Below are 57,499 nucleotides of genomic sequence, written 5' to 3'. Positions count from 1 at the left end.
ACCATCAGATCGGCCTGTCGGGGGCCGTGGGCGAACGGGATCACGCCGAGTCGCATGAAGTCGTGCCGGCCCATGCTGGTGGCGATGAACTCGATCGCGCAGCAGGCCAGCCCGAAGTTGAAGACCCAGAGCGAGTAGCGGCGGCCCCAGTTCAGCACGAACCGGATCGGCTCACCGAGCACTCCCGGCAGCTGCACCTCGGGCCTCCCTCAGCTGTCTCCGAGTTGACAGTCAACCACAGGCCCCACGGCGGCAACCCGCGCAACCAATGCCCGCGTCAGGGCGTGTGACCGACGTGACCGCGTCGGCGGCACGTTACGGGGAGGACCAGATGACGGTGACGAGGGAGCCACGGCTCGACGAGCCGCCACCCGAGGGGAGCACGGAGCGGTCGGCGCGCCCGGAAGAGCGTGAGGTGATCGACTTCGACGGGCTCTACCATGCGCACTTCCGGTCGCTGACGTTGCAGCTCGCCGCCTACTGCGGTGACCTGTCGCAGGCACAGGATCTGGTGCAGGAGGCGTTCTGCCGGGCGTTCGCCCGCTGGTCGCAGGTGTCCCGCTACGACGATCCGGTGGCCTGGGTACGTCGGGTCGCCTGGAACCTGGCCACCAGCCGCTGGCGGCGGCTGCGGACGGCCCAGTCGTGGCTGCACCGGCAGCGCGAGGAGCACATGCCCGGGCCGGGGCCGGACCGGGTCGCGCTCACCGCCGCCCTGGCCCAGTTGCCGGCCACCCAGCGCCGCGCCGTGGTGCTGCACTACCTGGCCGATCTCAGCGTCGTGCAGATCGCGACGCAGGAGGGAGTGCCGGAGGGCACGGTCAAGTCCTGGCTGCACCGAGGCCGGGCCGCCCTGGCGGTCCGCCTGGCCACCACGAACGAGGTGAACGACCATGAATGAGCTCGACGACATGCTGGTCAGCGGCGAGTTCGCCGCGTTCCGCGAGGCGTACGCCCCGGCGGTGCGCCCGGCCGGGACGGCCGCGGTGCGGGAGACAATCCGCCGCCGGCGCCGGCGTACCGCTGTGGCCACCGCGGCGGCCGTGGTGCTCGCCGTGGCGATCCCGGTGGGCGCGAACGCAGCCCTGCACCGGCCGCCCGATCCCGGACCGGCGCAGACCGGCACTCCGACCCCGTCGGGGACGACCGCCTCGCCCACCCCGCCCGCGCCGACGCCGAGCACGGCCAGCCCCACCCCGGCCGCGCCGGACGGCCGGATCACCCGGTCGCAGCTGCTCGCCGCCCGGCTCGACCTGCCGCGCTGGCCGCAGGGCGCCCCGACGACCTGCGTCATGGACGAAGTCCGGCTCCGGTCCGGGCCGCAGCAGGACTCGGTGGCGACGCTGCTGGGTGAACCCCGCTACGCCGACCTCGACGGCGACGGTGCCACTGAGACGGTCGCCCTGGTCGCCTGCCGCCAGGGGGAGGCCTCGGCCAAGCAGGTGATCGCCTTCGACCGGGACGGGGCCGGCCGCGTGGTCACGATGGGCCGAGTGGTCGGCACCCGGGAGGGGATGGACGACGTCACGGACTTCGCCGTGCGGGCCGACGGAGAGATCCGGGTGCACGTGGCGGACATCCAGCCCTGCTGCAGCACCCCGGAGTGGGCGCCGCAGCGGCAGTGGCGGACGTACGCCTGGACCGGCGAGCGGTTCGACCAGACCGCCGGGCCGACGAAGTTCGGGGTCGACCCCCGGCTGACCGACCTCACCCTGACGGCCGGTGACCTGATCGTCGGGGCACCGGACGCGAAGGGCAAGCGGGCCGCCACGGTGACCGTCACGGTGGCGAACAAGGGACCCGTGGACGTGCCCCTGCTCGGGTTCAGCAATTTCTACACCATTGGGGAGCCCGCCGGCGGGGACCTGGCCCGATGCCGGGGGGTGCGGTCCGACGGGCCGGACGCCTGCGTCCTGGACGGCCTGCCGGCCGGGGAACGGAAGACGTACACCTTCACGTTGCGCTACGAGCCGCCGGGCATCGACGGTCCGCCGAACCTGCGGGTCATCCACTACGACTCCCAGGAGCGGTGGTGGAGCGACCTGAAGTGGAGGGACAACGAGGTCGAGCTGAAGACAACCGGCTAGCCGCGCGGCTACCCGGGCCGCGGTGTCAGATTGGCGACGGGCCCTGCCGCAACCAACCGTCCACATTGGACGTGTGAACACCATCGGGCGACGGAGACGCCGCCGCCCAGCAACGGGGATCCACGGGAGGACTTCGACATGACCACACGTACCGGACGGCGGCTGGCCGCTCTTCTGCTCGGCCCGGCCGCGGCGCTGCTGGCGTTCGCCACACCCGCCGCGGCCGCACCTGCCGGCGGCGGCCTCGACGCCGACGTCTCGGTGGGCCAGCTGGTGCTCAACCCGACCGAGCGCGGTTACCAGGGCAGCCTGCCGATCACGGTGACGAACCGTGGTCGAGCCGACACCTACTTCAGCGTCACGATCGTCGAGCCGGTCGCCGGCTCCATCGGCAACCTGTCGCCGGACAGCCCGTGCGGGTACCAGGGCCTGCAGGACAACCGCCGGGTCGTCAACTGCACGGTGCCCGGTGCCGACCTGAAGCCGGGCGAACGGCGGTCGTTCACTGTCGCCTTCCGAGCGCTCACCACGCCACGCGGCGTGGCGATGATCGCGAGGGGAGGCCGGGTCGAGGTGAACGTCGGCGACGGCAGCGCGGCGGTCGGGGACGCGGAGAGCTTCGCCGCGCGCTTCCGCTCCACCTCGGGCTCACTACGCAAGCCGGTGCCGTACGTGCAGGACAGCCAGGCGCTGGCGTCGATCGACACGGCCGCCGCGGCCACGCTGGTGCGGCAGGAGGACGGCAGTTACCAGGGCCGACTGCCGGTGACCGTCCGGTGGGCCGGTGACGCCGCGCACGATTTCCTCTTCGTCGAAGCGACCACGTTGCCGGCCGGCGTGCAGATCTGGGGCACCGACCCGCAGGACCTGCCGAGCTTCTTCACCAACTTCGTCGTCCCGGGCGGGCGCATCATGGCCGGCGAGGAGCGGAGCTTCGACGTGCTGCTCCGGGCCGAGCCCGGCACCGTCCCGGGTGATCTCGGCGCCGTGACCTTCCAGCTCGACACCCAGTGGGGCGGCAACGTGGTGGCGGACGCCGACCCGGCCGACAACACCGCCTCGTTCACCGTGACGGCCGGCTGATCCCAACACGTCGCCCGCCGAGGGCCCGGGACCACTGCGGTCCCGGGCCCTCGGCATCGGCGGCTGCCACACCGGAGCGGTTGTCCTGGACCCGACAGGCAACCCCGCTGGTACATCCGCAACCGGCTGGCGCGTCCGGTTGTGTGACCGATGCTGGCGGACACACCGTCCGCGATCACCAGACCTGGTCCAGGAGGCGTTCTGCCGGGCGTACGCCCGCTGGGACCGGCTCGCCGGATACGAGGACCCCCTGGCCTGGGTACGCAAGGTCGCCTGGAACCTCGGCCACAACCGCTGGCGACGGCTGCGAACCGCCCAGACGTGGCTGCTGCGGCAGCGGGAGACACACGTCGCGGAGCCGAGCCCGGACCGCGGCCGGCGCTTCCGGTCACCAGGCGGGACGTTGTAACAGCCCCACGAACTCGACAAGCAGTCGCTCGCGCAGCGCGGGCGGGGCGGCGTCGAGCAGGGTGTTCACCACCGCCATCCGCTCCGGCAGCGGCGCACCATCGGGCTCGCCGCCCAGGCCCAGCCCGGCGGCCAGGCCCGCGACCAGCTCTGGGGTCAGCGCGTCAGGGGTGAGCGCCCCGGCCAGCGCGGCCAACTCCGCGGGCATTCGGACCGGCCCGGCCGTCCGAGCGGCGTCCACCGCGTCGGCCAGGTCCGGGCCGAACTCGGCGACCCGGGGCGCGACCGCGGCGGTCACCGTGAGGTGCACGCTGGCGGGCAGACCGGCGTACGACAGCTGGGGTTGGGTGTGCCAGCCACGCGCGGTCAGCTCGTCGACCAGGACGAACAGGTCGGGGCCGCCCTCGGTGCCCGTGAAGCAGACCACGGTGGACTCCGGTTCGGCCATCAGCCGCAGCCCGTCGACGGCGCGGACCGCGTCGGCCAGGCCAGCGACCGCGTCCCGGGTGACCTCGGCCAGCCGCAGATAGCCGTCGTCGCCGAGGTGCCGCAGAGTCGCGTACGCGGCGGCGATCGGCCCGCCCGAGCGGGTGGACGCGATCACCGGGTTGATCATCGTGTAGCCGGGCCAGTCGGCGTACGCGAAGTACTGCGGGGCGCGCAACGCGGCGTCGCGGTGCAGCAGCACCGACACCCCCTTCGGCGCGTACGCGTACTTGTGCAGGTCCACCGAGATGGAGGTGACCCCGGGCACCGCGAAGTCGAACGCCGGCACCGGCTCCCCGAGACGACGCAGGTACGGCAGGGTCCAGCCGCCGAAGCAGGCGTCCACGTGGCAGCGCACCCCGGCGTCGGCCGCCGCAGCCGCGATCTCCGCGACCGGGTCCACCACCCCGTGCGCGTACGACGGCGCGGAGCAGGCGACCAGCACCGTCTCCGGGCGGATGGCGGCTGCCATCGCAGCCGGGTCGGGGCGCAGAGTGTCCGGGGAGACCGGCACGACGTCCATCGCCACCCGTAGGTAGTGCGCCGCCTTGGCGAACGCGGCGTGCGCGCTCGACGGCACCACGATCCGGGGCTCGGCGATCTCCGGGTGGGCGTCCCGGGCCGTCTTGACGGCGAGGATCAGCGACTCGGTGCCGCCGCTGGTGACGCTGCCGACGACGTCCGGTGCCGTCGTGCCCGGCCCGCCGCCGAGCACTCGGCCAGCGGTACCGACCAGTGCGTTCTCCATGGCCAGCAGGGACGGGAACGCGGTCGGGTCCAGCCCGTTGACGTGTGCGCTCTCCCGGTGGGCGGCGGCGGCCAGCTCGTCCAGCCCCGGCACCGCCGGGTCGTAGACGTACGCGAACAGCCGCCCCCCGTGCGTAGGCCGGTCGGCACCGCGCAACGCACGAACCTCGGCAAGAACGGCCTCCGCGGCCACCCCGTCGGCGAAAAACGCTCCAGCCCTCACCCTGTTCTCGTCGATCATGGACTCGTGGTGCCTTTCTTGTAATGGTCAGCGGCTTTCGTCCCCCACCACAACTCCATGATCGACGCGCTGGTCGTGCGTGGCGGCGGCGGCCAGGACGGCGGGGGTCAGGGTGTATTGGCGCAGGAGGAGGATCGGGGGGGCTATCAGCAGGGCCGGGATGATCGTGAAGCCGAGGAGGACACCCAGTCGGGCCGTGTCCGACTGGGCGGCTGCCGAGCCGGTGTCGGAGGACACGTAGCCGGAGATCTGGAGCACCAGTCCGTAGATGCCCGGACCGAGCGCCAGGCCGAAGGTCTCCCCGGCGGTCCACAGGCCGGTGAAGACACCCGCCTGCCGTCGACCGGTGCGCGCCGTGTCGTACGCGATGCAGTCCGGCAGCATCGCCAGCGCGAAGACCTGCTGCCCGGCGTACCCGACGCCGATCACCGCGACCACCAGGTAGACCGCGACCGTCGGCAGCACCGACGCGGCGACCAGGGCGAGAGCCCCGGCGGCGAGGATCACCGAGGCGACGACCAGCGCGGTCCGCTTGCCCAACCGGGCACCGACCCGGGTCCAGATCGGCATCACCAGCAGCGCCGGCCCGACGAAACAGACGAAGAGCAGGGTCGGCCCGCTCTTGTCGTCGCGCAGGATCTGCCCCGCGAAGTAGTTGACTCCGGCCAGGATCGTCGCCACCCCGGCGGACTGCACCACGAAGCAGATCAGCAGCGCCCGGAACGGCCGGTTGGCGGCGGCCACGGCGAGTTGGGCGCGCAGGGTCGGCTCGCTGCCGCCCACCGTGCCGGTCGGCGCGGACCGGGTGCCGAGGAACGCGCCGACGGCACCGAGGGCGATCAGCACCGCCACGAACAGCCCCATCCACCGGTGTCCGGCCACGCCGTCGCCGCCGGCGGTCACCACCAGCGGGGCGACCGCGCCGGAGGCCAGGATGGCCAGCGCCAGCACCGCGATCCGCCAGGTCATCAAGCGGGTGCGCTCGGCGTAGTCGTCGGTCAACTCCGCCGGCATCGCCACGTACGGCACCTGGAAGAAGGCGAACGCGGTGGCGGTGGCCAGGAAGGCGAACGCCACGTACGCCACGGCGGCCGGGCCGTTACCGAACGGCGCGGCGAAGATGGACGCGAACAGGACGGCGAGCGCGAGGCCGGCAATGAGCAGGTACGGCCGGCGGGCACCCCAGCGCGATCGGGTGCGGTCGGAGATCCGTCCGGCGACCGGGTTGACCAGCACGTCCCATGCCTTGGGCAGCAGCACCAACAGGGCGGCCAGCCCGGCGGCCACGCCCAGCGTGTCGGTCAGGTACGGCAGCAGCAGCAGACCGGGCACGGTGCCGAACGCACCGGTCGCCAGCGAGCCGAGCGCGTAGCCGGCATGCACCGGTCGGGGCAGCGAACCGGCGGCTGTCGAGCCAGTGCCCGGCGGCGTTTTCATGGGGCCGAATGTTACTCACGTTATGCCGAAGGTCACATCCCCTCATCCGGCGACCAACCGGCCGCCGCGATGTCCACGCCCTCGCCGCGCAGCGGCGCCCCCTCGGCCCGCAGTCGGGCCCGCGCCTCCCGCTCGTGCCCCGGCGGAAGCCGGCCGGATGCGGCCACCACGCGGTGCCAGGGCACCGAGCCACCGTGCCGGGCCATGATGTTGCCCACCAGTCGCGCCGAGGCACGACCCGAGCGCTCGGCGAGCGCGTCGGCGACCCCGCCGTACGACATCACCCGGCCCTCCGGGATCCGCTCGACCAGGTCGAGCACCGCCTCGACGTACTCGTCAGGTGTCACAACCCGCCACCATATGGGAAGGCCGCCGGACGGTCCGGCCGTGACCACGCAGAATGGTCGGGTGCGCGACGCAGTCACGACGGCCCGGCGGGTCGTCGTCAAGATCGGATCCTCCTCGTTGACCACCGCCACCGGCGGGCTGGCCGACGAGCGCGTCGACACGCTCGTCGACACCCTCGGTCGACTCGCCGCCGAAGGGCGCGAGGTGGTGCTGGTGTCCTCCGGCGCGATCGCCGCCGGCCTCGCCCCGCTCGGGCTGACCCGACGCCCGCGCGACCTGGCCACCCAGCAGGCCGCCGCCAGCGTCGGGCAGGGCCTGCTGATCGGCCGGTACGCGGCCAGCTTCGCCCGGCACGGCCGCACCGTCGGGCAGGTGCTGCTCACCGTCGATGACGTGACCCGGCGGGCGCACTACCGCAACGCGTACCGAACGCTGCGCAAGCTGCTCGACCTGGGGGCGGTGCCGATCGTCAACGAGAACGACACGGTGGCCACCCAGGAGATCCGGTTCGGCGACAACGACCGGCTGGCCGCTCTGGTGGCCGCCCTGGTGCACGCCGACCTGCTCGTGCTCCTCTCCGACGTGGACGCTCTCTGGACCGGCGACCCCACCAAACCGCACTCGACCCGGATCGCGGAGGTCCGCGACGACACGGACCTCGCCGGGATCACCATCGGCGGGGCCGGCCGGTCCGGCGTCGGCACCGGCGGCATGGTGACCAAGGTCGAGGCCGCCCGGATCGCCACCGGCTTCGGCATCCCGGTGGTGCTCACCGCCGCCGACCTGGCCGGTCCGGCACTGGCCGGCGAGCCGGTCGGCACACTGTTCCACCCGCAGCGGCAACGCCCGACGGCCCGGCTGTTCTGGCTGGCCCACGCCACCACGCCCCGGGGGCGGCTGCACCTCGACCCGGGCGCGGTGTCCGCCGTCGTCGGGCGGCGCAAGTCGCTGCTGCCCGCCGGCATCACCGCCGTGGACGGCACGTTCACCGCGGGCGATCCCGTCGACCTGGTGGACACCGCCGGCGCGCCGGTCGCTCGCGGGCTGGTCAACTACGACGCGGTGGAGCTGCCCGGGCTGCTCGGCCGCTCCACCTCCGAACTCGCCGCGGCGCTCGGCCCCGCGTACGAACGAGAGGTCGTCCACCGCGACGACCTCGTACTGCTGTAGGCACGGACCCCCATGTTCACACCCGAGGAGTGCAAAATGAGCGAGTCATCGACTCAGAGCGTTGGTGCCTCAGGGCGGCACGGAGCGCAGCGGAGTGTCGGCATGAGCGTCGTCGAGCAGGCCCGAAGGGCGCGGGACGCCGCTGCCGAGTTGGCCGTGGCCACCCGTACGGTCAAGGACGCCACGCTGGTGGCGATGGCCGACGCGCTGGTGGCGCGTACCCCGGAGATCCTGTCCGCGAACGAGGCGGACCTGGCGGCCGGCCGGGAGGCCGGGCTGAGCGCGGCCGTGCTGGACCGGCTCGCCCTCGACGCGGGCCGGGTGGCCGGCATCGCCGACGCGCTGCGCCAGATGGCCGCGCTGCCCGACCCGGTCGGCGAGGTGGTCCGGGGCTCCACCCTGCCCAACGGTCTGGAGCTGCGCCAGATCCGGGTGCCGTTCGGGGTGGTCGGCATCATCTACGAGGCGCGGCCGAACGTGACCGTGGACGCTGCCGGGATCTGCCTCAAGTCCGGCAACGCGGCGCTGCTGCGCGGGTCGTCCTCGGCCGCACACTCCAACGCCGCGCTGGTCGCGGTGCTGCGCGACGCGGTCGCCGACGCCGGGCTGCCGGCCGACGCGGTGCAGCTGCTCGACGCCAGCTCCCGCGAGTCGGTCAAGGAGCTGATGCGCGCCCGAGGGCTCGTCGACGTGCTCATCCCGCGCGGTGGCGCGTCGCTGATCCGCACCGTGGTCGAGGAGTCGACCGTGCCGGTGATCGAGACCGGGGTGGGCAACTGCCACGTCTACGTGGATGCCGCCGCCGACGTGGCGAAGGCCGTCGCGGTGACGCTGAACGCCAAGACGCAGCGCCTCTCCACCTGCAACACCGCCGAGTCACTGCTGGTGCACGCGGGCGTCGCCGACGCGTTCCTGCCGGCGATGCTGGCCGCGTTCGCCGAGGCCGGGGTGACCGTGCACGGCTCTCCCGAGGTGGCCGCATACTCCGCGGCGGTGGTCCCCGCCACCGAGGAGGACTACGCCACCGAATATCTGTCCGCCGACATCTCGGTCACGGTGGTCGACTCGCTGGACGCGGCGGTCGCGCACATCCGCCAGTACGGCACGGGGCACACCGAGGCGATCCTTACCGACTCGGCGAGCGCGGCCCGCGACTTCGTGGCCCGGGTGGACGCGGCGGCGGTGATGGTGAACGCCTCCACCCGGTTCACCGACGGAGGCGAGTTCGGGTTCGGCGCGGAGATCGGCATCTCCACGCAGAAACTGCACGCCCGCGGCCCGATGGGCCTGCCCGAGCTGACCAGCACCAAGTACGTCGTCACCGGGGACGGGCACCTGCGCTAGGGCGAACCGCCGCTCAGCCGGCGGCAGGGCGGCCTCAGCCGTGCGTCGCGGGCCGGGCGGCCTCAGCCGGGTGCCGCGCGGGCCGGGCGGCCCGGATCGCGGACAGCGTGGCGTGCACGTCGAACTGGTGGCCGTCGTCGCTCTCCCAGCCGCCGTCGCTGCGCTGGGTCTCGGCCAGCCGGCGCAGGGCCCGCACCATGATCCAGTCCTGCGGGTCGATGCCGGCACGGCGTAGCGTCGCCGCCAGCCACGCCACGTTCCCCGGGGAAATCTTCGGCATCCGCTCGGCGAGCACCACCTGGATCCGCGCCGACTCCTGGAACATGTCCTGCCGGTACAGCACCGCCGCACTCAGCCAGCCGGCGGCGAGGAACGACGGCCAACTGCCGTCCGGGCGCAGCCGTGCGGCGAGCGAGTGGGCCGCCGCCTGCACCACCCCGGCGTACGCCCCACCGACCCGGTGGTCGAGCGGGCCTGAGGCGCGGGCGTCCAGGCCGGCAACGGTGAGCCAGAAACCGGCGTTGGCCGACAGGAGGAACCCGGCCTCCGGGTCGCCCGGCCGGGCCCACTCCGGAGCCGACTCGGTCAGCGACGCGTCCTCGTCCCAGCCGCCGTCGGCCTGCTGCCGGGACGCCAGCCAGTCCAGTGCCCGGCGAGCGGCGGGACGGCCGAGCGCGCCCAGGTCGTCCAGCTCGGCGAGCCGGAAACAGGTGGCGTCGATCGAGGCGATCTCGCCGCCCCAGGTGGCCGGCCAGCCGCCGTCGGATGACTGGCCGATCTCCGCCGTCTCCAGCAACTCGGTGGGCACCGGGGTGCCGTTGCGAAGCCAGGAGAGGCGGGCGCGTTCCACCGCGTCCCCATGCGCCACGACGAACCCGATCGCGGCTTCCAAGTCGACCACGGCGGGAACGCTACCTGCGCAGACGCGATACCGCCTCGGAGAATCGGCCAGCCCGAAATGGCTGCGTCGCTCCGGCCGGAGGGCTGCTCGGCGTCGGCTGCGTCGATTTGCCGGGGCGGCGGTGTCAGCCGCCCCGGCACAGTCGTCAGTACGCGGGCAGCGACGGGTCGATCTGCTTGATCCAGGAGAGCACGCCGCCCTGTACGTGCACGGCGTCACGGAAACCGGCCGCCTTGAGCGCGGCGAGCGCCTCCGCCGATCGGACGCCGGACTTGCAGTGCAGCACGATCTGCCGGTCCTGCGGGAGCTTCGCGAGCGCATCCCCGGAGATGATGTCGCCCTTGGGGATCAGGGTGGAGCCGGGGATCCGGACGATCTCGAACTCGGCCGGCTCCCGTACGTCGACCAGGAAGATGTCCTTGCCGGCGTCCTGCCAGTCCTTGAGTTCCGATGCGGTGATCGTCGAGTCGAGCGTCGCCTCCTGGGCCTCCTCGGAGACCGCGCCGCAGAAGTCCTCGTAGTCTTCCAGCAGGTCGGTGACCGTCGGGTTCTCGCCGCAGAGCGCGCAGTTCGGGTCCTTGCGAACCTTGATCTTGCGGTATTCCATCTCCAGGGCGTCGTAGACCATCAGCCGGCCGACCAGCGGTTCACCGATGCCGGTGAGCAGCTTGATGGCCTCGTTGACCTGGATCGAGCCGATCGACGCGCACAGAACCCCGAGCACGCCGCCCTCGGCGCAGGAGGGAACCATGCCGGGCGGCGGCGGCTCCGGGTAGAGGCAGCGGTAGCAGGGGCCGTGCTCGGCCCAGAACACCGACGCCTGGCCGTCGAAGCGGTAGATCGAGCCCCAGACGTACGGCTTGCCGAGCAGCACCGCCGCGTCGTTGACCATGTAACGGGTGGCGAAGTTGTCGGTGCCGTCGACGATCAGGTCGTACTGGGCGAAGATCTCCCGGACGTTCTCCCGGTCCAGCGCGGTGTTGTGGATCTCCACGTTGACCAGGGGGTTGATCTCGCGGATCGACGCGGCGGCGGACTCCGCCTTGGACCGGCCGATGTCGGACACGCCGTGGATGACCTGGCGCTGGAGGTTGGACTCGTCGACGGTGTCGAAATCGATGATGCCGAGTGTGCCGACCCCGGCCGCGGCGAGATACAGCAGGGCGGGCGATCCGAGGCCACCGGCCCCGACACAGAGCACCCGGGCGTTCTTCAGCCGCTTCTGCCCGGTCACCCCGACATCCGGGATGATCAAGTGGCGTGAGTAGCGGCGGATCTCGTCAACGGTCAGCTCGGCGGCGGGCTCGACGAGCGGGGGCAACGACACGGTGGACTCCCCGGGATCGGCGGTGTGAACCGCGCCATTGTTGCTCGCCGGAGCCCCCCTCGGCCATGAGGGACGACACGTGGTCCGCGATGCGGGAGCGGGAATAACCGACGGCCCGGTCCATCAGGGGACGATGTCACCCGCGTAGCGACGCCCGTCGACGTAGGGCCAGGCGTTGGCGACGCAGCCGTGCAGGCCGTACGTCTGCTGCTGCATCACCGGGGCGGGCTCCCCCGGGCCGGGGCACGCCTCGTGCTCCTCGCCGAACTCGTGGCCCACCTCGTGGTTGATCACATAGGTGCGGTAGGTGTCCAGCGGAGCACCGTAGTCGGGAACCGCCTCCATCCAGCGGGCCAGGTTGATGATGACCTGGCCGGGCAGACGGCAGGAGGTGTAGCGCTCGGTGGTCAGCCCACCCTCGGCGCACATCCGCTCGGACGTGACCGGGGTGGCCAGGTAGATGGTGAAGTCGGCGGCCCCGGCGTCGGCCACCCGTTGCACCCGCAGCTCATCGGAGGCGATCCAACTGCGCTGGTCGGCCAGCACCTCGTCAACTTTGGCGGCGAACGCGTCGGCGTCCTGGCCGGTGCCGCGTTCGACCGCGACCCGGTATCGACGTAGCGGCCCGTCCGCACCGTGCACGGGTGTCTCACCGTCAGCCGCGGCGAACCGTCCCGCTCCGACCGACGGGTAGCTGGTGGGCGTCGGGTGCGCCGCCACCCCACCGCCGTGCCCCATTCCGCCCTGGGTGTTGGCGGCAGGAGTCTCGACTGGTGGCTCGCCGCCCCTGCTCAGCAGCACGCCGATGGCGGCAGCGAGCACGAGCAGGCCGAGCAGGAGGCTGCGGCGACGTCGCCGGTGCATCCGGACGCGCGTGGGACGCACTCCCCCGTACGCCGACCGGCCCGACGGGTCGGGCGGCTGGGGCGGGCCGTAAGGGGACGACGGCGTCATAACGTCGAGCCTGCCAGATTATTCGGGCATTTCTCCGTTTTTGCCGCTATTCAGGCAAGACGCCTGGTGGGGGGTGGCAGGTCGGCGCGTCGTCCGGTCGCTCAGAGGGCAGGACCGGTGTGGCGGCGCCCGTCGAGGTACGGCCACGGATTGACCCGGCACCCGTTCAGGAAGAGCGTCTGCTGCATCATCACCGGCGCTGGCCGGCCCGCACCCGGGCACCGCTCGTGCCGGTGCCCGAGCTGGTGACCCACCTCGTGGTTGACCACGTACGTCCGGTAGACCGCCAGCGGCACGCGGGCCGAGACGAAGTGCGGCACGGACAGCCGCCACCGATCCAGATTGATGATCACCTGACCGGGTGCCCGGCAGGAGGTGTACGGCCGACCGCCGACCCGGATGTCCACCCCACCGTCGGCGCACATCCGACCCGCCGTACGGGCGGTGGCCAGGTAGACGGTGAAGTCGCGGGGCGCACCCCCCGGCACCTGCTGCAACCGCAGCCGACCGCTGTCGACCCAACTGCCCGGCCCGGCGAGCGCCGTCTGGACCGCCTGCGCGAAATCGGCGGTGTCCTCGTTGCTGCCCGACTCCACCGCCACCCGGTAACGCCGCAGCTCACCCGCGCGGCCCAGCACCGGGCCGGAGCTGTCGTCGTAGCCGAACCTGCCCGTTCCGGCGCTCGGGACCGCGCCGGACACCCGCAACACCGTGGGCGGGCTGGGCGCGACCGGGTCGGAGGGCGACGGGTCGGCCGACGGCGGCAGCGGCGCGGCCACCAGCGGCGGCGCGGCGACCTCCTCGGCGGCCAGCCGTTCGGCGCCGGGGCGCCCACCCGGCCCTTCGGCGATCACGGTCACCACCGCGCCGACGGCCACCACCACCGCCACCAGTTGGGCGAACAGGGCGAAGCGTCGCTGACGACGAACGGGGCGGCGGGCGGAGCTGGGCATCCATCTCAGCCTGCCAGATCAGACCGCCCGACGCTGTCCCCCGTTTCGGCGAGCAGGCCCACCACCGCCCGGGCCACCAGACGGGGAACTTCCAGCTGCGCCACATGACCGACGCCGTCGAGCATCATCAACCGGCTGTCCGGGATGACCCGGGCGGTCTGCGGCGCGACCCGCACGTCGATCAGACGATCCTGTCGGCCGCCCACCACCAGGGTTGGCGCCCGCACCGCCCCGGCGAGCCGCCACAGTGACCCCGGCCCCGGCAGATACGCCCGCAGGAAACTGGAGACCAGCCCGCGAAACGTTCGGACGTACGCGGCGGCGTAGTGCGTTGCCTCGTAGCGCACCCGGATCTCCTCCAACGCCTCGGCCCGGCGCTGCTCGCAGATCCGGCTCAGGTCAGCCACGCACGCCTCCAACACCTGCTGGGCCATCACCTCGGGGGCGAGTTGGGTGAGCCACCGGGCGACCAGCCGTTCACCCCGGGGAATGGCGAGCACCGGCAGCATCCGCCCCTGCAACGAGCGACGGAAATCCAGGAACGGCAGAGCCGGAGAGATCAGGGTGAGGGTGCGGACCAGATCAGGCCGGAGCCCGGCCACCTGGACGGCGACCGCGCCGCCCAGCGAGTTGCCGAACAGGTGCACCGGACCCCGACCGGAGTGCTCGATCCAACGGACCACCAGATCCGCGAAGGCCGGAATGGTGTACCGACGCCCCGGCTCGCTGCGGCCGAAGCCGGGCAGGTCGATGGCCTGACCGTCCAGCCGGTCGGCCAGCAGCCCGGCCAGGTCCGTCCAGTTCTGCGACGAGCCGCCCAGCCCGTGCACGTACAGTGCCGGCTCCGCGCCAGCGGCGGTGGCCGGGGTGTCCCGCACGTACGTGACCAAGCCGTCGAGGCGGACCTCCCGGCCCGGCCACGGCGGCGGAACATGGTCATCGGGAAGCAGGTGGTCCGGCCAGAGGGTGGCACGTTTCATCGTTCCAGTCTGCCCCGGACCACTCAGGACAGCAGCGCCTCCAGCCGACGGTTCACCGCTGCCAGCGTCGCCCGGACGACCGCCTGCCGCGGGTCGCCGGCGACCAGAGCCGAGCCGGCAAGCTGCTCGACCCAGCCCTCACAGACGAGCAGCGCCACCACCGTGGCCACCTCGCAGTTACCGAACGGCACCACCGCCGCGTGCTCGACGAAGCAGCGCCCCCGCTCGGCGTTCTCCGCGCCGCGGAGCAGCTCGTCCACCGCGGCGGCCGCCGCCACCGCGCAGAGCCGCAGCACGTAGCCGTCCACCGCCGGCCCGGTGGCGTACCCGGAGGCGCTGTCGCCCCCGGCCAGCAGCCGGACCTCGACGTTGGCGTCCAGGCCGAAGGTGCTGACCTGCACGTGCTCGATCACCACCCGCGGCCCTGGCGTGCCGCCGGTGTCCAGCGGCCGGGACGGCGCCGACTCCGTCGTGGTCACCTGACCACCGGAGTACGACGTGCCGACCGTCGCCGGGCTGCCGGTCGCGGCACCACCCGGCGCGGCCGAGACCGATCCCGGCTCCTCGACCGTGGCGCGACCCCGGTGTGGAGCGTTCGGCCGGCGTCGACGCGAGGTGTCCGTGCCAGGCCACTGCTCCGTGCCTGCCTGCGTGGCCTCGACCCGACCACCCGACGGACGAATGACCGCCGTCGACTCGGCCGCCCGCACCTCGCCGTTGCGCGGGTCCACACCGGCATCGCGGGGCTCTGCGCTCCGGGGCTCGGGGGTACGCCGCTCGGCGGGTCGGGGCTCGGCCGCGCGACGGCGAACCGGCGGCGGTGGCGTGGTGGGCAGACCGGGCACGTTCTGCGGGGCGGCGGCCAACCCCATCCGGTCCTGGAGCAGCCGGGCCACCTGTCGGCTCACCTCGGCCGGGTCGGCGCCGTCGGCGAGGTCCAGTCGCAGACTGTGCGCCCCCGCCGGGGTACGACGCAACGCCGCGTCGCGGACACCGGCCACCTCTCGAACGGCGTCCAGGATCGCGTTGACGTCGAATCCTTCGGGGCGCTCCTGCAGCGGGGCTGGCTCGTCATCGCGGCGGAGGTGGGTGGCGATACGGGCGAGTTCCGGGGTTTCGGCGGGTGGCTCCACGGCTGGCGGCTCCGGCACGACGGGCACGTCCGGTTCCGCGGGGACGCGCTGCGGCAGCACCACCGCCGTCGGGTCCGGTTGCCGACCGTCGTCAGCCGGCGACCCCGGGTCGGGGGCGGATCGGCGAGCCGCGTAGGGCGAGACGGACGCGGGTGCGGGCCGGTCACGGCGCACGGACCCGCTCGTGGCGGGAGGCGGGACGGCTCCGGTGGAGGACGACGTGACCTCGGCGGACGACGGGTCGTTCGTCGGCACGGTTGCACGGGGTGGCTCGACGGGAGGCCGACCCGCCGACTCGGGAGTCTCGGGCCGGAGCCGGAACGGTGCAGCCGGCCGGGTCTCGGGCCGTTGCAGGCCGGCCGTCTCGCCCGCGTCACCCCCGCCGGGCATGCTGGCCGACTGGCTTGCGGCCCAGGACGGACGCTCGGCAGGGGCGGCGGGGATGCGGCCCTCGGACCAATCCGGCCGCTCCGCCCGGGGCGCGCTCGCCGGGGTGGTCGGCGAACCGCCGGCCCAGGACGGGCGCTCCGCCACCAGGGGCGGGCCCGCCGGAGCCGGTGGCGCGTCGGCCAGCGTGGGAGGTGGCCCGGCCGGCGCCGGAGGTGGCGCGTCGGCCGGTACCGGGCTGGCGGCCCAGGTGGGGCGCGTCGGCGGGGAACTGGTTGGCGCCGGATCGGACCCCCCAGCCCAGGACGGGCGCGCCGACGGAGCACTGGTCGGCACCGGATCGGACCCACCAGCCCAGGACGGGCGTACCGGCGGGACGCTGGTCGGCACCGGATCGGAGCCGCCTGCCCAGGACGGCCGCACCGGCGGCGCGCTGGTGGGCTCGGGGCCGGCCCCGCCAGCCCAGGACGGGCGGTCGATCCGGGGTGCACTGGTCGCCCCGGATCCGGTCCAGGATGGCCGGTCGGCCGGCGGGCCGCTGGTCGGCGTCGGGCCGGCCCAGGCGGGGCGCTCGACGACGGGTGGCGTGCGTGGCGACGACACCGGCGGGCCACTGGTCGGGGACGGGTCCGAGTCGGCAGCCGGGAGCGAGCGGTCGGCGGTCGGTGCCGCGACCGGGGGTGCCCAGGACGGGCGGTCGGTCGGCGGCACGCTGGTTGGTTCGGCGGCCCGCTCCGGCGCAGCCTCGGACACGGGCTCGCCCCGGGCGGGGTCGTACCCGCGGGGCGGATCGGCGCGGGCCGGTTCGTACGGGCGGGGCGGCTCGGCGCGCACCGGCTCGTAGGGCTGGTTGGGCTCGGCGACCCAGCCCGGCGCGGACTCGTCCCGGGCCGGGGCAGACTCGTCCCGGGCAGTCGGGCCAGCCGGTTCGTCGTCCTGGCGGGACCAGGGCGGTGCCCACCCACCGCCCCAGCTCGGGCGGTTCCAACTCGGTCCCGACCAGTCCGGCTCGATCTCCGGCGACTCCCCGGCACGGTGCGCGTCCCCGGCACGGTGCGCTTCACCGGCACGATGTGTTTCTCCCGGCCGGGAGCTATCGGCGGCGCGACCCGGCTCGGTCGCGTCGGCGCGCCCGGCTGGCGCCGAGGTGCGTCCCTGCGCTGCCGCGTGCTCCGGTGAGAGCGGGTCCCGCCAGTCACGCGGCGCGGCCGGTGGTTCGTCGGCGGCCAGCCGCTCGACGGTGGGCGCGTGGAAGCCGGGCGGCACCTCGAAGCCCGACGCGGCGGTGCCGACGGGCGGCACCTGGACGGCCGGCGGCGCCGAGGTGGGCAGCCCCGGCTCGGCCCAGCGGGCGCGGTGGGCGGCGGCCGGATCGACGGAGGAGTGCGGGGCGGGGCCCGTGTCGGGCTCGCCGGCCCCCTGCTCCATCGGCGGTACGGGACGTTGGGCGGGCACCACCAGCCGGCCGCTGGCCGCCTCGGACCGGCCCTCGACGGGCAGCCCGGGCGGCGCGCTCACGGGCGCGGGGTGCCCCGCGGGTGGTTCGAGACCCGGATGACGGACGCCATTGGCTTCGTCCGGGTGGTGCACGCCGTTGGCGTGGTGGCCGTTGGCCCGGGCCGGCGGCTCAAGGTCGGCCGGCAGCCCGACCAGGGGCGACGGCAGGTCGCCGTGTCGCGTGGAGGAGGTGCGCCAGCCGGACGCCGAGTCGGGCTGCCACCGCGGCGCCGGGTCCCGGACGTCCTCGCCATCGGCGGCTCGGGGCCACCCACCCGCCGGGGGCGCCCACCCGCTGACGGAACGGCCCGGGTCGTCGTGCTGACCCGCTCCGTCACCGTGCTCTCCCGGGGTGGCGGCTCCGGGTTGCCCTGTTTCACTCACCGCGCGCTCCTTGGTCGCCCCCGCTGAGGCTACCGTGTGCCGAGAGTGGCGATAAGTTACAGCGGCGGGCCATTTCCACGACGGGGCCCATGGGCTTCGCCCGGTCTGGGGGGAAAATGCCGGCTCGTACGGAGAACTCGGAGGATCCCATGACCGCTGCGGGGAACGGTGCACAGACCGCTGGCCGGCCCACCCGGCTGCCCCGCTCCGCGCGCCGTAAGCAGCTTCTTGCTGCGGCGCAGGAGGTGTTCGTCGCGCAGGGCTACCACGCCGCCGCGATGGACGACATCGCCGAGCGGGCCGGGGTCTCGAAGCCGGTGCTCTATCAACACTTTCCCGGCAAGATGGATCTCTATCTGGCGCTGCTCGACACGCACTGTGACGCGATCGTCGCCAAGGTGCGCGACGCGATGCGCGGCACCAACGACAACAAGGAACGGGTCGGCGCCTCGGTGCAGGCGTACTTCGACTTCGTCGATCACGAGAGCGAGGCGTTCCGCCTCGTCTTCGAGTCGGATCTGCGAAACGACCCGGCGGTGCGGCAGCGGGTGGAACGGGTCGAGCAGGGCTGTATCGCGGCGATCACCGACACCATCATCTCCGACACCGGGGTGAGCCGGGCGCACGCCGAGTTACTCGCCTCCGGGCTGGTCGGCGCGGCGGAGACGGCCGCACAGTTCTGGCTGGCCGGTGGCCGGCAGGTGCCAAAGGCCGAGGCCGAGGCATTGGTGGCCGCGCTGTCGTGGCGGGGCATCGCGAGCTTCCCGCTGCAAGGTGAGTCAGCCTGACCGTCGACCCCGTGATCGGATAGCCTTCGCAGGGCGGTTCTTTCGCCCCAGTTGAGGAGGCACAGTGGAGGTCAAGATCGGCGTGCAGTACGCGCCGCGCGAACTGGTAGTGGACAGCGCGCAGTCGCCGGCCGAGATCGAGCAGATCGTGACCGACGCCTTCGCCGGCAACGGCGGCACGCTCTCCCTGACCGACGAGAAGGGCCGACGGGTCATCGTTCCGGTCGAGAAGGTCGCCTACGTCGAGATCGCCGAGGCGTCTCCCCGGTCGGTCGGTTTCACCGTCCGCTGACCGGTCCGGCCATCGCGGCAGGTCGGCGTTCGGCCCACCTGCCGCAGGCCGGCACCGGGCCCGACGCGCCAGACGGTCAGTTGTTCAGCCCGGCGGCGGCCATCCGCGCGGTGTGCGCGGCGGTGAGCCTCCCGAACAGCCCCGGCACGTCGACACGGTCGCCCTGGGCGATCAACTCGGTGAGTGCGGCCCGCTCGGCGGCGACGCGGCCGGCCTGGGACAGCGCCTCGCCGACCAGCCGCCGCGCCCACATCGAGAGCCGGCCAGCCACCCGGGGCTCGTTGGCGACGGCTGTGCGGATCTCCGCAGCGGCGAAGTCCGCATACCGGGAGTCGTGCAGGACGTCCAGCACCAACGCCCGGTCCGGTTCAGCCAGCGCATCGGCGATCTCTCGGATGAAGTCGTCGGTGATCGCGTCGCCGACGTACGCCTTGGTGACCACTTCCGCCCAGTCCCGTGGCTCGGTCGAGTCGTGGTACGCCTGCAACGGCTCCAGGTAGGGCGCCATCGCATCCTCCGGCGGCACGCCCAGCGCGGTGAGCCGGTCGGCGAGGCGCCGGTAGTTGGCTATCTCGGCCGCGGCCATCTCGTTCAGCGCGGCCCGGCGGCGCAGGTCAGGGGCGAGCCGGGCGTCGCCGGCCATCCGTTCGAAGGCGAGCAGCTCACCGAAGGCGACCAGGCCCAGCAGGTCGGCGACGGCGGGACCGGGGGTGGTCGGCGCGGACACGAGCGCACGCTACCGCGCCCAGCCGCGCGTGTGTGACCCGCGCGGGGTACGTCCCCGGCTCCGTCCGTGTCGTGACACAAGTCACATTCATCGCCCCCGCGTGGCGCCTGGCCGGGTGGGAATCGGGACGGGGGCATGCCTGTTCAGGTAGCATGGAGCAGTTGCCGTGGGCGCCGATCTGATCGAAGCTCAGCCCGCGGCGCGCGTGCGGCCCGGTCCGGCTCGGCAATCTGCCGCCGACCGTGTGGCCCGCGTCATACCGAACGCGCCCTGAGGAAAAGACGGGGCGCACCCACGAGAGGGCACCCCCACATCCACATGAGCGAGCTGACTCAAGATCTGATGGACGGCCAGGAACTGGCCCCCACCGCCCCGGTTCGACCGGAGGCACCCACGTTCGCCGCACTCGGCGCCCGCGCCGAGACCGTCGAGGCGCTGGCCGCGGCCGGCATCACACGCGCGTTCGCCATTCAGGAGTACGCGATCCCCATCGCGCTGCGCGGCGTCGACCTGATCGGTCAGGCACCTACCGGCACCGGCAAGACGCTCGGCTTCGGCATTCCACTGTTGGACCGGGTCTTCGCACCGGGTGAGGGCAGCGACGGCGTCCCCCAGGCGCTGGTCGTCGTCCCCACTCGCGAGCTGGGCATCCAGGTCGCCAAGGATCTGGCCGCCGCAGGCCGGACGCGGGGCGTCCGGGTGCTGCCGATCTACGGCGGCGTGGCGTACGAGCCGCAGATCGACGCGCTCCGCAAGGGCGTCGAGATCCTGGTCGGCACCCCCGGCCGGTTGATGGACCTGCAGAAGCAGAAGCACCTCCGACTGGACCGGGTGCACGCACTCGTCCTCGACGAGGCCGACCGGATGCTCGACCTGGGCTTCCTCGACGACGTCGAGAAGATCCTCGCGATGCTTCCGGAAGACCGGCAGACGATGCTCTTCTCGGCCACCATGCCGGACCCGATCGTCACCCTGTCCCGGCGCTTCCTGCGCCAGCCGATGACGATCCACGCCGGGCACACCGCCGAGACCGGCCCGTCGCCGCAGACCCAGCAGCTGGTCTACCGCACCCACTCGATGAACAAGGTCGAGGTGGTGGCGCGCATCCTCCAGGCGGAGGGGCGTGGGTTGACCATGATCTTCACCCGTACCAAGCGGGCCGCCGACCGGGTCGCCGAGGACCTCGACTTCCGCGGGTTCGCGGTCGCCGCGGTGCACGGTGACCTGGGTCAGGGTGCCCGCGAACGGGCGCTGCGGGCCTTCCGGGCCGGCAAGATCGACATTCTGGTGGCCACCGACGTGGCGGCCCGAGGGCTGGACGTCACCGGCGTCACCCACGTGATCAACTACGACTGCCCGGAAGACCAGGACACCTACACCCACCGGATCGGTCGCACCGGCCGGGCCGGCGCGACAGGTGTCGCGGTGACCTTCGTCGACTGGGACGACATGCCGCGCTGGCGGATCATCGACAAGACCCTCGGTCTGGAGATGCCGGAGCCGCCGGAGACGTACCACACGTCGCCGCACCTCTACACCGACCTGCACATCTCCACCGAGGTCAGCGGCACGCTGCCCACCGCCGAGCGCACCCGGGCCGGGCTGTCCGCCGAGATCGAAGAGGACCTCGGTGGGACGACGCGCTCCCGCCGGGGCGACAGCGGTGCTCGGGGCCCCCGCCGCGGTGACAGCCGGGGCGACGGTCGCGGTGAGGGCCGCGGTGAGGGCCGAGGCGAGCGCCGTGGTCGGGGCGACAGCCGTCGCGACCGCTCCGACGCCGGCACGCCGGCCGCCGCCGACGCACCCGTGGGCACGCCGACCGCCGTCGATGCACCTGTTGGCGAGGCCGCCGAGGAAGGCACCCGTACCCCGCGCCGCCGGCGTCGCCGCCGGGCCGGCGACGTGGTCGCGGGCGAGCCAACCGCGGTGATCTCCGCCGACGACGGCCCCACCGAGCCGGCCGAGGCGTCCGACGGCGAGCCGTCGAAGCCCCGCCGCCGCCGTCGCCGCCGTGGTGGCGGTTCCGGTGCGGGTACGCCGGCCGAGGCGACCGCGGACTGACCACCAGCCACACCTGACATCCCCCGCACCGCCTCGCGCGGTACGGGGGATGTTCCCTTCCCACCCCACCTGCCGAAGATGGAACGATGCCGGAACCACTGGACGCCGCCCTGACCGAGGTTCGGGCCCTCCTGCTCGACCCCGCGCTGACCCGGGCGGTCGCCGCCGGACGCCGCCGCGGGCCCCGCCCCACCGTGGTTCGGGCCGAGCTGCGGCCGGTGACGCTCAAGGCCGGGCCCCGACTTCAGATCGCCACCTCCGACGGCGCTCGCCCGTACACCCGCAACGTCGCCCCCGGTCCGGAGGCCGCCGTGGCGGTCGACGAACTGCTGGCCGAGCCGTTCGGCAACTGGCACGTGGAGACAACTGACGCGACGCTCCAGCTGAGGGTGACCAAGTCCGGCGAGGCGCAGGTTCACCGGGCCGCGACGGCCCGTCCGGCGGCGACGCCGGGCGGAAATGACCGGGCCAAGGAGTACCTGCTGGACCCGGGCGATGAGATCTTTGCCGAGATCGGCGGCTCGGCGGCCAAACGCCGCCAGGTGGACGCGTTCCTGCGTGCCCTGGCCGCGACCCTGCCCGATGAGCTGACCGGTCCGCTGCGGGTGGTCGACCTGGGTTGCGGCAACGCCTACCTGACGTTCGCCGCGTACCGCTATCTGACGAGTCGAGGGCTCGACGTCCAGCTGGTCGGTGTGGACGTCCGGGAGGACCAGCGGCGGCGCAACACCGAGCTGGCGCAGCGGCTGGGCTGGGCCGACCAGGTCAGCTTCGTGGCCGGCACGATCGCCGACGCTGTCGTCGACCCCGCCCCCGACCTGGTGCTGGCGCTGCACGCCTGCGACACCGCCACCGACGAGGCGCTGGCCCGCGCGGTGCGCTGGGAGGCCCGCTGGGTGCTGGCCGCGCCGTGCTGCCACCACGACCTGGCGAAGCAGCTCCGCGCCCACCCCGCCCCGGCCCCGTACGAGCTGCTGACCCGGCAGGGCATCCTGCGCGAGCGCTTCGCCGACGTGCTCACCGACGCGCTCCGCGCCGGGTTGCTGCGGGTGCACGGCTACCGGGCCGAGGTGGTGGAGTTCGTGGACTCCCAGCACACGCCGCGCAACCTGCTGATCCGTGCCCGCCGGACCGGCAGCGGGCCCACTGAGCCGCAGCGCGCGGAATACCGCGAACTGGTCGACCAGTGGCAGGTCACGCCACGACTGGAGACCCTGCTGGCCATCGGCGAGGCTCCCGCCGCCTAGCTGTCGGATCGGTGTGCCGGATGGCGGCGTTGTGCTGCGACGCCATCCGGGCACCCAGCACGACGGCCACCAGCGTGGTGGTGATCGCGCCCGTGCCAGCTTTCCCCGTGAGTCCTGGATGGCGCCTGTGAAGAGGTCTCGTCCACGGGACAGATTGTGCGGTCAGTCAATTGTTTCCGGCCCGGGGCGTACTACCCTCGGAAGGCGCATCGTCCCAGTGCTCCGGCCGGGAGGGATAACCCGCAGGGATGGGTTCCGCAGAGGTTTCACCGCAGATGGCCTTCGCCCGCTTCGTTCGGCGCGCCATCGACGACGCTCGTGACGAACGTGGGTGGACCGTAACCGACCTTGCCTCACACACGGGCGTGGGCCGCTCGACGGTGTTCCGTTGGTTGGCCGGGGACTGGCAGGACTATCCCGAGTTGGCCAAAGTTCGGGGCTTCTGCGCGGCACTGGATCTGCCGGTGGCGGCCGCGTTCCGGGCGCTCGGGCTACCCGATGCGGGCCCTGCTCCCCGCCGCCGCAACGACGACGGCCCCGTCGAGGCCGACGTCCGGGCCATCCTGGATCGGCTGGCCGACCCCACGGTCCCCGCCGAGGAGAAGCACCACATCCGCGACCTGCTCCGCTACCTGGCCCGCCGCCCCATCCGCCGCGCCGGCTGAGCGTGCCGGCTCAGGGGACGTCGAGGGTGAATTCGGCGGTGTGGACGTCGGTCCCTACCTGGAAGTCGAGAAAGAGGCGGTAGCGGCCTGGGCCCGGGGTGGTCAGCCAGAACTTGACCTGGCCGTCCACCAGCTCCGGCTCCGGGTGCACGTGCAGGTAGCCGAGGTCGCCCTCACGCAACGCCACCAGGTGCCCGTACGCACCGAGGTAACGCTCCAGCGGGGCCGCACCGCCAGCACCGTCGACCCGGAAGGTCAGCGGCACGGTCGCTCCGCCCTGCGGGGTGCCCTGATAGCCGACGGTGAACCCGTCCACGGTCGTCGAGGTGGCTGGGCCCGGCAGCGGACGGGGCTGGTAGCCGCCGGGCGCGACCAGGTCCGTGCCGAGGGTCACCGCGGTCTGCGCGCCGTTGCCGGCGACCACGGTGAAGTCGGCGTACGCGCGCCAGACGCCCGGCTGCGCGAGGGTCAACGGCACCGACCAGGTGCCGTCTGCCGCCATGGTCGGGTGCAGGTGCTGGTAGCCGGTCAGGTCCCGGCGGACGACGATGAGGTGCATCGGCTTGTCGTGCACCACGGCGAAGCGGGTGACCGGCTGACGCTGCACGTCGCGCACCTGGAAGCGGAGCTGACCGGGGCGACCGGCCGCGAACTCGGTGGCCAGGGGGGCCAGGGGGGCCAGGGTGAGCCCGGCCGAGCTGACCGACAGACCACCCGGCTCGGTGGCCGCACCCTGATCGGTGCCCGTGGTGGTGCCGTGGCTGTGGGGCCCGATGCCCGGCGGATCGGTGTGATCGGCTGCCAGCGACGGGCTGCCCGTGGTGGCGCCATCGGCGTTCAGCCGGCCGAGGCCGAAGCCGAGCAGCACCGCCAGCACCAGCCCGCCGACCACCAGCGCCAGCCGGAGCGTGCTCCGATCCGGCGCGCGGGTGACGGGCTGCTGGTCGGTCATGCCGCCCACGGTACCGCCGCGCCGGGCTGCTGCCGGCCGATGCCCGGGCGGCGTGGCGCCGGTCGCATTCGGCGGTGCCCGGGAACTTTCCCGCCCGACCGGGTGCGGACAGCACCGCGGGTGCGCGCAGCACGGCAACCGGGCACGGGTGCGCGCAGCACGACAACCGGACACGGGTGCGCGCAACACGGGGACCGGCGTCGAACCGGCGCGAGCCGCAGCGGGTCAGCCGGCCACGGCGAGGGCCAACGGGAGCACGTCGGGTGCGCCGGCCCGGCGCAGTGCGCGGGACACCAGCGTCATCGTCCAGCCCGAGTCGACCAGGTCATCGACGAGCAGCACCGGGCCGTCGAGGCCAGCCAGGGCGTCGGCCAGGTCGGCCGGCACGGTGAAGGTGTCGTGCAGCGCGCGTACCCGCTGGGCGCTGTTGCCGCGCGGCCCGGCCGGGCCGCCCGGACCGGTCGAGGTGACCTCGCCGAGCAGCGGCAGCCGGCCCACGGCGGCGATCCGTTCGGCGAGCGACCCGACCAGCCGAGGCCGTCGCCGGGAACCGACCGCGACCACCGCCGCCGGCCGGCGGGGCCAAGGGTCGTCACCGTGTGCCCACGCCTTCAGCACCTCCACCACCGCGCCGGCGACGTCGTCGGGCACCGGCGCGTCGGGCGCCTCCGGGCCGACCAGATCACGCAGCCGGCCACCCCAGCCCAGGTCGGAGAGACGCCCGACGGCACGGCCCGGCAGCGTCTGCTCCGCGGGGGCGATCCGGCCCTTGAGGGGTACGCCCACGGCGTCGAGCCCGGTCGGCCAGAGCTTCTTCGGGGCGATCTCCACCCCGGGTCGCCCAAGGAAGGTCTGCGCGGCGGCGTGCGCCGCCGTCGACACGTCCGCGGAGAAGAGCGGATCGGCGCACCGGTCGCACCGGCCGCAGTCGGCCGCCCCGGTGTCGTCCAGACATTCCCGTAGATACCGCATCCGGCAGTCGGACGTGGTCGCGTACTCCCGCATGGCCTGTTGCTCGACGGTGCGTGCCTCGGCGACGCGGCGCAACCGGGCCTCGTCGTAGACCCAGGGCTCGCCGGTGGCGAGCCAACCACCGCGCACCCGGCGGACCGCGCCGTCCACGTCGAGCACCTTGAGCATCAGCTCCAGCCGGGCGCGGCGCAGGTCGACCAGGGGTTCGAGGGCCTGGGTGGAGAGCGGGCGGTCGGTGTGCAGGGCGGCCAGCACGGCCCGGACCTGCTGCTCCGGTGGGAACGCCAGGGAGGCGAAATAGCGCCAGATCGCGGCGTCCTCGACACCGGGCAGCAGCAGCACCTCGGCGTGCTCGACGGCGCGGCCGGCGCGGCCGACCTGCTGGTAGTACGCGATCGGGGAGGGCGGCGCGCCGAGGTGGACCACGAAGCCCAGGTCGGGCTTGTCGAAGCCCATGCCCAGCGCGCTCGTGGCGACCAACGCCTTGATCTTGTTGTCCAGCAGGTCCTGCTCGGCGGCCCGCCGGTCGGCGTCCTCGGCCTGCCCGGTGTACGAGGCCACCGGGTAGCCCCGGGAGCGCAGGAACTCGGTCGTCTCCCCCGCTGCCGCGACGGTCAGCGTGTAGACGATGCCGGAGCCGGGCAGCTGGTCCAGGTGGTCGGCGAGCCAGGCCAGTCGGTACGCCGGGCTGGGCAGATCGAGGACGCCGAGGCGCAGCGACTCGCGGTCCAGTGTGCCGCGCAGCACGAGAGCGTCGCCCAACTGCTCGGCCACGTCCTGGGTGACGCGGGTGTTGGCGGTGGCGGTGGTGGCCAACACCGGGGTGCGCTCCGGCAACTCGGCGAGGAACGTCCGCAGCCGCCGGTAGTCCGGTCGGAAGTCGTGCCCCCAGTCGGAGACGCAGTGCGCCTCGTCGACCACCAGCAGCCCGGTGGTCGCGGCCAGTTTCGGCAGCACACCGTCGCGGAAGTCCGGGTTGTTGAGCCGTTCCGGGCTGATCAGCAGCACGTCCACCGCACCGGTCTGGATCTCGGCGGTGATCTCGTCCCACTCGTCGAGGTTCGCCGAGTTGATCGTGCGGGCCCGGATGCCGGCCCGCGCCGCCGCCTCGACCTGGTTGCGCATCAGCGCCAGCAACGGCGACACGATGACGGTTGGGCCGGCCTGCTCGGCCCGGGTGGTGTCACGCAGCAGGGCGGTGGCGACGAAGTACACGGCCGACTTGCCCCAACCGGTTCGCTGCACGCAGAGCACCCGCCGCCGGTCGACGACTAACGCCTCGATGGCCCGCCACTGATCCTCGCGCAGCCGGGCGTGGTCACCGGCCAGCCGGCGCAGCACCGCCTCGGCCCGCTCCCGTACCGCTGCCCGCTCGTCACCCATCCGGCATTTCTACCAGCGCCGTGCGTCAGGACCTCGGTTCGCGCGAGAGGTTCCGGTCACGATCCGGGCGTTTGCGCCTCGTCGGGCAGGACGGCCGAGGGCAGGAAGATCAGCAGATCGCGGAGGGGCTCGGTGGCGTTCGGAGGCAGCAGGCAGCGCGCGGCGAGCTCTTCCATCGAGGTGTACGGGCCACGCAGCCACCGATCCACGACGATCTGCCGACCCTGCTCGGGCGTCAGGCCGGGCAGGCCCGTGAGCACCTGCTCCGGAACGGCGTTGATGTCGATCAGGCCACCGTCATCGAAGGTGCCGGGCAGGTCGGGCCGGCCGAGTCGCAACTCGGCCCGGGCCGCGGGGTAGTGGTAGAGCAGGTAGCGAGCGTGCTCTCGACGGATCCGCCGCTCATCGTCAGCGCGGTCCCTCCCGCTGACCAGGCTCCCGGTGATCGCCGCCCAGAGCCCCCGGCTGAGCAGCACCACATGCACCGCTCCGACCAGCCAGGTGACGGCGGCCAGGCCGACGAAGGCCAACGCCTGATTGTCGGAAACCTCGTCCGCGTTCTCGACGTCGAGGACATTCACCTCGACGGTGACCAGGACCAGATAGCCGACGCCGGCGAGCGCGAGGCGCCAACTACGCCGCCAGAACGCGTAGGCCAGGATCACCAGCCAGGTCAGGCAACCGAAGGAGAGCAGGACGAGCGCCGTCCCGAGGACCGTGACGGTCCTGCTCACCCAGCGCGGTGTCTGCCGCCTCGCGCGCTTCGTGGCGGCCGATGGTGGCGGTGTGTGGAGCGGGGGCGACAGGAGTGACGGCGGGTATCCCACGCCGCTCGGACGCTGGCTCGCCCCGATGGGCATGACCGGTTCGACGGGCTGGGAGGCCACGGGCCGGGGTGGCTCCGGCTCGTTCGAGGGCTTCGCCGCCGCCGTCAGCGTCGGGTCGGAGCGGAGGATGCGCCGGTGCAGTTCCTGGAGCGCCTCGCCCGGCTCGATGCCGTACTCCTCCCGGAGCAGGTCGCCGAACTCCCGATAGGCGGCGAGCGCCTCGGCCTGCCGCCCACTGCGATACAGCGCGAGCATGAGCTGGTGCCGCAGCCGCTCCCGGACCGGGAACTCGGCCACCAGCTCCACCAACTCCCCGACCATCTCGCGGTGCCGCCCGAGGTCCAGCGTCAGCTCGGCCCGGGTCTCCAACGCCACGGCCCGCAGCTCCACCAGCCGTTGCCGGGCCGCCTCGAAGACCGGCCCGGTGAACCCGGTGAACGGTTCCCCCTGCCAGAGGGCCAGGGCAGTGGCCAGCTCGGTCAACGCCTCGGCGGCACGGCCCTCGGCGCGTCGCTGCCGGGCGCGGTGGATCCCCCGCTCAAAGCGGACCGCGTCAAGCACGTCCGGATCGACCCGGAGCAGGTAGCCGGCGTCGGTCAGGCCCAACACCTGCCCCGGCGTACGCGGCGACCGGTCCGGCTCCAGCACCCGGCGCAGCCCGGCGACGTACTTCTGCACCACGTTGGGGCCGTTCGCGGGCGGATCCTCCGGCCAGACCGCCTCGACGATCTGCCCCGTGGACACCGGACGACCCGCGGAGAGCAGCAGCACGGCCAGCACGGCACGCTGCTTGCCGGGACCGAGGTCGATCTCCCGCTCGGCGTACCAGGCCCGCTGAGGCCCGAGGATCTCGAAACGCAGCGTTCCTGACATGGGAATTTCCGCTCCTGACACCCCCGACAGCACCAGACGGCAGTGCCCGGCAGCCGGACGGCAGCATATCGGCAGCCAAACCGCCGCGCCTGCCGGCAACATCGTCGTCGGCAGAAGCCATGCAGCGAGAAAGAGAAATGTGATGACACAGGCAACGGGCACCGCCGGCACCATCCGACGGACGGTCGGCACGGTCGCCGCCGTGCTGGCCACGACCACCCTGCTCACGGGTTGCGGGTCCAACAGCGAACCGGCCGCAGCACCGCAGAGCAGCCCGACCGCCAGCCCGACCGCCGACCCGAAGCAGGCACTCCTCGACGCCGTTCCGGACGGCACCGAGGGGACGTTCCGGTTCAGCGGCAAGGACTCGTCCAGCACGCTCAGCGGACGGATCGACCCGGACTCGAAGGCGTTTGAGATCAACACGACCGTTGCGCCGGGCGCCGACGGCATCACCACGAAGATGTCGTTCCTGCTGATCGGTGAAGAGGTCTGGATGAAGGCGAAGTTCAGCGGCCAGCCGGGCCTGCCGAAGTTCCCGGACAAGTGGATGAAGCTGGACCGTACGAAGCTGGCCGACGGCGAAGCCATCCCGGCCTACGACGGCGCGGACCAGGGCAACGCCGGTCCGCTCATCGAGGCGGCCACCTCCGTCAAGGAGCAGAGCCCCGGGCAGTATGCCGGTGTCATCGACGTGAGCGCCGGCAACGCGGCGGAGGCGCTGGAGGAGGGCGAGGCGGCGGCGCTCGGCGAGGCCGCCAAGACGGTGCCGTTCACCGCCGTCGTCGGTGCGGACAAGCACCTGTCCTCGCTGACGCTGAAGATCCCGGCCGCCGGCAAGGCGAAGGCGTACGACTACGTCGTCACGTACGCCGACTACGGCAGCGCCCCGAAGATCAGCGTGCCGACCGGCACCGCCACGACGAAGGCACCAAAGATGGCGTACGAGATGTTGAACGGCTGACCCACGACGCAGGAGGGCGGCGGCCACACGGGGGGCCGCCGCCCTCCCGTCGTCGGGGGGTCAACGGCGGGGGCGGAGGGAGCGGGTCAGGTGGGTCAGGCGGGGGGCCAGGCTGGTCAGGCCGCCTGGGAAGAAGTAGACCGCCAGGATGAAGACCGTGCCCAGGACGAACAGCGGCTGGCTCAGCGGGCGGCTCAGGACCGCCGGCAGGTTGTCGACCGCGTCGGAGGTGCCGAAGGCGGTGAGTCGGTGGTCCAGATACATGTAGAGGACACCGCCGAGCACCGGCCCCCACCGGGTGCCCGGCCCACCGAGCACCACCATGACCAGCAGCGACAGGGTCAGCTCCGAGGAGGTGATGTGCGGCGACGCGCCGCCGACGATCAGGACGTAGACCACCCCGCCCGCCGACGCCAGCCCGCCGGCCAGGGTGAACGCCACCAACTTGTAGCGGTACGGGTCCAACCCGAGCACGCCGATCCGCCGCTCGTCGTCGCGCAGCCCGGCGAGCACCCGCCCGGTTGGCGAGCCGCTCACCCGGTGCACCACGAACACCACGAGCGTCAGGTACGCCAACGCGAGCCAGTACAGGTTGACGGTGTTCGTCACCCCCACCAGCCCGGCGGGCAGCCCGGACACGTCCAGCGGCAGACCCTCCTCGCCACCGGTGAGCCCACCGAAGTCCCGCGCCACCAGGATCGCCCCGACCTGGGCGAAGGCCAACGTGACCATGGCGAACGCGATGCCCACGGTCCGCAGCGCCACCGCGCCGAGCAGCGCGGCGAGGATGGTGCCGCCGGTGATGGTCAGCAGCGCCGCCTGCCAGAGCGGCAGGCCGCCCCGGGTGACGAGGATGTCGGTGCCGTACACGCCGGCGGCGAAATAGAGCGCGTGCCCGAAGGAGAGCATCCCGGTCCGGCCGAAGAGCAGGTCGTACCCGGCTGCCAGCCCACCGAAGATCAGACAGATGGCGAGGATTTGCAGGGTGCCCGGTGAGTTGATCGGCCCTTCGAAGATCCCCGGCAGGGAGATCGTCGAGTACGGCAGGATCACCAGGACGACCAGCGCGACCAGCGGCAGGAACGGGCGGACCCGCTGCCACCGCCCCCGCTCCGGGGTCAACTCGGCGGGTACCTGCGCGGGAGGCGCGTCGAGGGTGGAGTTCGTCATGCCGTTGCCACCTTTCCGGCGATGCCCTGCGGGCGCAGCAGCAGCACCACGGCCAGCAGCCCGACCACGCAGATGTCGCCCAGCCCGGACGTTCCGTAGTAGTTGACGAACTGCTGCACCAGCCCGACGACGACCGCCGCGTACGCGGAGCCGACCACCGAGCCCATCCCGCCGATCACCACCACGATGAACGCGAAGATCAGCAGCGAGCCGCCCTGCCCGGGCGAGACCGTGCCGAAGTAGACCCCGCCGAGCGCACCGGCGAGCGCGGCAGCCGCCCCACCGATCGCGAAGACGAGGGTGAACGCCTTACGGACGTCGATGCCCAGCGCGGTCACCATCTCCCGGTTCTCCACCCCGGCCCGGATCACCAGGCCGTACCGGGTCCAACGCAGGAACGCCAGGATCGCACCGAGCACCAGCACCGCCGCGATGATCAGCAACAGGCCCCCGTTGGGCACCTGCGCGCCGAGGATCCCGGTCACCTGCCGGGTCCAGTCCGGACGCGGGAACGGCCGGGCGTCCGCACCCCAGGTGGCCTGGAGCAGCGCCACCCCGGCCAGTGACAGACCGACGGTGACCAGCACCTGCTCGATGGTGCGGGAGTAGAGCGGGCGGATCAGCACCAGCTCGACCAGGATCGCCACCAGCGTGCCGGCAGCCACCCCGAAGGCGACCGCCAGCACGAAGCCGAACCCGTCACCGCCGGCGCCCGGCAGGTTGCCCGCCGCCCACCAGGTGCCGTAGGCACCCACGCCGAGGAACAGCCCGTGCGCGAAGTTGAGCACGTCGGCCAGGCCGAAGACCAGGGACAACCCGGAGGCGACCAGGAAGTACAGCGCCGCCAGGCCGAGCCCGGTCAACGCCAACAGAATCACGGTCCCCATCAGTGCGACACCTCCGCCGAGCCCACACCGAGCAGCGACTTGGTCAGCGCCGTCTCCAGCAGCAGCTCGCGGGCGTCGCCGGTCCAGGCCACCTTGCCGGCGGCCAGCACGACCGCATCGCGGGCCAGCCGTCGTACCACTGCCAGGTTCTGCTCGACGAGCAGCACCGGCACCGACTCCGCGACCCGTTCCAGCACCTCGGCCACCTCGGTCACCACCTTCGGAGCCAACCCCTTGGTTGGCTCGTCGACCAGCAGCAGCCGGTTGTCGTTGAGCAGCACCCGACCGATCGCGAGCATCTGCTGTTGCCCGCCGGAGAGCGAACCGGCCCGTTGCCGTCCGCGCCGGTCCAGCTCCGGGAAGAGCGCGAAGACCTTGTCGTACGCCGGGCTGGTGCCGCGCCGCTCGGCGAGCCGCAGGTTCTCGGCGACGGTGAGGCCGGCGAACACGCACCGGTCCTCGGGCACGTAGCCGAGCCCACCGCGGACCAGCCGGTGAGTGGGCCGGGCCAGCAGGCTCTGCGCGCCCATCCGGATGGTGCCCCGGACCTCCCCGGCGGGCGGGGTGAGGCCGACGATCGCGCGCAGCGTGGTGGTCTTGCCGACGCCGTTGCGGCCGAGCAGGACGGTCACGCCGGTCGGGGCGACCGTGAAGGACACCCCCTGGAGGATGTGCAGCCCGGAGATCCGGACCGACAACCCCTCCACACTGAGGATCGGTTCCATCAGAGCGACTCCCCCAGGTAGGCCTCTTGCACCGTGGGGTTGGCCATCACCGTCTCCGGGGTGTCGCAGGCCAGCAGCGCGCCGTGGTGCATGACGGCGATCCGGTCGGCCAGTTCGAGGATGACGTCCATGTGGTGCTCGACCATCAGCACCGCCCGGCCGCTGTCGCCGGTCAACGACTTGATGACGGCCACCAACTCGGGCACGTCTTCGGCGCTGACCCCGGCCATCGGCTCGTCCAGCAGCATCACCCGCGGTTCACCGGCGAGCAGCAGGGCGATCTCCAACTTGCGCTTCTCGCCGTGGGCCAGGGTGCCGGCCAGCGCCGTACCCCGGTGGGCGAGGCCGACCCGGTCGAGCGCCGCGTCGGCGGCGGCGGCGACCTCCCGGTCGGCCGCCGCCCGCCGCCACAGTGCCATCGAGCCCCCGCGGTGTGCCTGCACGGCGAGCCGGACGTTCTCCCGCACGCTGAGCGAGCCGAAGACCGAGGACGCCTGGAAGGTACGGCCCAGCCCGAGGCGGGCCCGTCGGTGCGGCGGGAGCGCCCCGATGTCCTGCCCGTCCAGGACGATCCGGCCCTCCGTGGCCCGGCGCAGGCCGGTGATCAGGTTGAACAGTGAGGTCTTGCCGGCGCCGTTCGGCCCGATCACGCCCAGGAACTCCCCGGGCGCGAGATCGAGGTAGACGCTGTCGACGATGGCGACCTCACCGATCCGCCAGGTCAGACCGCGAGTGGCGAGCATGGGTCAGCCCTTCATGGCCACGGCCGGTGGCGCGGTCTCGTCACCGGTGAGGCTCTTCTGCGCGGTTGCCGTGAACGCGGTGCCGCTGCCGGTCAGCTTGGCCTGGAACATCGGCTGGAGCAGCGCGTGGTCCGCAGCCCGGATGGTCATCTTGCCCTTGACCCCGTCGAAGCTCCAGCCCTCCAGAGCGGTGACCATCTTGTCGACGTCGTCCCCGCCCTCCTGCGCCGCACGGACCACCATCTGGGCGGCGGCGAAGCCGTCCGGGTGGAACAGGTCGATGGTGCTGACCTTGGCCTTCAGCGCCTTGCTGGCCTCGGTGTCGCTGGCACCGTCGAAGTAGTGCGACAGGAAGGAGATCTTGGTGCCGGCAGCACCGAAGGTCGGCCAGGAGGCCCGGATGTCCAGACCGGTGACGACCGTGGTGGAGGAGAGCACGCCCTGCTGGTCGAGGCTCTGCCACATGGCCGGGGCGGTGGTGCCGGCCCAGGCGACGAAGAGGAGGTCCGGCTTTGCGGCCTTGATCTGGCTGGCGAACGGGGTGAACTCGGTGGCGCTTGCCGGGGCGCGGACGCTGCTGACGGTCGCGCCGGCACCGCCGATGACGGCCTTGACGGCAGCCTCGTTCGCGTCGCCGAACGCGCCGTCCTGGGCGAAGACCACGACCTTCTTGCCGGCCGGGTCGCCGATGAACGACTTGGCGGTCACCACGTCCTGGTAGGACTGGCGGCCGGAGCGGAAGGTGTACTTGTTGGCGCCGGTGACCGCGTCCGTCGCGGCCGCTCCGGAGATGAAGAGGACCTTGTTCTGCGCCGCGATCGGGGCGACCTGGAGCGCCACGCCGGAGGCGGTGGAGCCGGCAATGATCTTGGTGCCCTTGCCGATCAGGTCCTTGGCGGCGGAGACCGCCTTCGCCGGGTCGCCCGCGTCGTCGACCTCGGTCACCTCGATCGTCCGGTCACCGACCTTGCCGGTGCCCTTGGTGGCGAAGTCGAGCCCCGCCCTGAACCCCTCGATGTACTGCTTTCCATAGCTGGCCAGGGCTCCCGACTGGGAGTACACCAGGCCGACCTTGACCGGCGCGGCGCTGTCGCCGCCGCCGGTGGCGGTGTCCTGCGGGCTGCCACAGGCCGTGGCGGCCAGCGCCGCAGCCATCATCGTGGCGGCGGAGAGGAACACCCGCCGCGTCGTCCGGACCGTCATTGCGACTCCACATGAGGACTCGGAGGGAGAGAACTTCTTCGTGACGGCTCACGCTAGAAGTGACGTCACCCACGGGCTATGTGGCCGAAACACACAAGTAACAGGAATGGGGTGGCCGGGGGTTACAACAGGCCGCGCTACCCCCTGAACGCCCGGTCTCCCGATGGCGTGGATCCCCACGGACCGTCCGGCGCCTGTGTCGTCTCGCGCCATCCATCCCGCATGATCGACACCATGTCGGCGAACTCGCGGCATCAGTCGAGCTAGACACCCCCATATCGGCGATATCACGCGGGCGGTCAGCCGCAAGGGAGTCAGTCGATGCTGGCCGGCAGATGAACCTCCGGAATGCCTGTTCCCACTCCGAACGGTGACCGGAACAGGAAGATTGTCTGGTGCGCCGGTTCTTCCGCAACCCCGTGCGGCTGGTGCCGTTCGCGTTCCTGGTGCCGATCCTGCTCGGTACCGGGTTGCTCATGGCGCGCTGGGCGACGGCCGACCAACAGCGCCCGCCCCTGGTCACCGCGCTCTTCACCGCCACCTCGGCCGTGTCGGTCACCGGCATGGCGGTCACCGACACGCCGAACTACTGGTCCGGCTGGGGACTCCTGGTGATCACCCTGCTCACCCAACTCGGCGGCCTCGGCATCCTCACCGTCGCGGCGCTGGTCATCCTGGTGGTCTCCCGCCAGCTCGGGCTGCGCAACCGGCTGCTCGTGCAGGCCGAGACGGCGGAGTTCGGCATCGGCGACGTCGGCCGGCTGCTGCGTCGGATCGCGGTGACCGTCTTCGCCTGCGAGGCGGTGATGACCGCACTGGTCGCCGGCCGACTCTGGCTCACCTACGACTACTCACCCGGGCAGGCCCTCTGGTCGGGTGTCTTCCACGCCGTGCAGGCGTTCAACAACGGTGGCTTCGCGCTCTACTCCGACGGCCTGCTGGCCTTCAGCCGCGACCCGTGGGTGTCGCTGCCCCTGGCGGTCGGCGCGATCATCGGCGGGCTCGGGTTCCCCGCGCTGTTCGAGGCGGTCCGCGAGTGGCGCCAGCCGGCGCACTGGGCGGTGGCGACCAAGCTGACCATCTGGGGCAGCGCGGTGCTGCTGCTGGTCGGCTTCGCCGGTCTGCTCGCCGCCGAGTGGACCAACGCGAGCACGATCGGCCAGTACGACGTACCGGGCAAGATGCTCGCGTCGTTCACCCAGATCGCGCTGAGCCGTACCGGCGGCTTCAGCGTTCTGAACATCGCCGCTCTGCAGGAGGAGAGCTACCCCCTGCTGATCGTGCTGATGTTCATCGGTGGCGGCAGCGCCAGCACGGCCGGTGGCATCAAGGTCTCCACGTTCTTCCTGCTGGCGTTCACCATCTGGGCCGAACTGCGTGGCGAACCCGACGTGACGGTCGGGCACCGCCGGGTGGCCACGGCCAGCCAGCGCCAGGCGATCACCGTGGCGCTGCTCAGCGTCGCGCTGGTAATGGGCGGGACCATGCTGCTGCTGCTGCTCACCGAGGGCGTCCGCTTCGTCGCGGCCCTGTTCGAGATCACGTCCGCGTTCAGCACCACCGGTCTGACCACCGGTCTGGCCGGCGAGCTGCCGGCCGGTGGTCAGCTGGCCCTGACGGTGCTGATGTTCATCGGCCGGATCGGGCCGCTCACCCTCGGGTCGGCGATCGCTTTGAACACCCGACACCGGCTCTACCGCTATCCCCAGGAACAACCCATTGTCGGCTAGCAGCGAGGAGGGGCGAGGTGTCGGCTAGACGAGCGGACAGCGGCGGCATCGTGGTGATCGGGCTGGGTCGGTTCGGTTGCCACCTGGCCGGGTCGCTGGCCCGGATGAACCGCGAGGTGTTGGCCATCGACCGCGATCCGGCCCAGGTGCAGCGCTGGTCGGCGCAACTCGACCGGGTCGTCCAGGCCGACTCGACCGAGGAGGGAGCGCTGCGGCAGCTCGGCATCGCCAGTTTCGGGCGGGCGGTGGTGGCCATCGGGGCTTCGGTGGAGGCGAGTGTGCTCACCGTGCTGGCACTGGTCGAGCTGGGCCTGCCACAGATCTGGGCACGGGCGACCTCGCAGAAGCACGCCAAGATCCTGTCGTCGGTGGGCGCACACCACGTGATCTTCCCGGAGGCGGAGACCGGGGACCGGGTGGCGCACCTGATCGTCAGCCGGCTGCTGGACTTCATCGAGTTCGACGACGACTTCGCCATCGCCACCGTCCGGGTGCCGGAGTCCCTGGTCGGGCGCACCCTGCTCGACCTGCGACCGCAGGAGCGCTACGGAATACGGGTGGTCGGCGCCAAACTGCCGGGCGAACGCTTCCGGTACGCCTCGGACGACACGGCACTCCCCGAGGGTGGGGTGCTCATCGTGGAGGGTGGGATCGACCAGGTGCAGCGGTTCGCGGGACGGCGCTGACCGTCACTTTTTTGGCCCTTTTCCCGGGCCCTTGCCCGGTTTCGCGGGACCCTTGGCGGGCTTCGCGGGCTTGGCCTTCGTCGCGCCGCCACCCGAGCCGGAGCCGCTACGTACCGTCGTCGCCTTCGGCGGAGCCTTCGGCGGGGCCGCCTTGCTCGGTGGGGCCGTGGCCGGCGTAGTGCCGGCGACCCCGGACACGCGGACCCCGCAGGTCGCCTCGCCGAGCCGGAACTCCACCGGCAGCGGGTTCGCCCCGCTGTACTTCCCCGCGAGGGTGAACTTCTCGGCCGCACCGGCAGCCAGCGTGGTGCGCTGGGCCGTCGGCCGGATCAGCACCGTACTCCCCTGCTGGTGCACGGGTGCCGGCTCCGCCTTCGTCACCGTCTGCTGCCCGGGAAAGGTGAAGCTCATCGTCCAGTCCCGCAGCTCACGGTCGCCGGTGTTGGTCAGGGTCAGCTCGGCGGCGAAGTCGCGGCCGGAGTCCGTCCGCAGCGCGTACGCCACCTCGCAGGGCGCCGCCGTCGGCAGACCCATCTTGGCCACGGTCGTCGGCTGGTCCCCGCCACTGGCCGGGCTGCGCGAGGTGAACCCCCACATCGCCCCGGTGACGGCGATCAGCCCGACGGCGGCCACTCCGGCCTCCACCCGCCGACGCCTGGTCACCCGCTGACGCGCCCGCCGGTTCCGGTCGCGGGTACGCGACAGCGGCAGCGCGTCCGTCGCCGCCGACCAGGGCAGGATCGTGGTACGCGCACTGCCCAGCATGGCCGGGTCCAGGGGCCCGGCGGCCGGCGATACCGGCACCGCCGCCAGCATGCCGGCCGCGTCGGCGAGGGTCCGGGTCAGCTCGGCGGTGACCGGCCGGTCGTCGGGCCGCTTGGCCAGGCAGCGCCCCACCAGGGCGGTCACCTCGTCGGGCAGGCCCGGGACCGTCGGCATCGGCGCCGGCTCGTTGTACATGTGCGCGCGCAACATCTGGGTGGTCGTGCTGGCCTGCCAGGGCAACCGGCCGGTGAGCATCCGGTAGAGCAGCAGCCCGACGGCGTACACGTCGGTGGCCGGGGAGACCTGGCCGTTGTCCAGCCGTTCCGGCGCGAGGTACGCGGGCGTGCCCAGCAGCGAGCCGTCCGGCCCCTTCTCGCTCTCCCCGACCAGCGCGGAGATGCCGAAGTCGACCACCTTGACGCCGGTCGACGTGAGCATGACGTTGCCCGGGGTGACGTCGCGGTGCACCACACCGCGGGCGTGGGCGGTGGCCAGCGCCGAGCTGACCTCCGCGCCGATGGTCACCGCATCCCGCCACGGCAGCCGGCTCTCCTGCCCCAGCCGGCTGGCCAGAGACGTGCCGTCGACCAGCTCCATCACCACGTACGGCACGGTCAGACCGACCTGCTCGGACTCGCCGTAGTCGTACACGTTGGTGATGTTGGGGTGGCAGAGCCGCGCGGCGGCCTGCGCCTCGATCCGGATCCGGTGGCGGAAAGCCCGGTCGGTGGCCAGCCGGGAGGCCAGCACCTTCACCGCGACCTGGCGGCCGAGCACCTCGTCGTAGCCGCGCCAGACCACCGACATGCCGCCAGCGCCGAGCTGCTCGATCAGCCGGTACCGCTCATCGAGCAGCTGCGCGCCGTTTCGGTCCCCACCACCCATGGTGACCGTTGTTGCCCACGAGCAGCCGACCTACACCTCAAGGATCGGAATCGGTCAGCATTGTCACCCGTTCAGGCGGTGGCCAGCAGTTGGTCCACCGGGGCGTAGTCGTCGGTCAACACCATGGCGCCGCCGACGAAATCCGTCAGCTCCGCGCCGGACAGCAGGCTGACCTTCGGGTCGACCTCGCCGAGCCGGGCTTGGACGGCTTCCAGTGGCAGCGGCGCATCGGAGCCGACGATGAGGAAGTTGGACCCCCGCTCCTCGGCGAGCGCCTCCGGCGGCGCGATCAACGCGACGTGCGCGAACTCGGCGGCCACCGTGGCCAGCTCCGCGCGGATGAACCGCAGCGGCGGATAGTCGATGACGTTCTGCACGTACACGCCGCCGGGGCGGGTCACCCGTCGGACCTCGGCGGCCATTTCGCGGGTGGCCAGGTGCCAGGGCACCACCAGGTGGCCGAACGCATCACCGACCACCAGGTCGCGGCTGTCCGTCGGCTCACCGACGACCAGCATCCGGGCGTCGCCCACCACCGCCCGCAGGTCCGGCCCCGGGCGTACGCCCAACTCCCGCTCGCCCAGCTCGACCAGCCCACCGTCGATCTCGAACACCACGTTGTCGGTGCCCGGCCGGGTGGCGGTCAGGTAGCCCGGCACGGTGAAACCGCCGCCGCCCAGGTGCAGCGCGTCCAACCGCTGACCGGCCGGCGCGGCGACGTCGGCGACCGCGCCGATCCACTTGGTGTACGCGTATTCCAGGTGCTTCGGGTCGGCCAGGTCGACGTACGAGTGCTGGGCCGAGTTGAGCAGCAGCGTGCGCCCGGTGGGCCGGTTCGGGTCGGACGCCACCCGGGCGCAGTGGTACGCCGTCTCGATGTCGCACGGGTTCGGTGCCACGGTGGTCAGTCCCGCCCCGACCAGGCCGAGGACGGCCAGCGCGGCCCGCGTCCGGGCCGGACCGGGCAGCTCGGTGGGGTCCTGCCGGCGCAAGTACCAGCCGAGGCCGATGCCGACCAGCCCGAGCGCGATCGCCAGTGCCAGCAGGATCACCGTGCTGCGCAGCGCGGCGACCAGCACGAAGCCGGTGAGCAGGGTGGCGGTGATGCCGCCAAGCGTGCCGATCCCGGACAGTCGACCGACCACCTGACCGGTGCGGCGCAGGTCGGCGAGCTGAAGCTTCACGACCAGCGGGGTGACCGCCGCCAGCAGAGCGGCCGGCACGAACACGGCCAGCGCCACCAGCAGCAGGATGGCGGTCTCCGCACCGCCGCGCAGCACCTCACCGGCGTACCGGACCACGGGCAGGGTGACCGCGGTGGCTATGCCGGCCAGCACCAACGCCGGTGCCAGCAGGCCACGGGGATTACGTCGGTCGGCCAGCCATCCACCGGACCACGCCCCGTACGCGATCGCGGCCAGCGCGATGCCGATCACCGAGCTGGTCACCTGGAGGGTCACCCCGACGTACGGGCCGACCAGGCGCAGCGCGACGGTCTCCAGCACCAGCACGGCGCCGCTGGAGAAGAAGACCAGAAAGGCGGCCAGGCCGTTTGGCAACGCCCGGCCGGTGACCGGCACGGACGGGGCCGAGGAAGCCGGTGGGGCCGCTACGTCGGATGGTGGGGAGTTCATCGTCGCGATGGTACGCAGCGAAGCTGGTGCTCCGGGTCAGTACATCGAGAGATGAACATGGTTCGTGTGGGACGCGGCGGGACTGCCGCTGCCACTGTACGAGCGCCATCCGGTGCCGGGATGCCAGATCTGCCGGTACCAGATCACGTAGAGCACGCCCAGTCGGTCGGCGTTGCGCACGTGCCAGGCGGCCAGGCTGTCTCCGTACGCCTTGTCGCCGCCGGTCGCGTTGCGATCCTCGAAGCCGTTGGTGGCTGCCGCGAAGTCGCAGGCCCGCCCCTTCGGGTGCTCTCCGCCGCCACCTTCGCGCTTGCAGGAGACGTGCCGCTTGTAGCCGGCCGCCTGGGTCTGCTTGAGCGCGTTGAGGGTGCGTGGGGTGATGCAACCGGAGGTGGTCGGGTCCTTCACCGAGCAGGATTCCGACGGCCAGGATCCGTCGGAGTTGCGCGGCGCCGGCTTCGCCGAGGTGGAGCTGCCACCGCTGAAACCGTTGCTGCCGCCCGAGCTGACCTCGGCGAGCGCCGCCTCGGCCTCCTTCTTCTTCTTCGCCATCACGGCGAGCTGCTTCTGCTGCTCGCGGACCTCGGCGTCGATGGCGACCTTGGCCTGCTGCGCCTGCCCCCGGGCTTCGACGAGATCACGCAGCCGCTTGCTGTCCCGCTGGGCCATCATGTCGAGGTCGCTCGCGCGTTGCAGGAACGCCTGCGGCGTGGCGGTGTTGAGCAGCATCGACGCCGGGCTGAGCCGGCCGACGCGGTACGACTGCGCGGCCACCTCGCCGACCTGGGCGGTGAGCCCGGCCAACCGACCCTCGACCGCCGTCAGCTCACCGGTCAGCGCCGTCTGGCGACGCTTGGAGTTGTCCAGTTTGGCCTTGGCATCGATGTGGCCCTTGGCGGTCAGCTCCAACGCGTCCTGCAGCTTCTTGCTGCCGCCCTCGTCGGGCTCCGCGTACGCGGGCACGGCCGCACCGCCGAGCACCAGCGCGGCGGTGGCGAGCACGGCGAACAGGGCGCGGCGACCGAGCCGCGGGCTGAGCCTGGTCCTGGGCACGAAAGCGTCCTTCCGTCGACCGCCGGCCCCCGGTGAACCACTGCGCGGCGGCGTCCCCGCCGGCGCCGGTCGGCGGCCTGCTGGCGGAGACCGCCGGTCACGATACCGGACTGCGCGCCAGTGACCAGCCCCCTGGCCGCCGGCTTGACACGGTGTCGACGGAGCGTGCCAACACTGTCGCGTAGCGCGCGGATCAGGGGCCGATGAGGGCGTCGCGCACTTCGGTCCAGACCTGCTCGTTGGCCGCGACGAGCAGACCGCGGCCGTCGTCAGCGGGGTGGTAGTCGACGCCGTCGAACCGGCGGGCGACGCCACCGGCCGCGCGAACCAGCAGGGAGCCCGGGGCATGGTCCCACGGCAGTGTGCGCCAGAAGAGGGCGAACTGCTGCTCGCCGGTGAGGATGTCCAGATACTCCCGGCCTGCGCAGTGCTGGCCGGGCAGCAGCTCACCGAGCCGCCGGCCGCCAGCGCGGACCCGGTCCCGGGTCTCCGGCGGCAGGAACCTGGTCATCGCCACGCCGCGCAGCTCACCGAGCGGCGGCACCGAGGCGCTGCCGTCCACCGGCCGGCCGTTGAGCAGGGTGCCGTCGTCCGCCCAGGCGGCGGCGAGAGTGTCGGCGAGCGGGTCGAGGATCCAGCCAGCGATTGGCCGCCCGTCGGTCAGCAGCGACACCATGACGGCGAATGGCCGGCGACCGGCGGCGAAGTTGGCGGTGCCGTCGACCGGGTCGACCAGCCACACGTCCCCGGCATCGCGCAGGTGCCGCAGCAACCCCGGGTCGTCGGCGACGCCCTCCTCGCCGACGACCTTCGAGCCCGGCCGCAGCCGGCGCAACCCCGCCGAGAGCAGCTCCTCGGCCCGGCGGTCAGCGATGGTGACCACCTCGCCGGGTGCCTTCTCCGACACGTCGGCGTCGTCGAGCTTGCCGAACAGTGGCAGCACGACCTGATCGGCGACCTCCCGGAGCAGGTCGCCTACGTCGTCGAGCAGGGTGTCAGCCACGCGGCGGCAGCTTGACCACGCTGACGAAGAACTCGTCGATCTGACGGACCACCGAGATGAAGCGCTCGAAGTCCACCGGCTTGGTCACGTAGGCGTTGGCGTGCAGCTGGTAGCTGCGCAGGATGTCCTCGTCGGCCTGCGAGGTGGTGAGCACCACCACCGGGATCCGACGCAGGTTCTCGTCCTTCTTGATCTCTTCCAGCACCTCCCGGCCGTCTCGGCGGGGCAGGTTGAGGTCGAGCAGGATCAGGTCGGGCGTCAGGGCGTCGGAGTACTGGCCCTCCTGCCGCAGGTAGGCGAGCGCCTCGGTGCCGTCGGAGACGACGCTCAGCCGGTTACGCAGCTTGTGCTCCTCGAACGCCTCCTGGGTCATCAACACATCACCCGGATCGTCCTCCACGAGCAGGACCTCGATCGGGCTCTTGCCATCCGCCGGCGCGGTCATCCCACCGTCTCCCTCATGTCACCCGTTCTACCGCTTTCCGGCGACTCGTCTGCCCGGTCCGGCCGGTCCGGCCCGGCGGACTGCTCCGCCAGCCCCGCCGGAGCCTCGTTCGAGGGCGTCACGTCGCCCTCTGCCACAGTCTGCGGCTGCTCCGGCGAGTCGCCAGCCGCGGCAGCTGCGGCCTCGATGTCACCGGGAAGCGCCGGTAGGGTGAACCGGATCGCAGTGCCCTCCGGCACGTCGGTGTCCACCCAGACCCGGCCGCCGTGATATTCGACGATCTTCTTGACGATGGCCAATCCGATGCCGGTGCCCGGGTACGCGTCCTTCGAGTGCAGCCGCTGGAAGATCACAAAGATCTTGTCGGCGAACTCCGGCTCGATCCCGATGCCGTTGTCCTGGCAGCTGATCTCCCACTCGGCACCCACCAGCCGGGCCGAGATGTGCACCTTCGGCGGCACGTCCAGGCGACGGAACTTGATCGAGTTGCTGACCAGGTTGGCCAGCAGGTTGGTGAGCAGCGGTTCCTCACCCGAGATCACCGGGAGCTCGGTCCAGGTTAGCTCGGCATCGGCGTACTGCCGGGCGGCCTCGGTCTGGCCGGCCACGTCGCCCATCACCTTGTTGAGATCGACCTCGACGAAGCCGGTGGTGAGTCGGCCGATCCGGGAGAACGCGAGCAGGTCGTTGATCAGACGCTGCATCCGCTGCGCGCCGTCCACCGCGAAGGCGATGTACTGGTCGGCCCGCTCGTCGAGCTGCCCGGCATAGCGGCGCTGGAGCAGTTGGCAGAAGCTGGCCACCTTGCGCAGCGGCTCCTGCAGGTCGTGCGAGGCCACGTACGCGAACTGCTCCAGGTCGCGGTTGGACCGGGTCAGCTCCTCCGCCTGCTTCTGGAGCTGACTGTTGACCCACTCGATGCGCTCGCGGGCAGCCCGCACCTCGGCCAGGTCGGCGGCGATCTTCTGGCGCATCGCGTCCACGTCCTCGCCGAGCCGGATGAACTCCGGCGGACCGGTGGTGGCGATGCCGTGCTGGTAGTCACCCTTGGCGACCTCGCGGACCTGGTCGGCCAGCCCGATCAGGGGCCTGATGACCATCCGGTCCAGGGAAAGCAGCAGCACCGTACCGGCGACGACGACCACCAGCGCGGCGACGATCAACAGGACGACCAGCACGTTGCTGCTGGTGCGCACGTTGGCGGCGGCCTTTTCCCGGGCGGCCAGGATCTCCTCCTGGAGGTCGTTCACCGCCGATCGCACCTCGTCGAACTGCTGCCGGGCCTGTTCGGTGACCAACGCCTGACCGGCGCTGGTGCCGCTCTGCTCGGTTGTCGTGATCACCGGCTCCGCCACCGACTGCCGCCACCGCGCCGTGCGCTCCTCGACGATCCGCATCTCCTGGCCGATCTGCGGGTAGTCGTCGAGCAGCGCCCGCATCGCGGCGATGACGCTCTTCTCCTGGTCGAGCCCCTCCTGGTACGGGGTCAGGTCGGCGGGATCACCGCTGACCGCGTACCCGCGGATCCCTGTCTCCTGGTCGAGCAGCGCGTTGAGCAACTCCTGTGACTGCACCCGCAGCGGGCCGGTCTGGTTCAGGATGGCGTCGATCTGGGCGCGGTTGCGGGCGGCCATCGCCGCTTCCGCGCTGGCCAGGCCGATCAACAGCACACCCACGACGGTGAGCAGCGTGATGACACGACGGCGCAGACTCCAGCCGCCGACCTCCGGCGTCACCGGCCACCACCCCGGCTGACCAGCAGCATGGCCACGTCGTCGGCGAGCGGACCACCGTTGATCTGCTCGGCCCGGCCGACCAGCCAGGCCGGCAGCTCGGGCAGCGACACCGCGCGGTTCGCCGGCTCGTCCAGCAGGCCGCTCAGGCCCGGCACGTCGAGCCGTTCGTTGCCGGCGCCCACCCGCCCCTCGATCAGACCATCGGTGTACATCAGCAGGGACCAGTCATCGGTGTCGAACTCCAGGTCGTAGGCGGTTGGCCGGCGAGGTCGCACGCCCAGCAGCCGACCGCCGGGCGCGGGCACCGGGGCGACCCGGCCGCCGGTGAGCAGCAGCGGCGGCGGATGCCCGGCGAGTCGGACGGTGGCTCGGTTGGCGTCCAGGTCCAGTCGGGTGGTGGCCACGGTCGCGAAGATCTCCTGGAGGCGGCGCTCACTCATCAGCACCTGCTCCAGTGCGGGCAGCACCTCGTCGTCGGGCACTCCGGCGAGCACCAGGGCCCGCCAGGCCACCCGCAGCTCCACACCGAGCGCGGCCTCGTCCACCCCGTGCCCGCAGACGTCGCCGACGATCAGGTCGAGACGGTCCGGACGGGTCTGCACCACGTCGAAGAAGTCCCCACCGATCAGCGCGGCGTGCCGGCCCGGACGGTAGAAGGTGTGCACCGCCACCTGGTCGGTCGTCATCAACGGCTGGGGCAGCAGGCCGCGTTCGAGCCGAGCCGACTCGGCCTGGCGCAGCTCGATCTCCCGCAGCCGGCGGGCGTTCTCGTCGGCGCGCTTGCGCTCTACCGCGTAGCGCAGCGCCCGGGTCAGCAGCACCCCGTCGACCTGACCCTTGACCAGGTAGTCCTGTGCACCCTCGGCGACCGCCACGATGCCCAGGTGCTCATCCGAGCGGCCGGTCAGCACGCAGACCGCGGCGCCGCTGGACATCTCCAGCACCTGGCGCAGCCCATCCAGCCCCTGCGCGTCGGGAAGGCCCAGGTCGAGCAGGACGCAGTCGACGCCTGCGATCCGCTGCCGCGCCTCGCTGAGGCTGGTGGCGATCAGCAGCTCGATCATCGAGTTGGTTTCGGCGAGCAGCTCACTGACCAGGAAGGCGTCACCCTCGTCGTCCTCCACCAGCAGCACCCGCAACCGCTCGCCCGGCGGAAGGTTGGCGTGCCGCGCCAGGCCACCGTGCGGGTACGGCACGACTGGGGAACCGGCCAAGCCGGCTCCCCGGTGCGGCCGGGTCACCGCCGCGAGACGCGGGAGTTCGCTGGTGATGTCGGGCTCCTTCCGAGTGCCCTGCTGATCCTGTATTAGACAACGGTCGCACACAACACGATGCCCACGGCACGGGCGGGGATGGGCCGCGTCACTGCCGGCCGAATGACCAGCCGGGCGGGCGGTCGATGCGGGCGTACCGGCCATCGCATCGAGGGCCGCCTCCGGGCAGGATGGTGCCACCCCAGGCCCCACCACCCCCCGAGGAGTTTCTGTGGGCGCACCCACCACCCCGGCCACGACGGACGTGCCAGCCCGTCCGACTCCGGGCGTACCCCCTGCCAACCGCGCGCTGACCCGGCCTCGTCGGCGGCTCATGGCCGCCGCTGCGGCCCTGGTCGCGCTGGCCGCCGTCGGCGCGGGCAGCCTGCTCGATTTGCGCACACCCGCGCCGAGGCCGGTGGACGCGCCGGCGGGTGAGTTCAGCGCCAGCCGGGCGTACGAGGACGTGAAGGTGATCGCCACCCGGTCGCATGTCGCCGGCAGTCCGGCCAACGACCAGGTCCGCGCGCACCTCGAACAGCAGTTGCGCGGGCTGGGCCTGGAGACCGAGGTGCAGGACACCGTGGCACCGGAGGCCGGCCAGCTCAGCGGGGCGGCGGGCGGAGCGACCCTGGCCCGCGTCCGCAATGTGGTGGCCCGGCTGCCCGGCACCGACTCGAGCGGTCGGGTCTTCCTGGTCGCCCACTACGACTCGGTGCAGACCGGGCCGGGCGGCAACGACGACGCGGCCGGCACCTCGACCATCCTGGAGGTGGCCCGCGCGCTGACCACCGGCCCCCGGCCGCGCAACGACATCGTCTTCGTGCTGACCGACGCCGAGGAGGCGTGCCTCTGCGGCGCGTCCGCGTTCGCCGCCAGCCATCCGCTGGCCGCCGACGGCGGCGTGGTGCTCAACCTGGAGGCCCGCGGCTCCACCGGGCCGGTGATCATGTTCGAGACGTCCCGGAACAACGCGAAGCTGGTGGACGTCTTCGGCCGGGCCGCTCCGCACCCGGTCGGCACCTCGTTCGCGGTGGAGATCTACCGCGCGCTGCCCAACGACACCGACTTCACCGCGTTCCTGGACCAGAAGTTCGTCGGGTTGAACTCGGCGTACATCGACGGTGGCGCGATCTATCACACGCCGCTGGACACTCCGGCGTCGATGGACCGGGGCAGCCTCCAGCAGCACGGCGACAACGCGCTGGGCCTGGCCCGGGAGTTCGGCCGCACCGATCTGACCGACCTGCGCTCCGGGCATGACGCCACCTACTTCCCGGTCCCCGGCGGGCTGGTCCGCTATCCGGGCTGGCTCACCCTGCCACTGGCCCTGCTCGCGGTGGCCGCGGTGGCCGCGCTGGGCTGGCTGACCCGCCGACAGGGCCGGGCCAGCACCGGCCGGCTGGCCGCAGGCTTCGGCCTGGCCCTGGTGCCGATCGTGGTCGCGCCGGTCGCCGCGCAGCTGCTCTGGCTGGCGATCACCACAATCCGACCGGGGTACGCGGAACTGCTCGACCCGTACCGGCCGATCTGGTTCCGGTTGGCCGTGCTGGCACTCGCCGCCGCCATCCTGTTCACCTGGTACGCGCTGACCCGCCGCCGGATCGGCCCGGCCGCGCTCGCTGTCGGCGGGCTGGCCTGGCTGGCCCTGCTCGGGGTGCTGCTCGCCGTGGCGGTGCCCGGCGGGGCGTACCTCACGACCCTGCCGGCTCTGGCCGGCGCCCTCGGCGGGCTGGTCGCGCTGCGGACCCGGCAGACCGGGCCGTGGCCGGTGGTCGCGGTGACCGCCGCCGCCGCGGTCGGCGTGATCATCCTGCTGCCCACCGTGGTGCTGCTCTTCCCCGCACTGGGGATGGGCATGGGCGGGGTGGCCGCGCTGGTCGCGGTGCTGCTCGGCCTGACCGCCCTGCCGGTGGTCGACCTGCTGCACCCACAGGCCGGCGGTCAGCGCGGCCTGCTGGCGCTACGCGCCCGACGGCTCGGCGTGCTGCCGGCCGCGGCAGCCGCCGTGGCGGCGGTGGTGCTCGCCGGGGTCGGGCTGGCCGTCGACCGGTTCGACGCCGCCCACCCCGCACCCACCCACCTGATGTACGCCATGGACGCCGGCACCGGCCAGGCTCGTTGGCTCAGCCACGAGGGCGACCCGCAGCCGTGGACGGACGGCTACGTGGACGGGGTGACCGACGTCGGCGACGACTTCCCCGGGCTCGGCGACGGTGAGTTGCGCGCCGGGCCGGCACAGTCGGCGAACCTGCCGGCGCCGAAGCTGGAGGTGCTGGCCGACGCCAGTTCCGGCGGCGAACGCACGCTGCGGCTGCGGCTCACCCCGCAGCGCGCGGCCCGGCTCGCCACCCTGCACGTCGACACGTCGACCGCCACCGTGCTGCGGGCCGAGGTGGCCGGACGGTCGGTGCCGGTGGAGCCCCGCGAGGGGAAGTGGGGCTTCGGGCTGGTCTTCCACGCCCCGCCGACGGAGGGGATCGAGGTCACGTTGACCCTGCGGCCGTCCGCCGGGCAGGTGTCGCTGCGGGCGATGGACGCCAGTGACGGGCTGGACGCGCTGCCCGGCTTCCGCCCCCGGCCGCCGGCTGTCGGCGTCGTCGGGTCGCACAGCTCCGAAATGCTGGCGGTTGCCCGCACCTATCCCATCTGACGGAGAGCACGGTGGTCCGGCGGAGCGATTCATCCGCCGGACCACCGGCTTTCGTAACGATCAATCGGATTCGTCTGACGTCAATCGGTCAACCCCCCGGTTCGGGTTGGCCGGCGCCGATACGATGCCAGCGATTTCCGTCGTGATCGGTGAAGGTGAGCTCGACCAGAACGGTGTCGGCCGGGCGTAACCGGTGCTCCGCCGTGACGGTGACGAAGAGGTCGTGAACGTCGCGGCCGGGTATGCGCCGGACCTGTTTCGCGGCGGCCAGCTCGGCGGGTGGGCCGTCCGGATCGTCAGGCGGGACGAGCCGAGCCAGCACCGCCACGTCCAGCACCGGGGCGTCACTCTCGTTGGCCACGGTGACCCGCAGCACCGAGGCGCCCCGGATCTCGGCCACCGCCGACACCAGCCGGGCCTGCGTGGCCCGGACCCGCAGATCGTCGGAGCGGCGGGCGCGGATCTCCCGCCGCAGCCCGAGGTAGACGAAGAGCACGCTGGCGATGGAGCCGACCGCGCCGAACCAGTCCGGCACCGAACCCCAGTCGACCAGATCCTGGTACGGCATCCAGTTCATACGTCCATCGTGGAGGCACCGCGCGAGTCACGAGCCCGGCGGATCGGCCCGAATCAACGGCGAAATGGAAATAGCGGCACCGATTCCGGTCGCTCAGGCGGCCTAAACGGAGAGTGTGCAACCCAGTACGGGGATGGATACCCTTGCGGTTGAGGTGGTGCGGGCGACGATCCCTCCGGCTGTCCACAAAGTGGGCAGGATCTTCCACCGTCGGCCCACTGCAATTTCGCCACCGAAGGGGGACCGCATTGACTGCGGACGTTCCACCCGAGGATGCCGGCGTGCCCCGGCCTGCGTACGACCGGCCGAGTCGCGTCTCCGTCGACCCACCGCTCGGCCGACTGGACAGCCCGCTGCACGGGCGCGACAAACTGATCGACGAGATCGTGCAACCAGGGAAAGGCTCCGGGGAGTCCGTGCACATCCTGTGCGGCATGGGCGGCTCCGGCAAGAGCCATGTCGCCCTGGAGATCGCCCGCCGCGCCCGGGCGGAAGGTCGGACGGTCTGGTGGGTGCAGGCAGGGCGGCTCAACTCCGGAATGCGTGAGGTGGTCAGCCAACTCGGTGCCTCCGAGACCCAGGTCGACCAGGCCTGGGCCGGGATGATCAGCGCGACCGATCTGGTCTGGCGCTATCTCAACCAGGCCGCGCAGCCCTGGTTGCTGATCTTCGACAGCGCGGACGAGCCCGCCACGCTGGGCCCCACCGACGGGGTGCTCGCCGACGGCACCGGTTGGCTGCGCCGCCCGGACGCCGACGACGGCGTGGTCATCGTGACCACCCGGGACGGCAACCGGGCCACCTGGGGCACCTGGTCGACGCTGCACCAGGTGCGCCCGCTCGACGCCGACGCCGGCGCGCACGTGCTGATCGACCGGGCCGGCGAGCAGGCCGGTGACCTGGCCAACGCCCGGGAGTTGGCCCGGGAGTTGGGCGGGTTGCCACTCGCTCTGCGCGCCGCCGGCAACTACCTGCGGTCGGTCAACGCAAGCCCGGTCTGGCGCGGCTCATCCACCATCACCACCTTCGCCGACTACCGGGCCGCTGTGGAGCGTCGGTTCCGCTCACCGCGCGACGCCACCGACGTCGACCTCGACGAGTCGCTCGGCCTGGAGATCGTCCGTGAGGTCGACGACATCTCACTGGACCTGCTGACCCGCCGCAAGCTTCAGCAGAGCCGGCCGCTGCTCAACGTGCTGGCCTGCCTGAGCGTCTCCCCGGTGCCCTACGAGGTGGTGCTCAAGCCGGCCATCCTGGCCGTCTCGCCGCTCTTCAAGGGGCTCACCGGCCAGCAGCGGCTGAAGGTGTTGGAGGGCATCGGCGACCTAGCCCTGGTCGACTTCGACGTCCGGGAGGACGGCACCGACCCGGCGTTCGCGCACGTGCTGTCGCTGCACCCGCTGGTGCACGCGATGTTCCGCGACCGTGACGAGGTCCGCGAGCAGATCGCCGAATACCACGGGCTGGTCATGAAGCTGCTGCTCGCCGCCACCGAGGGGCAGAGCCCGGACGACTCGGCGGCCTGGGCCAACTGGGACGTGCTGGTGCCGCACCTGGTCGAGGCGGTGCGGGAATACCTCGTACCGCAGAAACACAAGCACGACCCCGAGACGGTACGCCGGGCGCTGGAGCTGGCCCGACTCACCGCCCGCTACCTCATCGCGGTCGGCCTACCCGGCTCGGCCTTCGACATCCTGGACCCGATCGTGCGGGGCTGCGCCGCGTACGACCACGACCTGGACCGGCCGCAGGTGCTGGCGCTACGCCACGAGCTGGGCCGCACCTGGCTGGAACGCAACCAGCCGGAGATGGCCGACCGGGTGCTCCGCGACGTGATCGCGGACCGCACCAGGGTGCTGGGCAGCGACGACGCCGACACCCTCGCCAGCCGCCACAAGCTCACCAAGGCGATCATGGCGCAGCGCCAGTGGCCGGAGGCCGAGTTGGAGCTGCGGCAGATCGTCGCCGCCGAGGATCAGGTCCGCGGCCCGGAGCACTGGGACACCATGATCGTGCGGCACAGCCTGGCGCTGGCCGTGCTCGCTCAACAACGTGCACCCGAAGCCGAGGAGATGCTGCACGCCATCCTGGAGGTCCGGTACCGGACCTGGCCGCTCAACCAACCGGAGACCTGGCAGGCCAGGCACACATTGGCCCGCTGCATGCAGGCGCAGGGCCGACTCGCCGAGGCGGAGGCTGAGCTGCGGGCCACCCTGGCCACCGTGGAGCCCCGGCACGCCGACCGCGGCGAGGTGCTCGCCATCCGGGCCACCCTGGCGGCGGTGCTCCTGCTCGACGGGCGGCTCGACCCGGCGATCGAGGCGTACGAGCAACTGTTGGCCGATCGCCGGCGACTACTCGGGGACACCCACCTGGACACCCTCCAGGTGGAGCACGCACTGCGCCGTCTGCGCAACGGCGACTGACCACCGGCTGCGCCTGGCAACGGCGGGATCAGTGCGGCGCGGCCGGGCCCAGGTCACTCGGGTCGGTGTTGCCACCACAGATGATCACGGCCACCCGCTCCCCCGGCTGTGGCACGTACGCGCCGCCGACCAGCGCGGCCAGCGCGGCGGCACCACCCAACTCGGCGGCGACCCGCAGCTCCGACCAGAGCAGGCGGCGCGCCCGCACCAGGTCCTCGTCACGAACCAGCACGGAGACCACCCCGGTCCGCCGGGCGGTGTCGAAGGCGATCTCGCCGATCCGACGGGCGCCGAGCGAATCCGTGGCGATGCCGCCCACCTCGATGTCCACCGGCCGGCCGGCCTTGAGGGCCGAGTGCAGGGTGGGGATCTGCTCGGGCTCGACGGCGACGACGCGAACCGACCCGTCGAACCAGCTGGCGATGCCGGACACCAACCCGCCGCCGCCGACCGCCACCAGCACGGTGTCGATGCCGTCCACCTGCCGCTCCAACTCCCGGCCGACGGTGCCCTGACCGGCCACCACCTCCGGTTGGTCGTACGCGTGCACGACCAACGCGCCGGTCTCCCCGGCCCGCTGGCTGCTCGCCGCCAGCGCCTCGGCGTAGTGCTGACCGACCTGGCGCACCTGGGCGCCCAGTCCGGCCAGCCGCTGCACCTTCACCGGTGAGGCGGTGACCGGCACGAAGACCTCCGCCGGAACGCCCAGCGACCGGGCCGCGTACGCGACCGCGAGGCCATGGTTGCCGCCCGAAGCAGCGATCACCCCGGCCGACGGCAGCGCCCCCTGGAGCATTCGATTGAACGCGCCCCGCGGCTTGAACGAGCCGGTGTGCTGGTGCAGCTCCAGCTTGAGACTGAGCTGCCCGGGAACACCCAGGTCGGCACCATCGACGGCGATGACCGGGGTTTCCCGGACCCGCCCCTCGACCAGTGCCGCAGCCGCCTCGACGTCGCTTCTGTCCACCATGGGGAAACGCCCTTCACTACGACCAGAGGGCCAGTCGACCGTCGTCGGTGAGCCCGACAAAACATCCTATGGAGATCCGTCGGCCATCGGTCGCGGGACGCACCGTGTGATAGTGCCGTGGATCAAACAGAAAGCCCTCCCCGAGCGTGGGCCGCAGTGTCAACGACTGCACGTCGGCGGCCACCGACTCGTGGAAGCCGTACCCGCCGGGGATCCGCCGGTCTTCGTCGTCTGGCTGCCAGCGCCGCCGCCACAGGACGGTCTCACCACCGGCCGGCGGCACCCGGATGTAGATGTTGAAGGCCAACTGCGCCACCACATCACCGTCGAGCAGCTGGCCCGCGTACTCCCGGACCGCGTCGTCGAAGTGCACCTGGAGGCCGGCGTTGATCTCGCGGACGATGCCGACGTGCATCTCCCGGCGCTGCCGCCGCCCGGGTGCGACGTCCGGCCAGGCGGCCCGGAACGCGGCCAGGCACAGCTCCCGTGGCGTGTCCGTCAGGCCAAGCGTGGACCAGCTCTTTTCGGCCGCGCGGGCCGCGTCCCAGTAGTCGTCCCGGAGTTCACCGGCATCCCGGTGGTCGTTGATGGCCGGGCCGAACTTGGCGACGGTGGGAAACACCCGACGCTCGTCGTAGCGGTCCATGGGTGCGTTGGCGAGCGCGGCGGTGATCGCGTGGCAGCGGGCCGCGGACAGCAGCCCCGGCACACGGAGGGCGGCCAGCCGCCCGGCGACGAGCCCGGCGACATCCGCACGGGTGATCGAATCGGATTCGACGGCGACGAACAACGGATCGATCCTGCTCGAATGCTGCACGGCGGTCCTCCCGTAGCGAAGATCCCTCACCGGACATGTCGCGCCCCCGATCCGCGCACCGTGCAATGTACAAACCTCCAGCAAGGCGGGGTCCCGCAGATCCACGCGGGATGGCGCGGTGGCCGCTACCATCGGCGCAACCGGGGTACACGACACCGAGCCGTACGGCGGGCGCTCTCCACCGATCGGAGAATGGCGACGATTCCCCGGCGTGTCGCATGATGCGACTAGTTCGAACGCTGACGAGGAGTTCGATATGGCTGGCGCCGGCCCGACCGATCTTGACATGCACGCCGACCGTCTGGAAATGGCGCGTCGAATAGCCCGGGAAATGATCGAGTCCGACCATCAGGCACTGGAGCTCGCCGTGCGGCAGCGCCCGCAGTGCTGGTCCCGCCACCCCGCCGGCCACGGCTCCCGCGCCGACGCCCTCGGGGGCTGACCCCGCTCGTGCAAGGGCGGATACTCCGCTCATGACCCTGGCACCGTCACGCACAAATCTCGCCGACGCGCGCTCCTCGTTCCTGGTGCTGATCGGCTGGTACGTAGCAGTCGTCGTGTCGTTCGGCCTGTTCCTCAGCACGCTCTCCGACTCGGTCCCGGCGGACTGCGGCGAGGTGTGCGACTCCGAACGATCGGACATGCTGATGTTCGGGCTCTACGTGGCCATGCCGGCGATGTTCCTCGCGCTGCTGGTCAGCCTACTGACGCTCGCGGTGCTCATCACTCGAACCCGGATCCACTCATCGGCCCTGGTGGGCACACTGTCCGCAGTGCTTCCGCTGGTCGTGTGCGGCCTCCTGATCACCAACCTCTGACCGCGCTCCGTTGATCACTTGATGGTGAGTAGTTCAAACAGGCCCGGAGAGCTACTCACCATTAAGTAATCACGGCGGCGCCGCCACTCCCGGCGCCAAGCTGGGGCGCTAATCTCCCGGCTGATGAGACATTGCTTCGGTGACCGGGCCACCTTCGCCGTGGAGGTCGGCGAGATCCAGGCGCTTCCCCTCTGCACCATCGATCTGTGGGTGGCCGGCAAACGGCTGACCATCGATGACAACTCGGCCTTTGTCCCATCGCTTTCGCACGCGATGCGTTCGAGCGCCGCGCAGGTGCGCCGACGTGACGTCAGGCCCTGCCCATTCCCGGGCCGCGCTCCGGAGGAGATATTCCGCCTGCTGCACGCGGACGAGACGGAGCTCCGGGAGCAGTTCTGGTTCCTGCGCTGGGGCGAGATCGTCGACAACGTGTCCACGTACGCCTACCTAGATCAACACGAGTTGGTGATCGTCTTTTCGTTCTGGCGGGCAAGCCATCCCTCCCCGGAGGACCTGGGAAAGATCTTCGCTGTCCGGATCCTGCCGGGCACTTTCGCGACCACCGTCGAGGAAGCAAACGATCTACTGGACGCCGAGTTCGTCACCGTCGATCCGCACCGATTTGTGCCGGTTCAGCGTCGAAGCTAGGTCGCCGGTCACATCGGCCCTTCCGAAGCTAGATCGGATCTTACTTCGGAGCGGTCTACGTAAAAGCGGAGCTCGCTACGGTTATGCCGTCGCCGGGCCCGCGGTGACCCGGGGCCGACCACGTTCAAACTGCGCTACCGCAGCGTCTACGGGCAGACCGTCGACTTCGACCACCGGGCCATCACCGGGATCCTGCTGTGACCAGACACAGCAGCGCCCCCGACCGGATCAGGTCGGGGACGCTTCGTCGTTCAGCGGGTCGAGGTGCTCGTCTCGGGTCGGCGCATGTCCTCGCCCCGGCGGTGGTCTTCCATGTGCGCCTTGAGCGCTGCCTGCCCGGCGTCGTCGGCCGGGCCGCCGGACCACCGGTGCGACCAATCGGAGTGGTGGAGCTTCTCGTCGCCGCGGTGGATGCTGCCCGCCGGCGGTCAGCGCACCCAGCTCACAAACCGGGCCCACGTATCGCCGAGCTGCCCACTGGCGGGCAGTTCGGCGATGGCCGCGATGTACACCGCGCCGAGGTACATGGCCAGGCCGACCCGGTCCCGCCCGTACGCCTCCGCGAGGCGGACCCGCGCCGGGTTGCACGGCCACTCTTGCTCGCACGCCCCGCAGTCCCACTGCGGCCGGCGCGGCGTGTGCTGACCGTCGAGCCGCCGGTCGAGCGCCGCGGCGGCCTGTCGGCCTCTGTCCTGCTCAGCGGCCACAGCCGCCCGGACGGTGGTTGGGCTCGGCAGCATCATCGGTGACCCCTCGCCTCAGGGGCTGAGGCGCCCGGTCATTTCCGGCACGGACGCCCCTGCCCTACCTGGGTGAGGGCCCGACACCGGACGTCACAGGGGAAACAGCCGGTGACCGGGCCCTCACTTGGAGGTTCGCGGGTGCGGCCACGGTGTTCAAGGCATAGACCGTACGACAGTCGACGATCAATGATGCAGGTGGCACGGAGCGTACTAGTTCGTGTATCCGACCAGGTCAGCCAGCGCAGCCAGGTCGTCCGTCATAGCCCGGCGGCGACCCAGATCGATCGTCCGCACGATGTCCCGGGCGTAACGCTGATGCCGCAGCCACGACGGCGCGAGGCTACCCAGTCCGGTCAGGATTGCCTCCGACTCCACGAACTGGCGGCGGGCGGCGTACGCCCACGCGACGTCTAGGCGGTGACGCTGCCAGCTGGATCCGACCGGCGTCGGCCCTGGCGGCACCGCCTCAGCCAGGGTGAGCACCCGCCCCGGGTCGCCGGCCACCGCCGCCGCCTCCACCCGTGCCATCTGCACCCGACCCGCGTTGAATCCGCCGACCATCATCAGGTGCTCGCCGCCCGGGTCGCGCTCACCGATCCGGACCGCCGCCGCAGCGGCTGCGTCGACCAGCTCGGCAGCCTCGTTGGGTCGGTTGTCCCGAGCGTGCGCCGCGGCGGCGCCCATCAGCAGCCACCCCCACGCCGCGAGCTCACCGGGGGTGGCGCGGGAGAAGCGGGGTTCCACCTGGTCGGCGGTGGACACGCCTAGCTGCGCGGCCTCGGCGAGCCGGCCCTGCCGCATCAGCAGCCAGCACAACCCTTGAATGACGGTGGCCGAGACCACCTGATTGCCGGAGCGGCGTGCGGCGGTGAGCGCGTCCGTGAGCGCGGTCTGCGCCAGGTCGCCCGCGCGTAGCTGGATGAGGAGGTTTCCGGTCAGGTGGAGGGTGCGGGCCAGCAGCGCGTACGCGGCGGCCTCATCGTCACCGTCCGACAGGTCGACAGCAGCGCGCACGTCGAGCAGCAGCGGCGGTATGCCGGTCAGCGCGGTGGCGTAGTCGTTGGCCTGGTAAGCACGGTCGACGGCGCGCAGTTTGGCCCGGAGCGTTTCCGCGGGTGGTGGATCGCCGACGGGCACGGCCAGCGCCGCACCGGTCAGCCCGTGCACGGGGGCGACCGCCCGGCGGATCTCGGCCAGGGACAGCGGCCGGTGGCCTGGCTCGTCCCGCGCGGCGGCTTCGGACGCGTCGCCGATCAGCGTGGTGGTGGGCACGCCGAGCGCGCGGGCGAACGCGTGCAGGGTATCCAGACGGGCCGACCCGGGCTTGTTCTGCTCCAGCTTGCGGACCGTCTCCACGCTCAACGTGGCGCGCTCGGCCAGCTGCTCTTGGGTCAGCTTCGCGGCTCGGCGAAGTCGGGCGAGGTTGTCACCGGTGGTCGGGTTCGTCATCAGGGCTCCCAGGTAGCGGTCTGGGGCGGTCCGCCGACCGCTACAACCGGCGAGCCTGCCACTTCGGACGGTACACCCAGCACAGAGACGGGCCCGCCAGACGCGATCCTGGCGGGCCGTTCGCTATTCCTTCGCCATCCCGATGCCTCGTCGACGGGCGAACACCGTCCGACCGTTGCCCAGGTGCACGAACGCCCGCACCTTCACTCATCATCGCGTGGTACCTGCGAGTGCCAGGAGCGAAGGTGCCGAAGCGACCAGAGGTCACGCCTACCGCCCAACCCGGAGAGTGCACCACGGGTTCAGGATCAGCGGGAACAACTTCGGCACCGAGCAGAACGAGCGACTTTGAAAGACGCTGGAAGAACGCGAAGGGTGTTTCCATAGGTGAGGGGCACTATCGGAAGACCCCTCGCAGGTCAGGTGACCGCGCGGTCTACTCCTTCGTCCCGAAGGAACAACCACCGGCTCGTGAGCTGCGCTGGCTACTTGGTTGAGCTGGCCGAGCGGTCCGCCACCGTCCGTGGTTGTCCACCGTTGCCCGCGCCCGTCGTCACCCGGTTAGTCACCCACCCGCATAGCCGGGAAGAGCCTCGTACACATGGCCTCGACATCGCGTAGCCCCTCGTCCTCCTCGTAGATGCAGGTCGCGCAGATAGAAAGGTCCCGACCGTCCGGCCTCGGGTGCACCTGGGGCGCGTGCCCGCACTCGGGACAGGGCTCACCATCGTGACTGGTCATGCTGCGATCGTCGCAGGTGTGCACGCTCAGCTTGGGAATCGGATTGATCTCCGGTCAGAGCTGCCAAGCCAGCTGGTGAATGAGCGGGGAGCGTCAGGGTTTGCGGTGTCGATGTGCCGGC

General features: G+C 72.1%; 49 protein-coding genes and 1 pseudogene (1 of these 50 cut by a window edge). 19 read left to right on the top strand and 31 right to left on the bottom strand.

All coding sequences use genetic code 11. The annotated features are described in order from the left end of the window. Positions 1–197, bottom strand: partial view of an NADH-quinone oxidoreductase subunit B family protein gene (locus ABZT18_RS29625; RefSeq protein WP_354996739.1) — the start only. 385 nt of this gene lie to the left of the window's left edge; the window shows 197 of its 582 coding nt (coding positions 1–197); its start codon is at positions 195–197; its stop codon lies off the left edge, out of view. 134 nt (positions 198–331) lie between these two features. On the opposite strand from ABZT18_RS29625, the gene ABZT18_RS29620 reads away from it, so the two are divergent. The 4 genes from ABZT18_RS29620 (at position 332) to ABZT18_RS29605 (ending at position 3,579) form a co-directional block, all read left to right on the top strand. Then, a complete protein-coding gene (locus ABZT18_RS29620; RefSeq protein WP_354996740.1) occupies positions 332–901 on the top strand; it encodes a SigE family RNA polymerase sigma factor in 570 nt (189 codons plus the stop codon). Beyond that, positions 894–2,087, top strand: coding sequence for a hypothetical protein (locus tag ABZT18_RS29615; RefSeq protein WP_354996741.1), 1,194 nt, complete (start codon positions 894–896; stop codon positions 2,085–2,087). The genes ABZT18_RS29620 and ABZT18_RS29615 overlap by 8 nt, the downstream gene beginning before the upstream one ends. 138 nt (positions 2,088–2,225) lie before the next feature. Further along, on the top strand, positions 2,226–3,170 hold the full coding sequence (locus tag ABZT18_RS29610; protein WP_354996742.1) for a hypothetical protein: 945 nt from the start codon (positions 2,226–2,228) through the stop codon (positions 3,168–3,170). 139 nt (positions 3,171–3,309) lie between these two features. Then, positions 3,310–3,579, top strand: a complete 270-nt coding sequence (locus ABZT18_RS29605) for a sigma factor (protein ID WP_354996743.1) — start codon at positions 3,310–3,312, stop codon at positions 3,577–3,579. Here ABZT18_RS29605 and ABZT18_RS29600 read toward each other — a convergent pair. Genes ABZT18_RS29600 through ABZT18_RS29590 form a run of 3 tightly spaced genes read right to left on the bottom strand, consistent with a single transcriptional unit; the run spans position 3,559 to position 6,836 of the window. After that, complete coding sequence (locus ABZT18_RS29600; protein WP_354996744.1) at positions 3,559–5,052, bottom strand: aminotransferase class V-fold PLP-dependent enzyme; 1,494 nt, start codon at positions 5,050–5,052, stop codon at positions 3,559–3,561. The genes ABZT18_RS29605 and ABZT18_RS29600 overlap by 21 nt on opposite strands. 27 nt (positions 5,053–5,079) lie before the next feature. Beyond that, entirely contained in the window at positions 5,080–6,489 is a 1,410-nt protein-coding gene (locus ABZT18_RS29595) for an MFS transporter (protein ID WP_354996745.1), read from the bottom strand. A gap of 32 nt (positions 6,490–6,521) precedes the next feature. Beyond that, the gene (locus tag ABZT18_RS29590; protein WP_354996746.1) at positions 6,522–6,836 is read right to left on the bottom strand and encodes an MGMT family protein; all 315 of its coding nucleotides are present in this window, start codon (positions 6,834–6,836) and stop codon (positions 6,522–6,524) included. A gap of 61 nt (positions 6,837–6,897) precedes the next feature. Here ABZT18_RS29590 and proB point away from each other — a divergent pair, with 61 nt between their 5' ends. After that, a complete protein-coding gene (proB, locus tag ABZT18_RS29585; RefSeq protein ID WP_354996747.1) occupies positions 6,898–8,007 on the top strand; it encodes a glutamate 5-kinase in 1,110 nt (369 codons plus the stop codon). Between the two features lie 102 nt (positions 8,008–8,109). Next, a complete protein-coding gene (locus ABZT18_RS29580) occupies positions 8,110–9,351 on the top strand; it encodes a glutamate-5-semialdehyde dehydrogenase (protein WP_354996748.1) in 1,242 nt (413 codons plus the stop codon). A gap of 34 nt (positions 9,352–9,385) precedes the next feature. Here the strand turns inward: ABZT18_RS29580 and ABZT18_RS29575 are convergent, their stop codons facing one another. The 6 genes and pseudogenes from ABZT18_RS29575 to ABZT18_RS29550 form a co-directional block, all read right to left on the bottom strand. After that, the gene (locus ABZT18_RS29575; protein ID WP_354996818.1) at positions 9,386–10,303 is read right to left on the bottom strand and encodes a prenyltransferase/squalene oxidase repeat-containing protein; all 918 of its coding nucleotides are present in this window, start codon (positions 10,301–10,303) and stop codon (positions 9,386–9,388) included. Between the two features lie 94 nt (positions 10,304–10,397). After that, positions 10,398–11,646 (bottom strand): annotated as a pseudogene (gene moeZ, locus ABZT18_RS29570) (adenylyltransferase/sulfurtransferase MoeZ). A gap of 56 nt (positions 11,647–11,702) precedes the next feature. After that, positions 11,703–12,443 (bottom strand): DUF3152 domain-containing protein, encoded by a 741-nt coding sequence (locus tag ABZT18_RS29565; protein WP_354996749.1) that lies wholly within the window; start codon positions 12,441–12,443, stop codon positions 11,703–11,705. A gap of 191 nt (positions 12,444–12,634) precedes the next feature. Continuing rightward, positions 12,635–13,486, bottom strand: a complete 852-nt coding sequence (locus ABZT18_RS29560; RefSeq protein WP_354996750.1) for a DUF3152 domain-containing protein — start codon at positions 13,484–13,486, stop codon at positions 12,635–12,637. A gap of 5 nt (positions 13,487–13,491) precedes the next feature. Then, positions 13,492–14,466 carry an alpha/beta hydrolase gene (locus tag ABZT18_RS29555; protein WP_354996751.1) on the bottom strand — a complete coding sequence of 325 codons (975 nt, stop codon included), beginning with the start codon at positions 14,464–14,466 and terminating at the stop codon, positions 13,492–13,494. A 23-nt stretch (positions 14,467–14,489) separates the two neighbouring features. After that, complete coding sequence (locus ABZT18_RS29550; protein ID WP_354996819.1) at positions 14,490–16,589, bottom strand: hypothetical protein; 2,100 nt, start codon at positions 16,587–16,589, stop codon at positions 14,490–14,492. 1,427 nt (positions 16,590–18,016) lie between these two features. Between ABZT18_RS29550 and ABZT18_RS29545 the strand changes: the two genes are divergently transcribed. After that, a complete protein-coding gene (locus ABZT18_RS29545) occupies positions 18,017–18,655 on the top strand; it encodes a TetR/AcrR family transcriptional regulator (RefSeq protein ID WP_354996752.1) in 639 nt (212 codons plus the stop codon). A 64-nt stretch (positions 18,656–18,719) separates the two neighbouring features. Continuing rightward, on the top strand, positions 18,720–18,947 hold the full coding sequence (locus ABZT18_RS29540; protein WP_266246431.1) for a DUF3107 domain-containing protein: 228 nt from the start codon (positions 18,720–18,722) through the stop codon (positions 18,945–18,947). A gap of 76 nt (positions 18,948–19,023) precedes the next feature. On the opposite strand, the gene ABZT18_RS29535 is transcribed toward ABZT18_RS29540, so the two are convergent. Then, positions 19,024–19,674 (bottom strand): ferritin-like fold-containing protein, encoded by a 651-nt coding sequence (locus tag ABZT18_RS29535; protein ID WP_354996753.1) that lies wholly within the window; start codon positions 19,672–19,674, stop codon positions 19,024–19,026. 318 nt (positions 19,675–19,992) lie between these two features. Between ABZT18_RS29535 and ABZT18_RS29530 the strand changes: the two genes are divergently transcribed. From ABZT18_RS29530 to ABZT18_RS29520, 3 genes are all read left to right on the top strand, one after another. Continuing rightward, positions 19,993–21,735: a DEAD/DEAH box helicase gene (locus tag ABZT18_RS29530; RefSeq protein WP_354996754.1), complete on the top strand. Its 1,743-nt coding sequence runs from the start codon at positions 19,993–19,995 to the stop codon at positions 21,733–21,735. Positions 21,736–21,821: 86 nt separating this feature from the next. Continuing rightward, complete coding sequence (locus ABZT18_RS29525; protein WP_354996755.1) at positions 21,822–22,982, top strand: SAM-dependent methyltransferase; 1,161 nt, start codon at positions 21,822–21,824, stop codon at positions 22,980–22,982. A gap of 248 nt (positions 22,983–23,230) precedes the next feature. Continuing rightward, complete coding sequence (locus ABZT18_RS29520) at positions 23,231–23,647, top strand: helix-turn-helix domain-containing protein (RefSeq protein WP_354996756.1); 417 nt, start codon at positions 23,231–23,233, stop codon at positions 23,645–23,647. Between the two features lie 10 nt (positions 23,648–23,657). Here ABZT18_RS29520 and ABZT18_RS29515 read toward each other — a convergent pair whose 3' ends face one another. From ABZT18_RS29515 to ABZT18_RS29505, 3 genes are all read right to left on the bottom strand, one after another. Continuing rightward, entirely contained in the window at positions 23,658–24,599 is a 942-nt protein-coding gene (locus ABZT18_RS29515; protein ID WP_355252994.1) for a hypothetical protein, read from the bottom strand. Positions 24,600–24,824: 225 nt separating this feature from the next. Continuing rightward, the gene (locus tag ABZT18_RS29510) at positions 24,825–26,954 is read right to left on the bottom strand and encodes a DEAD/DEAH box helicase (protein WP_354996758.1); all 2,130 of its coding nucleotides are present in this window, start codon (positions 26,952–26,954) and stop codon (positions 24,825–24,827) included. Between the two features lie 56 nt (positions 26,955–27,010). Next, positions 27,011–28,654 carry a BTAD domain-containing putative transcriptional regulator gene (locus ABZT18_RS29505; RefSeq protein ID WP_354996759.1) on the bottom strand — a complete coding sequence of 548 codons (1,644 nt, stop codon included), beginning with the start codon at positions 28,652–28,654 and terminating at the stop codon, positions 27,011–27,013. Positions 28,655–28,796: 142 nt separating this feature from the next. Here ABZT18_RS29505 and ABZT18_RS29500 point away from each other — a divergent pair, with 142 nt between their 5' ends. Continuing rightward, positions 28,797–29,618, top strand: a complete 822-nt coding sequence (locus tag ABZT18_RS29500; RefSeq protein ID WP_354996760.1) for a hypothetical protein — start codon at positions 28,797–28,799, stop codon at positions 29,616–29,618. 60 nt (positions 29,619–29,678) lie between these two features. On the opposite strand, the gene ABZT18_RS29495 is transcribed toward ABZT18_RS29500, so the two are convergent. Genes ABZT18_RS29495 through ABZT18_RS29475 form a run of 5 tightly spaced genes read right to left on the bottom strand, consistent with a single transcriptional unit; the run spans position 29,679 to position 34,346 of the window. Further along, positions 29,679–30,788, bottom strand: coding sequence for a branched-chain amino acid ABC transporter permease (locus ABZT18_RS29495; protein ID WP_354996761.1), 1,110 nt, complete (start codon positions 30,786–30,788; stop codon positions 29,679–29,681). Continuing rightward, positions 30,785–31,675: a branched-chain amino acid ABC transporter permease gene (locus ABZT18_RS29490; RefSeq protein ID WP_354996762.1), complete on the bottom strand. Its 891-nt coding sequence runs from the start codon at positions 31,673–31,675 to the stop codon at positions 30,785–30,787. Before ABZT18_RS29490 ends, ABZT18_RS29495 begins: the two co-directional genes overlap by 4 nt. Continuing rightward, a complete protein-coding gene (locus tag ABZT18_RS29485) occupies positions 31,675–32,400 on the bottom strand; it encodes an ABC transporter ATP-binding protein (RefSeq protein WP_354996763.1) in 726 nt (241 codons plus the stop codon). The genes ABZT18_RS29490 and ABZT18_RS29485 overlap by 1 nt, the downstream gene beginning before the upstream one ends. Continuing rightward, on the bottom strand, positions 32,400–33,143 hold the full coding sequence (locus tag ABZT18_RS29480) for an ABC transporter ATP-binding protein (protein ID WP_112584733.1): 744 nt from the start codon (positions 33,141–33,143) through the stop codon (positions 32,400–32,402). Before ABZT18_RS29480 ends, ABZT18_RS29485 begins: the two co-directional genes overlap by 1 nt. 3 nt (positions 33,144–33,146) lie before the next feature. Continuing rightward, a complete protein-coding gene (locus tag ABZT18_RS29475; protein ID WP_354996764.1) occupies positions 33,147–34,346 on the bottom strand; it encodes a substrate-binding domain-containing protein in 1,200 nt (399 codons plus the stop codon). A 395-nt stretch (positions 34,347–34,741) separates the two neighbouring features. Here ABZT18_RS29475 and ABZT18_RS29470 point away from each other — a divergent pair, with 395 nt between their 5' ends. Then, complete coding sequence (locus ABZT18_RS29470) at positions 34,742–36,076, top strand: potassium transporter TrkG (protein WP_354996765.1); 1,335 nt, start codon at positions 34,742–34,744, stop codon at positions 36,074–36,076. Between the two features lie 17 nt (positions 36,077–36,093). Beyond that, a complete protein-coding gene (locus ABZT18_RS29465) occupies positions 36,094–36,762 on the top strand; it encodes a TrkA family potassium uptake protein (RefSeq protein ID WP_354996766.1) in 669 nt (222 codons plus the stop codon). Positions 36,763–36,765: 3 nt separating this feature from the next. Here the strand turns inward: ABZT18_RS29465 and ABZT18_RS29460 are convergent, their stop codons facing one another. The 7 genes from ABZT18_RS29460 to ABZT18_RS29430 form a co-directional block, all read right to left on the bottom strand. Then, entirely contained in the window at positions 36,766–38,412 is a 1,647-nt protein-coding gene (locus tag ABZT18_RS29460) for a serine/threonine-protein kinase (RefSeq protein ID WP_354996767.1), read from the bottom strand. A 71-nt stretch (positions 38,413–38,483) separates the two neighbouring features. After that, the gene (locus tag ABZT18_RS29455; RefSeq protein ID WP_354996768.1) at positions 38,484–40,046 is read right to left on the bottom strand and encodes a fused MFS/spermidine synthase; all 1,563 of its coding nucleotides are present in this window, start codon (positions 40,044–40,046) and stop codon (positions 38,484–38,486) included. Positions 40,047–40,082: 36 nt separating this feature from the next. After that, complete coding sequence (locus ABZT18_RS29450; RefSeq protein ID WP_354996769.1) at positions 40,083–41,099, bottom strand: hypothetical protein; 1,017 nt, start codon at positions 41,097–41,099, stop codon at positions 40,083–40,085. A 193-nt stretch (positions 41,100–41,292) separates the two neighbouring features. Next, positions 41,293–42,102, bottom strand: coding sequence for an inositol monophosphatase (locus ABZT18_RS29445; RefSeq protein WP_354996770.1), 810 nt, complete (start codon positions 42,100–42,102; stop codon positions 41,293–41,295). Continuing rightward, complete coding sequence (locus tag ABZT18_RS29440; protein WP_354996771.1) at positions 42,095–42,547, bottom strand: response regulator; 453 nt, start codon at positions 42,545–42,547, stop codon at positions 42,095–42,097. Before ABZT18_RS29440 ends, ABZT18_RS29445 begins: the two co-directional genes overlap by 8 nt. After that, the gene (locus tag ABZT18_RS29435) at positions 42,544–44,283 is read right to left on the bottom strand and encodes an ATP-binding protein (RefSeq protein WP_355252990.1); all 1,740 of its coding nucleotides are present in this window, start codon (positions 44,281–44,283) and stop codon (positions 42,544–42,546) included. The genes ABZT18_RS29440 and ABZT18_RS29435 overlap by 4 nt, the downstream gene beginning before the upstream one ends. Next, positions 44,280–45,479 carry a fused response regulator/phosphatase gene (locus ABZT18_RS29430; RefSeq protein WP_354996820.1) on the bottom strand — a complete coding sequence of 400 codons (1,200 nt, stop codon included), beginning with the start codon at positions 45,477–45,479 and terminating at the stop codon, positions 44,280–44,282. Before ABZT18_RS29430 ends, ABZT18_RS29435 begins: the two co-directional genes overlap by 4 nt. A gap of 391 nt (positions 45,480–45,870) precedes the next feature. Between ABZT18_RS29430 and ABZT18_RS29425 the strand changes: the two genes are divergently transcribed. Continuing rightward, positions 45,871–48,189 carry a M28 family peptidase gene (locus tag ABZT18_RS29425; RefSeq protein ID WP_355252998.1) on the top strand — a complete coding sequence of 773 codons (2,319 nt, stop codon included), beginning with the start codon at positions 45,871–45,873 and terminating at the stop codon, positions 48,187–48,189. 88 nt (positions 48,190–48,277) lie between these two features. Here ABZT18_RS29425 and ABZT18_RS29420 read toward each other — a convergent pair whose 3' ends face one another. Continuing rightward, entirely contained in the window at positions 48,278–48,766 is a 489-nt protein-coding gene (locus ABZT18_RS29420) for a hypothetical protein (protein WP_355252987.1), read from the bottom strand. A 281-nt stretch (positions 48,767–49,047) separates the two neighbouring features. Between ABZT18_RS29420 and ABZT18_RS29415 the strand changes: the two genes are divergently transcribed. After that, positions 49,048–51,192 (top strand): tetratricopeptide repeat protein, encoded by a 2,145-nt coding sequence (locus tag ABZT18_RS29415; protein ID WP_355252984.1) that lies wholly within the window; start codon positions 49,048–49,050, stop codon positions 51,190–51,192. Between the two features lie 28 nt (positions 51,193–51,220). Here the strand turns inward: ABZT18_RS29415 and ABZT18_RS29410 are convergent, their stop codons facing one another. Both ABZT18_RS29410 and ABZT18_RS29405 read right to left on the bottom strand, forming a co-directional pair. Next, positions 51,221–52,162: a threonine/serine dehydratase gene (locus tag ABZT18_RS29410; RefSeq protein ID WP_354996775.1), complete on the bottom strand. Its 942-nt coding sequence runs from the start codon at positions 52,160–52,162 to the stop codon at positions 51,221–51,223. A 16-nt stretch (positions 52,163–52,178) separates the two neighbouring features. Next, a complete protein-coding gene (locus tag ABZT18_RS29405; protein WP_355252981.1) occupies positions 52,179–52,979 on the bottom strand; it encodes a proline hydroxylase in 801 nt (266 codons plus the stop codon). Between the two features lie 118 nt (positions 52,980–53,097). On the opposite strand from ABZT18_RS29405, the gene ABZT18_RS29400 reads away from it, so the two are divergent. The 3 genes from ABZT18_RS29400 to ABZT18_RS29390 all read left to right on the top strand — a co-directional run bounded on the left by ABZT18_RS29400 (position 53,098) and on the right by ABZT18_RS29390 (position 54,445). After that, positions 53,098–53,421 carry a hypothetical protein gene (locus tag ABZT18_RS29400; RefSeq protein ID WP_354996777.1) on the top strand — a complete coding sequence of 108 codons (324 nt, stop codon included), beginning with the start codon at positions 53,098–53,100 and terminating at the stop codon, positions 53,419–53,421. Between the two features lie 31 nt (positions 53,422–53,452). Continuing rightward, positions 53,453–53,797 (top strand): hypothetical protein, encoded by a 345-nt coding sequence (locus tag ABZT18_RS29395; RefSeq protein ID WP_354996778.1) that lies wholly within the window; start codon positions 53,453–53,455, stop codon positions 53,795–53,797. 123 nt (positions 53,798–53,920) lie between these two features. Continuing rightward, entirely contained in the window at positions 53,921–54,445 is a 525-nt protein-coding gene (locus ABZT18_RS29390; protein ID WP_354996779.1) for a hypothetical protein, read from the top strand. A 428-nt stretch (positions 54,446–54,873) separates the two neighbouring features. Here the strand turns inward: ABZT18_RS29390 and ABZT18_RS29385 are convergent, their stop codons facing one another. Both ABZT18_RS29385 and ABZT18_RS29380 read right to left on the bottom strand, forming a co-directional pair. Then, entirely contained in the window at positions 54,874–55,188 is a 315-nt protein-coding gene (locus ABZT18_RS29385; protein WP_354996780.1) for a flavin reductase, read from the bottom strand. A gap of 210 nt (positions 55,189–55,398) precedes the next feature. After that, positions 55,399–56,637: a helix-turn-helix domain-containing protein gene (locus ABZT18_RS29380; protein ID WP_354996781.1), complete on the bottom strand. Its 1,239-nt coding sequence runs from the start codon at positions 56,635–56,637 to the stop codon at positions 55,399–55,401. Positions 56,638–57,499 lie beyond the last annotated feature (862 nt).

Origin of the sequence: Micromonospora sp. NPDC005291, from assembly GCF_040607415.1 — a bacterium.
GTDB lineage: Bacteria > Actinomycetota > Actinomycetes > Mycobacteriales > Micromonosporaceae > Micromonospora.
Note: the sequence above shows the minus strand (reverse complement) of the source record. Positions and strands in the feature narration are given on the sequence as shown.

Bases quoted from the DNA above. Each gene is read 5' to 3' on its own strand.
- ABZT18_RS29555 (WP_354996751.1), bottom strand. From the start codon at position 14,466: ATGAAACGTGCCACCCTCTGGCCGGACCACCTGCTTCCCGATGACCAT.
- ABZT18_RS29495 (WP_354996761.1), bottom strand. From the start codon at position 30,788: ATGACGAACTCCACCCTCGACGCGCCTCCCGCGCAGGTACCCGCCGAG.
- ABZT18_RS29420 (WP_355252987.1), bottom strand. From the start codon at position 48,766: ATGAACTGGATGCCGTACCAGGATCTGGTCGACTGGGGTTCGGTGCCG.
- ABZT18_RS29455 (WP_354996768.1), bottom strand. From the start codon at position 40,046: ATGAACTCCCCACCATCCGACGTAGCGGCCCCACCGGCTTCCTCGGCC.
- ABZT18_RS29505 (WP_354996759.1), bottom strand. From the start codon at position 28,654: ATGTCAGGAACGCTGCGTTTCGAGATCCTCGGGCCTCAGCGGGCCTGG.
- ABZT18_RS29425 (WP_355252998.1), top strand. From the start codon at position 45,871: ATGGCCGCCGCTGCGGCCCTGGTCGCGCTGGCCGCCGTCGGCGCGGGC.
- ABZT18_RS29560 (WP_354996750.1), bottom strand. From the start codon at position 13,486: ATGCCCAGCTCCGCCCGCCGCCCCGTTCGTCGTCAGCGACGCTTCGCC.
- ABZT18_RS29490 (WP_354996762.1), bottom strand. From the start codon at position 31,675: ATGGGGACCGTGATTCTGTTGGCGTTGACCGGGCTCGGCCTGGCGGCG.
- ABZT18_RS29565 (WP_354996749.1), bottom strand. From the start codon at position 12,443: ATGCACCGGCGACGTCGCCGCAGCCTCCTGCTCGGCCTGCTCGTGCTC.
- ABZT18_RS29410 (WP_354996775.1), bottom strand. From the start codon at position 52,162: ATGGTGGACAGAAGCGACGTCGAGGCGGCTGCGGCACTGGTCGAGGGG.
- ABZT18_RS29475 (WP_354996764.1), bottom strand. From the start codon at position 34,346: ATGACGGTCCGGACGACGCGGCGGGTGTTCCTCTCCGCCGCCACGATG.
- ABZT18_RS29530 (WP_354996754.1), top strand. From the start codon at position 19,993: ATGAGCGAGCTGACTCAAGATCTGATGGACGGCCAGGAACTGGCCCCC.
- ABZT18_RS29380 (WP_354996781.1), bottom strand. From the start codon at position 56,637: ATGACGAACCCGACCACCGGTGACAACCTCGCCCGACTTCGCCGAGCC.
- ABZT18_RS29460 (WP_354996767.1), bottom strand. From the start codon at position 38,412: ATGGGTGGTGGGGACCGAAACGGCGCGCAGCTGCTCGATGAGCGGTAC.
- ABZT18_RS29390 (WP_354996779.1), top strand. From the start codon at position 53,921: ATGAGACATTGCTTCGGTGACCGGGCCACCTTCGCCGTGGAGGTCGGC.
- ABZT18_RS29510 (WP_354996758.1), bottom strand. From the start codon at position 26,954: ATGGGTGACGAGCGGGCAGCGGTACGGGAGCGGGCCGAGGCGGTGCTG.
- ABZT18_RS29500 (WP_354996760.1), top strand. From the start codon at position 28,797: ATGACACAGGCAACGGGCACCGCCGGCACCATCCGACGGACGGTCGGC.
- ABZT18_RS29480 (WP_112584733.1), bottom strand. From the start codon at position 33,143: ATGCTCGCCACTCGCGGTCTGACCTGGCGGATCGGTGAGGTCGCCATC.
- ABZT18_RS29515 (WP_355252994.1), bottom strand. From the start codon at position 24,599: ATGACCGACCAGCAGCCCGTCACCCGCGCGCCGGATCGGAGCACGCTC.
- ABZT18_RS29395 (WP_354996778.1), top strand. From the start codon at position 53,453: ATGACCCTGGCACCGTCACGCACAAATCTCGCCGACGCGCGCTCCTCG.
- ABZT18_RS29615 (WP_354996741.1), top strand. From the start codon at position 894: ATGAATGAGCTCGACGACATGCTGGTCAGCGGCGAGTTCGCCGCGTTC.
- ABZT18_RS29440 (WP_354996771.1), bottom strand. From the start codon at position 42,547: ATGACCGCGCCGGCGGATGGCAAGAGCCCGATCGAGGTCCTGCTCGTG.
- ABZT18_RS29520 (WP_354996756.1), top strand. From the start codon at position 23,231: ATGGGTTCCGCAGAGGTTTCACCGCAGATGGCCTTCGCCCGCTTCGTT.
- ABZT18_RS29545 (WP_354996752.1), top strand. From the start codon at position 18,017: ATGACCGCTGCGGGGAACGGTGCACAGACCGCTGGCCGGCCCACCCGG.
- ABZT18_RS29485 (WP_354996763.1), bottom strand. From the start codon at position 32,400: ATGGAACCGATCCTCAGTGTGGAGGGGTTGTCGGTCCGGATCTCCGGG.
- ABZT18_RS29610 (WP_354996742.1), top strand. From the start codon at position 2,226: ATGACCACACGTACCGGACGGCGGCTGGCCGCTCTTCTGCTCGGCCCG.
- ABZT18_RS29580 (WP_354996748.1), top strand. From the start codon at position 8,110: ATGAGCGTCGTCGAGCAGGCCCGAAGGGCGCGGGACGCCGCTGCCGAG.
- ABZT18_RS29600 (WP_354996744.1), bottom strand. From the start codon at position 5,052: ATGATCGACGAGAACAGGGTGAGGGCTGGAGCGTTTTTCGCCGACGGG.
- ABZT18_RS29595 (WP_354996745.1), bottom strand. From the start codon at position 6,489: ATGAAAACGCCGCCGGGCACTGGCTCGACAGCCGCCGGTTCGCTGCCC.
- ABZT18_RS29385 (WP_354996780.1), bottom strand. From the start codon at position 55,188: ATGATGCTGCCGAGCCCAACCACCGTCCGGGCGGCTGTGGCCGCTGAG.
- ABZT18_RS29620 (WP_354996740.1), top strand. From the start codon at position 332: ATGACGGTGACGAGGGAGCCACGGCTCGACGAGCCGCCACCCGAGGGG.
- ABZT18_RS29525 (WP_354996755.1), top strand. From the start codon at position 21,822: ATGCCGGAACCACTGGACGCCGCCCTGACCGAGGTTCGGGCCCTCCTG.